General features: G+C 71.0%; 38 protein-coding genes and 2 pseudogenes (1 of these 40 cut by a window edge). 25 read left to right on the forward strand and 15 right to left on the reverse strand.

Annotation, left to right across the window (positions count from 1 at the left end; translation table 11 throughout):
• The 7 genes from ACFY01_RS15275 to ACFY01_RS15305 form a co-directional block, all read left to right on the forward strand.
• On the forward strand, window positions 1–906 hold the 3' portion of the coding sequence (locus tag ACFY01_RS15275) for a glycosyltransferase family 4 protein (RefSeq protein ID WP_390736182.1). 327 nt of this gene lie to the left of the window's left edge; the window shows 906 of its 1,233 coding nt (coding positions 328–1,233); its start codon lies beyond the left edge, outside the window; the stop codon is at window positions 904–906.
• Window positions 903–2,327, forward strand: a complete 1,425-nt coding sequence (locus tag ACFY01_RS15280) for an exopolysaccharide biosynthesis polyprenyl glycosylphosphotransferase (protein WP_390736183.1) — start codon at window positions 903–905, stop codon at window positions 2,325–2,327. Before ACFY01_RS15275 ends, ACFY01_RS15280 begins: the two co-directional genes overlap by 4 nt.
• A 3-nt stretch (window positions 2,328–2,330) precedes the next feature.
• Window positions 2,331–3,668, forward strand: coding sequence for an O-antigen ligase family protein (locus ACFY01_RS15285; protein WP_390736184.1), 1,338 nt, complete (start codon window positions 2,331–2,333; stop codon window positions 3,666–3,668).
• Window positions 3,665–5,356, forward strand: a complete 1,692-nt coding sequence (gene murJ / locus ACFY01_RS15290) for a murein biosynthesis integral membrane protein MurJ (RefSeq protein WP_390736185.1) — start codon at window positions 3,665–3,667, stop codon at window positions 5,354–5,356. Before ACFY01_RS15285 ends, murJ begins: the two co-directional genes overlap by 4 nt.
• 94 nt (window positions 5,357–5,450) lie before the next feature.
• Window positions 5,451–6,140: a polysaccharide deacetylase family protein gene (locus tag ACFY01_RS15295; protein ID WP_390736231.1), complete on the forward strand. Its 690-nt coding sequence runs from the start codon at window positions 5,451–5,453 to the stop codon at window positions 6,138–6,140.
• A gap of 1 nt (window position 6,141) precedes the next feature.
• The gene (locus ACFY01_RS15300) at window positions 6,142–7,329 is read left to right on the forward strand and encodes a glycosyltransferase (protein WP_390736186.1); all 1,188 of its coding nucleotides are present in this window, start codon (window positions 6,142–6,144) and stop codon (window positions 7,327–7,329) included.
• Window positions 7,326–8,048: a lipopolysaccharide biosynthesis protein gene (locus ACFY01_RS15305; protein WP_390736187.1), complete on the forward strand. Its 723-nt coding sequence runs from the start codon at window positions 7,326–7,328 to the stop codon at window positions 8,046–8,048. The genes ACFY01_RS15300 and ACFY01_RS15305 overlap by 4 nt, the downstream gene beginning before the upstream one ends.
• Before the next feature lie 29 nt (window positions 8,049–8,077).
• On the opposite strand, the gene ACFY01_RS15310 is transcribed toward ACFY01_RS15305, so the two are convergent.
• Window positions 8,078–9,358: a glycoside hydrolase family 26 protein gene (locus tag ACFY01_RS15310; protein ID WP_390736188.1), complete on the reverse strand. Its 1,281-nt coding sequence runs from the start codon at window positions 9,356–9,358 to the stop codon at window positions 8,078–8,080.
• A 177-nt stretch (window positions 9,359–9,535) separates the two neighbouring features.
• On the opposite strand from ACFY01_RS15310, the gene ACFY01_RS15315 reads away from it, so the two are divergent.
• On the forward strand, window positions 9,536–10,789 hold the full coding sequence (locus ACFY01_RS15315) for an ATP-grasp domain-containing protein (protein WP_390736189.1): 1,254 nt from the start codon (window positions 9,536–9,538) through the stop codon (window positions 10,787–10,789).
• Window positions 10,789–12,060: an NAD(P)-binding domain-containing protein gene (locus tag ACFY01_RS15320; protein WP_390736190.1), complete on the forward strand. Its 1,272-nt coding sequence runs from the start codon at window positions 10,789–10,791 to the stop codon at window positions 12,058–12,060. The genes ACFY01_RS15315 and ACFY01_RS15320 overlap by 1 nt, the downstream gene beginning before the upstream one ends.
• A gap of 71 nt (window positions 12,061–12,131) precedes the next feature.
• On the opposite strand, the gene ACFY01_RS15325 is transcribed toward ACFY01_RS15320, so the two are convergent.
• The 3 genes from ACFY01_RS15325 to ACFY01_RS15335 form a co-directional block, all read right to left on the reverse strand.
• The gene (locus ACFY01_RS15325) at window positions 12,132–12,686 is read right to left on the reverse strand and encodes a chaplin (protein WP_390736191.1); all 555 of its coding nucleotides are present in this window, start codon (window positions 12,684–12,686) and stop codon (window positions 12,132–12,134) included.
• A gap of 211 nt (window positions 12,687–12,897) precedes the next feature.
• Complete coding sequence (locus ACFY01_RS15330) at window positions 12,898–13,788, reverse strand: ABC transporter permease (protein ID WP_390736192.1); 891 nt, start codon at window positions 13,786–13,788, stop codon at window positions 12,898–12,900.
• The gene (locus ACFY01_RS15335; RefSeq protein WP_390736193.1) at window positions 13,785–16,436 is read right to left on the reverse strand and encodes a CocE/NonD family hydrolase; all 2,652 of its coding nucleotides are present in this window, start codon (window positions 16,434–16,436) and stop codon (window positions 13,785–13,787) included. The genes ACFY01_RS15330 and ACFY01_RS15335 overlap by 4 nt, the downstream gene beginning before the upstream one ends.
• Before the next feature lie 115 nt (window positions 16,437–16,551).
• On the opposite strand from ACFY01_RS15335, the gene ACFY01_RS15340 reads away from it, so the two are divergent.
• Complete coding sequence (locus ACFY01_RS15340) at window positions 16,552–16,974, forward strand: GNAT family N-acetyltransferase (RefSeq protein WP_390736194.1); 423 nt, start codon at window positions 16,552–16,554, stop codon at window positions 16,972–16,974.
• A gap of 3 nt (window positions 16,975–16,977) precedes the next feature.
• Here the strand turns inward: ACFY01_RS15340 and ACFY01_RS15345 are convergent, their stop codons facing one another.
• A complete protein-coding gene (locus tag ACFY01_RS15345; RefSeq protein WP_390736195.1) occupies window positions 16,978–18,375 on the reverse strand; it encodes an APC family permease in 1,398 nt (465 codons plus the stop codon).
• Between the two features lie 291 nt (window positions 18,376–18,666).
• Here ACFY01_RS15345 and ACFY01_RS15350 point away from each other — a divergent pair, with 291 nt between their 5' ends.
• Window positions 18,667–19,494 carry a hypothetical protein gene (locus tag ACFY01_RS15350; RefSeq protein ID WP_390736196.1) on the forward strand — a complete coding sequence of 276 codons (828 nt, stop codon included), beginning with the start codon at window positions 18,667–18,669 and terminating at the stop codon, window positions 19,492–19,494.
• Window positions 19,495–19,543: 49 nt separating this feature from the next.
• Here the strand turns inward: ACFY01_RS15350 and mmsA are convergent, their stop codons facing one another.
• From mmsA to iolC, 5 genes are read right to left on the reverse strand one after another with little or no spacing between them, the layout of a single operon-like run.
• A complete protein-coding gene (gene mmsA / locus ACFY01_RS15355) occupies window positions 19,544–21,046 on the reverse strand; it encodes a CoA-acylating methylmalonate-semialdehyde dehydrogenase (RefSeq protein WP_390736197.1) in 1,503 nt (500 codons plus the stop codon).
• Window positions 21,047–21,060: 14 nt separating this feature from the next.
• Window positions 21,061–22,953: a 3D-(3,5/4)-trihydroxycyclohexane-1,2-dione acylhydrolase (decyclizing) gene (gene iolD / locus ACFY01_RS15360; RefSeq protein ID WP_390736198.1), complete on the reverse strand. Its 1,893-nt coding sequence runs from the start codon at window positions 22,951–22,953 to the stop codon at window positions 21,061–21,063.
• Entirely contained in the window at window positions 22,950–23,765 is an 816-nt protein-coding gene (gene iolB / locus ACFY01_RS15365; protein ID WP_390736199.1) for a 5-deoxy-glucuronate isomerase, read from the reverse strand. The genes iolD and iolB overlap by 4 nt, the downstream gene beginning before the upstream one ends.
• Window positions 23,766–23,772: 7 nt before the next feature.
• The gene (locus ACFY01_RS15370; RefSeq protein WP_390736200.1) at window positions 23,773–24,702 is read right to left on the reverse strand and encodes a deoxyribose-phosphate aldolase; all 930 of its coding nucleotides are present in this window, start codon (window positions 24,700–24,702) and stop codon (window positions 23,773–23,775) included.
• Between the two features lie 14 nt (window positions 24,703–24,716).
• The gene (gene iolC / locus ACFY01_RS15375; RefSeq protein ID WP_390736232.1) at window positions 24,717–25,667 is read right to left on the reverse strand and encodes a 5-dehydro-2-deoxygluconokinase; all 951 of its coding nucleotides are present in this window, start codon (window positions 25,665–25,667) and stop codon (window positions 24,717–24,719) included.
• A 126-nt stretch (window positions 25,668–25,793) separates the two neighbouring features.
• On the opposite strand from iolC, the gene ACFY01_RS15380 reads away from it, so the two are divergent.
• Together ACFY01_RS15380 and ACFY01_RS15385 are read left to right on the forward strand one after the other, a co-directional pair.
• Complete coding sequence (locus tag ACFY01_RS15380) at window positions 25,794–26,711, forward strand: sugar phosphate isomerase/epimerase family protein (protein WP_390736201.1); 918 nt, start codon at window positions 25,794–25,796, stop codon at window positions 26,709–26,711.
• A 227-nt stretch (window positions 26,712–26,938) separates the two neighbouring features.
• Window positions 26,939–27,139: a helix-turn-helix transcriptional regulator gene (locus ACFY01_RS15385; RefSeq protein ID WP_390736202.1), complete on the forward strand. Its 201-nt coding sequence runs from the start codon at window positions 26,939–26,941 to the stop codon at window positions 27,137–27,139.
• Between the two features lie 8 nt (window positions 27,140–27,147).
• Here ACFY01_RS15385 and ACFY01_RS15390 read toward each other — a convergent pair whose 3' ends face one another.
• Together ACFY01_RS15390 and ACFY01_RS15395 are read right to left on the reverse strand one after the other, a co-directional pair.
• On the reverse strand, window positions 27,148–28,191 hold the full coding sequence (locus ACFY01_RS15390) for a zinc-dependent alcohol dehydrogenase family protein (protein WP_390736203.1): 1,044 nt from the start codon (window positions 28,189–28,191) through the stop codon (window positions 27,148–27,150).
• Between the two features lie 212 nt (window positions 28,192–28,403).
• Entirely contained in the window at window positions 28,404–29,843 is a 1,440-nt protein-coding gene (locus ACFY01_RS15395) for a hypothetical protein (RefSeq protein WP_390736204.1), read from the reverse strand.
• A gap of 395 nt (window positions 29,844–30,238) precedes the next feature.
• On the opposite strand from ACFY01_RS15395, the gene ACFY01_RS15400 reads away from it, so the two are divergent.
• The 4 genes from ACFY01_RS15400 (at window position 30,239) to ACFY01_RS15415 (ending at window position 33,816) form a co-directional block, all read left to right on the forward strand.
• Window positions 30,239–30,526 carry a lactococcin 972 family bacteriocin gene (locus ACFY01_RS15400; RefSeq protein ID WP_390736205.1) on the forward strand — a complete coding sequence of 96 codons (288 nt, stop codon included), beginning with the start codon at window positions 30,239–30,241 and terminating at the stop codon, window positions 30,524–30,526.
• Window positions 30,527–30,643: 117 nt separating this feature from the next.
• A complete protein-coding gene (locus ACFY01_RS15405; RefSeq protein ID WP_390736206.1) occupies window positions 30,644–32,746 on the forward strand; it encodes a hypothetical protein in 2,103 nt (700 codons plus the stop codon).
• Between the two features lie 43 nt (window positions 32,747–32,789).
• Window positions 32,790–33,464: an ABC transporter ATP-binding protein gene (locus ACFY01_RS15410; RefSeq protein WP_390736207.1), complete on the forward strand. Its 675-nt coding sequence runs from the start codon at window positions 32,790–32,792 to the stop codon at window positions 33,462–33,464.
• 103 nt (window positions 33,465–33,567) lie between these two features.
• A complete protein-coding gene (locus ACFY01_RS15415; RefSeq protein ID WP_390736208.1) occupies window positions 33,568–33,816 on the forward strand; it encodes a transposase in 249 nt (82 codons plus the stop codon).
• A 6-nt stretch (window positions 33,817–33,822) separates the two neighbouring features.
• Here ACFY01_RS15415 and ACFY01_RS15420 read toward each other — a convergent pair.
• Window positions 33,823–36,041: pseudogene (locus ACFY01_RS15420) on the reverse strand (MMPL family transporter).
• A gap of 160 nt (window positions 36,042–36,201) precedes the next feature.
• On the opposite strand from ACFY01_RS15420, the gene ACFY01_RS15425 reads away from it, so the two are divergent.
• From ACFY01_RS15425 to ACFY01_RS15440, 4 genes are all read left to right on the forward strand, one after another.
• Complete coding sequence (locus ACFY01_RS15425) at window positions 36,202–36,903, forward strand: TetR family transcriptional regulator (RefSeq protein WP_390736209.1); 702 nt, start codon at window positions 36,202–36,204, stop codon at window positions 36,901–36,903.
• A 57-nt stretch (window positions 36,904–36,960) separates the two neighbouring features.
• Window positions 36,961–37,905 carry a PrsW family glutamic-type intramembrane protease gene (locus ACFY01_RS15430; protein ID WP_390736210.1) on the forward strand — a complete coding sequence of 315 codons (945 nt, stop codon included), beginning with the start codon at window positions 36,961–36,963 and terminating at the stop codon, window positions 37,903–37,905.
• 73 nt (window positions 37,906–37,978) lie between these two features.
• Window positions 37,979–38,218 carry a heavy-metal-associated domain-containing protein gene (locus ACFY01_RS15435; protein WP_390736211.1) on the forward strand — a complete coding sequence of 80 codons (240 nt, stop codon included), beginning with the start codon at window positions 37,979–37,981 and terminating at the stop codon, window positions 38,216–38,218.
• 82 nt (window positions 38,219–38,300) lie between these two features.
• Complete coding sequence (locus tag ACFY01_RS15440) at window positions 38,301–40,574, forward strand: heavy metal translocating P-type ATPase (RefSeq protein ID WP_390736212.1); 2,274 nt, start codon at window positions 38,301–38,303, stop codon at window positions 40,572–40,574.
• Window positions 40,575–41,339: 765 nt separating this feature from the next.
• On the opposite strand, the gene ACFY01_RS15445 is transcribed toward ACFY01_RS15440, so the two are convergent.
• Window positions 41,340–42,629 carry a citrate synthase gene (locus tag ACFY01_RS15445; protein ID WP_390736213.1) on the reverse strand — a complete coding sequence of 430 codons (1,290 nt, stop codon included), beginning with the start codon at window positions 42,627–42,629 and terminating at the stop codon, window positions 41,340–41,342.
• Between the two features lie 233 nt (window positions 42,630–42,862).
• On the reverse strand, window positions 42,863–45,154 hold the full coding sequence (locus tag ACFY01_RS15450; protein ID WP_390736214.1) for an ATP-dependent RecD-like DNA helicase: 2,292 nt from the start codon (window positions 45,152–45,154) through the stop codon (window positions 42,863–42,865).
• A gap of 53 nt (window positions 45,155–45,207) precedes the next feature.
• Between ACFY01_RS15450 and ACFY01_RS15455 the strand changes: the two genes are divergently transcribed.
• From ACFY01_RS15455 to ACFY01_RS15470, 4 genes and pseudogenes are all read left to right on the forward strand, one after another.
• Complete coding sequence (locus tag ACFY01_RS15455) at window positions 45,208–45,735, forward strand: hypothetical protein (RefSeq protein WP_390736215.1); 528 nt, start codon at window positions 45,208–45,210, stop codon at window positions 45,733–45,735.
• Window positions 45,736–45,815: 80 nt separating this feature from the next.
• Complete coding sequence (locus ACFY01_RS15460) at window positions 45,816–46,655, forward strand: EamA family transporter (RefSeq protein ID WP_390736216.1); 840 nt, start codon at window positions 45,816–45,818, stop codon at window positions 46,653–46,655.
• 51 nt (window positions 46,656–46,706) lie between these two features.
• Window positions 46,707–47,645, forward strand: a complete 939-nt coding sequence (locus tag ACFY01_RS15465) for a MerR family transcriptional regulator (protein WP_390736217.1) — start codon at window positions 46,707–46,709, stop codon at window positions 47,643–47,645.
• Window positions 47,646–47,668: 23 nt separating this feature from the next.
• A pseudogene (locus ACFY01_RS15470) lies at window positions 47,669–48,090 on the forward strand (ATP-binding protein).
• Window positions 48,091–49,298: the final 1,208 nt, after the last annotated feature.

Consider the following 49,298-nt stretch of genomic DNA (forward strand, 5'->3'; position numbering starts at 1 on the left):
GGGCGGATCCCGACGGTCTTCCAGCCGCACGCCTGGTCGTTCGAGGCGGTCGGCGGGATCACCGCCGACCTCGCACTCAAGTGGGAACGGCGGGGCGCCCGTTGGGCCGCCCGCGTGATCTGTGTGAGCGAGGCGGAGCGCGCCACCGGGGTACGCGCCGGAATCCCCGGCCGGTGGACCGTCGTCCCCAACGGCATCGATCCCGAACGCTTCCGCCCGGCACCGGCCCACGCGGTGCGGACCGGCCTCGCACCGCTCGCCGGCCTCGACCCGGCGGCGCCGCTCGCGGTCTGCGTGGGCCGGCTGTGCCGGCAGAAGGGGCAGGACGTCCTGCTGCGGGCGTGGGACACCGTCGTACGCCGAGTGCCCGACGCCCGCCTCGTCCTGGTCGGTGACGGACCGGACAGCGACCGGCTCCGCCAGGAAGCCCCCGAGTCCGTGGTGTTCACCGGCGCCGTCACCGACACCTCGCCCTGGTACCAGGCCGCCGATCTCGTCGTCCTGCCCTCCCGCTGGGAGGGCATGGCGCTGGCCCCGCTGGAAGCCATGGCCTGCGGCCGGCCCGTGGTGGTGACGGACGTCGACGGCGCCCGCGAGAGCCTGCCGCCCACCTTCGCCGCCCAGTGCCTGGTCCCCCCTCAGGACCGAGCGGCGCTGGCCGGGGCAGTCACGGAGCTGCTGCTCGACCCGCCGCTGCGCGAGTCGCTCGGCGACCGGGCCCGCCGGCACGTGCTGTCCACCCATGACGTGCGGCACACCGCCCGAGCGGTCGCGGACGTCTACCGCGACCTGCTCGGCACCTGGCCCGCCACCGGAAGAGCGGGCCTGACAGGCGGTGGCGCCGAGGCGAACCAGACAAGACAGCGCGTCGCGCCCACCGAGCACAGGGAGTCGAACCACTCGTGACCGCCGAACGTACCGTCCCCTCCCCCGGCCTACAGCCACGGGACCACCAGTCCTCGCCCGTCTCTGTCATGCCGCCGCGCGGCACCGCCCCCGGCGTCCGGCTGCCCGCCCCCCGACCACCGGCGCGTTCCGACTCGCCGGTGCCACTGCTCGTCGCCGACGGCATCGCCGCCCTCGTCGGCAGCCTGGCACTCACCGGGGCCCACCACCCGGTGGTCGTGGCCCTGCTGATCGTCGTATCGCTGCTGCTGCGCCCGCGCGGAACCCGGCCACCGGTGCCGGCGCTGCTGGAGGAACTGCCCGCCGTGTGGGGCCGCATCACGGTGGCCTGGCTGGCGCTCGCGGCACTCGTGGCGGCCTACCAGCCCGAGCACGCCCTGTCCCTCCGCACCGTACTCACCGGCCTCGCCCTCCAGGCGGCGGCCGGCTCCGCGCTGCGCGGCGCGGTGCACGGACGGCGACGCGCCGCCCTGCTGCGCCACCCGCACACCGCGCTCCTCATCGGCCCGGTGGCGACCGCCCAGCGCGTTGCCGACGCCGTGCTGCGCCACCCGCGCTGCGGTGTACGGCCGGTGGGGATCGTCGCCGGCCAGCCCGACGGCACCGAGGGCCTGCCGGTGCTGACGACCGGCGAGGAAGTCAGACGCGCCGTCATCCAGAACGGGGTGCGGGCGGTACTGACCGTGCACCCGGCCGTGCGCACCGAACAAGGACCACTGCTCGCGGCGCTGGCCGAAGCGGGCTGCGCCGTGTGGGAGGTCGACCCCGACACCCCGTCGTACGGGACGAAGGAACGGCTGGCCGGGTTCGCCTGCCGGCGTCTGGACATGTCCGAGGCCCGCCGCGAGGGCCTGGGCAAGCGCATGCTCGACATCCTCGTGTCGGGAACGCTGCTGCTGCTGGTCAGCCCGCTGCTGCTGGTGTGCGCCGCGAACCTGCGGATCAACGACGGGCCGGGCGTGGTGTTCCGGCAGGAGCGCATCGGCAAGAAGGGCAAGCCCTTCACACTGCTGAAGTTCCGTACGCACCGTCCGGTCGACGAGCACGAGTCGGCGACCCGGTGGAGCGTGGCGAACGAGCACGAGATGCGCTGGTTCTGCCGTATGTTGCGGCGCACCTCGCTCGACGAGCTGCTCCAGCTGTGGAACGTCCTGCGCGGCGACATGAGCCTGGTCGGCCCCCGCCCCGAACGCCCCTACTTCGTCACGCAGTTCGGCCAGACCTACCCCGGTTACGCCGCCCGGCACCGGATGCGGGTCGGCATCACCGGCCTCGCCCAGGTCCACGGACTGCGCGGTGACACCTCCATCGAGGACCGCAGCCGCTTCGACAACGCCTACATCGACAACTGGTCGCTGTGGCAGGACATCTGCATCCTGCTGCGCACCGCGGTCGCCCTGGTGCGTCCGACGGGGAGCTGACACGTGAGTCACGCCCTGACACCGCTCCCGCGCCGGGCCGCAGCACTGGCACCGGTCCTGCCGGCGGTGGCTGTGATGGTCCTGCTGGCGCTGCCGGTGACACCGGGCGGCGCGGAACCCGCCGACGTGGTCTCCGGGCTGATGGTGGTGTACTGCGTGATCCGTCTCCTGCGCGACCGGCGGCGCCCGCTGTCACCCTCGGCGGCCCTGGTGCTGGGGCTGCCGGTGGTGGGGCTCACGCTGGCCGCCATGGGGGCGTCCTCGCCGACGGCCGGGCTCACCGGCCTCGGCCGTTACCTCCAGGTCTTCGTACTCGTCCCGGCGGCCGTACTGCTGCTGATCCGCGACCGCGCCGACTTCCAGGTGCTGGCCTGGTCGTTCGTGGGGCTCGCGCTGTGGCAGGGGGCCATCGGCGTGCACCAGTACGTCACCCGGACCGGCGCCTCCTACCAGGGGGCGGACATCCGGGCGGTCGGCACCTTCGGGGCGCAGGACGTGATGGGCATGGCGTCGGCCGTCGCGCTCGGCCTGGTGTGCGCGACCGGGATCGCGCTGAGCCGGGCCTGCGTGCGCGAGCGAGCCGTCGCCGCCGGCTGCGCGCTGGCGCTGCTGCCCCCGCTCGCGGTCTCGTTCAGCCGGGGCGCCTGGATCGCGACCGCCGTGACGATCACCGTGCAGCTGGTGCTCACCGGGCTGCGGCGCGCGCTGAGGACGGCCGCGGCCGTGGCCGCCGCGGGGGTCGTCCTGGTGGGCGGGTTCGGCGTCGGTACGACACTGCTCCAGCAGCGGATCGACAGCATCGCGCAGGTCACCGACGCCCCCGACCAGTCCGTGATCGACCGGTACACGCTGTGGGCGTCCGCCACCGGCATGTGGCGCCAGCACCCGCTGACCGGCGTCGGGCTGAAGGGCTTCCCCGAGTACCGCGACGGGCACGCCACGCTGGCGCTGTCGTCGGGCGCCGAGATCGCCGGCGCCGGAGTGACGTACCGCAGGCAGGCACTGCTGTCCCCGCACAACATGTACCTGCTGGTGCTCAGCGAGCAGGGCCTGATCGGGCTGCTGACGCTCGCCGGGGGCTGGCTGGCGCTGCTGGTGCGCGGACTGCGCAGACGCCACCGCGACCGCGGACCGGGCGGCGACGCGGCGCTCGTCGCCTGCGGGCTGCTGATCTGGCTGCTGACCGACTTCATGTACGGAGACATCGGCGGCCCCTCGACCGTGCTGATCGGCATGTGCCTGGGGCTCGCCGCCTGGTGGGCGCTCACCGGTGACAAAAAGGCGGACGTCCTGCCCCGCGCCGGAGTGCCCGAGCGCGCCGAGGAGGCCCTGGCACGATGACGGTGAGGCCCTCGCACACCCCCGGATCCGCAGCCGACGGCGCGACCCTGCCCACGGCGCGCACCGCCACCGTCACCGGGGACGGCACCGACCCGACCTCGGCCCCGGCCTCCCGGAAATTCCTCGCCAGAGCCGCGCTCGTCACGGCGACGCTGTCCATCGCCGGCTCCCTGCTGGGCCTGGTCCGCGACCAGTCACTGGCCCGGCTGTTCGGCGCCGGCAGCGACACGGACGCCTTCCTGGTCGCCTGGACCGTGCCGGAGTTCGCCGCCACGCTGCTCATCGAGGACGGGCTGGCGCTGGTGCTGATCCCGGCGTTCAGCATGGCGCTGTCCCGCCGCGCCCGGGGCGGCCCGGGCGACCCGGTCCGCGCCCTGGTGGCCTCCACCCTGCCCCGGTTGTGCCTCGCCTTCGCCGCGGTGGCCGCGGTGATCGCCGGCGCGGCGCCCTACCTGGTCCAGGCCCTGGCGCCCGGCCTGCCCGACCCCCAGCTCGCCGCCGACTGCACCCGGCTCACCTCGACCTGCGTGCTGACCTTCGGGCTCGCCGGCTACTGCAGCGCCGCCCTGCGGGCACACCGCCGGTTCCTCGCGCCCGCGGCGATCTACATCGTCTACAACGCCGGCATCGTCGCCGCGATGTTCCTGCTCGGCGCGAGCTGGGGCGTGCGCTCCGCGGCGGTCGGGGTCGCGGCGGGCGGCTGCCTGATGGTGGTGGTGCAGCTTCCCTCGCTGTGGCGGCAGCTGACGTCGCGCCGGCGGCCGCAGCGCGGCACCGGGGCCGGCGTCGAGGAGCGGCCGGTGCAACTCGCCGTGGTCGCCTCCGTGCTCCTGTTCGCCCTGTGCCGCCAGTCGCAGGTCCTCGTCGAACGCTTCCTCGGCTCCACCCTGCCCGCCGGGGCCATCTCACACCTGAACTACGCGCAGAAGGTCGCCCAGATCCCGATGACGCTGTCGCTGATGGTGTGCACCGTCACCTTCCCGGTGGTGGCCCGGGCACTCGCGGACGGCGACACCGAACGCGCCCGCAGCCGCGTGGAGCGGGATCTGGCGGTCGCCTCCACCCTGGTGCTGCTGGGCATGTGCACGGTGATCGCGTGCGCCCCGCAGATGATCGAACTGCTCTTCCAGCGGGGCGCGTTCACCGCGCAGGACACCGCGGCCACCGCCGACGTGATGCGCGTGTACGCCTTCGGCCTGCTGGGCCAGACCCTGGTGGGCGCGCTGACCCGCTCCTACTTCTCGGCGGGCCGGCCCACCTGGTACCCCGTCGGCGCGATGGCCGCCGGCATCGCCGTGACCTCCTGGATCGGCGCCGCGACCGTGGGCGCCTGGGGGGTGGACGGGATCGCCGCCGCCAACGCCATCGGCATCACCTTCACGGCCGCCGTGATGCTCGCCGGCCTGCGCACGGGCCGGCAGGACAACCCCCACGGCGTCTCGATCCGCATCCGGCAGGTACTGGCCGAGCTGAGCAGGCCGGTGCGCGCAGCGATCGTCGCCACCGTCGCCGGGGCCTTCGTCGCGAGCCGGCCGGAGTCCCCGGTGGCGGGTCTCGTGGCCGGCTGCCTGACCGTGGCCGTCGTCTTCCTCCCGCTCACCCTGGCCCTGGGCGCCCAGGGCCAGGCATCCGCACTGCACTCCGTACGCACCGTCACACGAAGGCTCACACATGGCCTCTTCCGTTGATTCCGTTGATTCCGCCGGCTCCGTCGACTCCGTCGCTTCCGCCGAGACCGGCAGACTCCCCGCCCCGCGCCCGGGTCCCGTCCCCTGGGTGGCGATGTACCACTCGGTGGGCGACTGCTCGGACGACCCGTACCGCATCACGGTCACGCCCGGGCGGCTCGAACGGCAGCTGGCGTGGCTGCGCAGGCGCGGGCTGCGGGGCGTGTCCGTGGCCGAACTGCTCGCCGCCCGCGCCCGCGGGGAGGGGCGGGGGCTGGTCGGGCTCACCTTCGACGACGGGTACGCCGACTTCGTCAGCGACGCCCTGCCCCTGTTGCGCCGCTGGGGCTGCGGCGCCACCCTCTTCGTCCTGCCCGGGCGGCTCGGCGGCAACAACGCCTGGGACCCGCTGGGCCCGCGCAAGCCGCTGCTGACCGCGGACGGCATCCGGCGCGCGGCCGCCGAGGGCGTGGAGATCGGCTCGCACGGACTGACCCACGTCGACCTCACCAAGGCGGACGACCTCACCCTCAAGACCGAGGTCACCGAAAGCCGGCAGCGGATCGCCGAGTTGACCGGCTCCCGCGTCGACGGCTTCTGCTACCCGTACGGCACGGTCGACGCCCGCGCCGTCGAAGCCGTACGGGCGGCCGGGTACGCCTACGCCTGCGCCATCGATCCCGGCCCGCTGACCGGCCCGCACGCCCTGCCGCGCGTGCACGTCGGCCAGAACGACACGACCTGGCGGCTGCACCTCAAGCACCGTCTGCACCGGCTGCGCCGACGCCCGGTGGAGGGCCTCTGAGATGAGGGCCCTGCACATCATCACCGGCCTCGGCGCCGGCGGGGCGGAGCAGCAACTGCGGCTGCTGGTGCGCCACCTGCCCGTCGACTGCGACGTCGTGACGCTCACCAACCCCGGCTCGGTCGCCGACGGCCTCACCGCGGACGGCGTCCGTGTCACGCACCTCGGCATGAGCGGCAACCGCGACCTGGCCGCGCTCCCGCGCCTGGTCCGGCTGATCCGCGCCGGCGGCTACGACCTGGTGCACACGCACCTGTACCGGGCCTGCGTCTACGGCCGGCTCGCCGCACGGCTCGCCGGGGTACGCGCGGTCGTCGCCACCGAGCACTCCCTGGGCGACTCGCAGATGGAGGGCCGCAGACTGACCGCCGGGGTACGCGCGCTGTACCTCGCCAGCGAGCGCCTCGGCTCGGCGACGGTCGCCGTCTCCCCGACGGTGGCCGACCGCCTGAGGCGCTGGGGCGTGCCCGCGCCCCGCATCGAGGTCGTCCCGAACGGCATCGACCTGGACCGCTTCCGCTTCGACCAGGAGCGGCGCGAGCTCACCCGCCGGCGCCTCGGACTGCCCGAGGACGCGTTCGTCGTCGGCGGTATCGGCCGGCTCGCCAAGGGCAAGCGGTTCGACGTCCTCGTGCGCGCGATCAGCCGGCTGCCGGAGGACCACTGGCTGCTGCTCGTGGGCGGCGGCCCCGAGGAACACCTCCTGCGCCGCACGGCCCACGAGGCAGGCGTTGCCGGGCGCGTCCTGCTCACCGGCGAACGCCCCTACGTTCCGGACGGCTCCCCCGGCCCCGATCTGCCCTCGCTCACCGCCGCGATGGACCTGCTCGCGTCGCCGTCCGCGGACGAGGCGTTCGGCCTGGCGGTCGTGGAGGCGCTGGCCGCCGGCCTGCCCGTGCTCTACGCCTCCTGCCCGGCGATCGAGGACCTGCCGCCGCGGGCCACCGCCGGAGCCCGGCGCGTACGCGGCGGCCCCGGCGCGTACGCCCGCGCGATCGCCGAGGTCCGGGCGGCGGGCCCCCGTCCACGCGCGGTCCCGGAGGCCGCGCACCGCTACAGCATCACCCGCAGCGCGGACCGCCTCATGGACGTGTACGCGGCAGCGGTCTCCAGTTCGGCGTCGTCCTCGTCGTCCTCGTCGTCCTCGTCGTCCTCGTCCTTCTCACCTCTGGGAGCCAGCCCCTCATGACCGACACTCCCACCCGCCGGCGCCGACTGTCCCTGGCCCTGGCCGGTGTCAGGAAGCTGCCGTCCTGGTCCCTGCTCGCGGCCGGCACCTTCGTCGGCGGCCTGGCCGGCGGCGCGTACGGCATGCTGACACCGCCGACGTACACGGCCACCAGCTATGTCGTCGCCGTACCGACCGAGAAGTCCGACCCGGGCTCCGCCCTGGGCTTCGCGCAGGCGTACGGCCGGGTCGCGACCCAGCTCACGGTGCTGGCGGACGTGCAGGTGACGACGGGCGTGCCGGTGCGCACGTTGCAGCGGAGCGTGCAGGCGGCGACCTCACCGGACGCTCCGATGGTCGCGGTGTCGGCCACCTCCTCACGCCCGGGTCTCGCCTCCGACATGGCCAACGCCGTCTCCCGCGCGCTGGCCCGGCAGGCGAACTCCGCCAAGAAGAGCACCCACGTCCAGCTCGTGCAGTTCGCGAAGGCGGGCAAGCCGATCGAGCCGACGTCCGCGTCGACCGCGGTGACCTCTCTGGTGGGCGCGAGCGCGGGCGGGCTGCTGTGCGGTCTCGCCCTGCTGGCGCGGCCGAGGCGGCCCCGCCAGGACGACGACCCCGTCCCGGCCGCCACCGCCGCCACCGCCGCCTCGGTGCCAGCCCCCGCCACCGCCACGACCACCGCCACGACCACCGCCGCCACTGTGCCGGGCAAGCAGACCAAGCGGGGCAAGCGGTGACCGAGGCGCACCCCGGCGGACGCGGGGCGCTAGTGGCCGCGCGGCCACCAGCGGACGCAGAGCTTGCCGCCGAGCCACTCCTCCATCCAGCTGCCCAGGTTCAGCTTCGAGCAGTCAGGGGCCGGCGGCGCGGTGGGCGTCGGCTTCGGGGTGGGCTTCGGGACCGGTGCGGGAGTCGGGGTGGGGGCCGGGGTCGCCTCGTCGGTGCGGCCGAAGAGGTAGGCCCGGTAGACGTCGGCCGACTTCGGGTTGGACCGGCACTGGAACACACCGTGCGGGCAGTAGTCGGTCAGCGTGTTGTAGAGCGGTTTGTGCTCGTCCATCCACGCGAGCATGCGCCGCATGTACTCGGCGTTGTCGCCGTTGCGGAAAAGCCCCCATTCGGGGTAGGAGATGAGTTTTCCGTGGGCCTTGGCGAAATCCACCTGCGCCTGGAGCCCGTACGGCTCTTTCACCTGCTCGTCGAACGACTCCCCGGTCGGCTGGTCGTAGGAGTCCATTCCGATGATGTCGACCGTGGCGTCCCCCGGATAACACTGCGTCCAGGGAACGGAGTCCCGGCCACGGCTCGGCGCGTAGTCGAATCGGAACTTCTGGCCCGGCACCGACCGCATGGTGGTGACGATCCTCCTCCAGTACGTCTTCCAGGTCTCCGGGTCGGGCCCGCACCGGTGGGTGTACGTGACGCCGTTCATCTCCCAGCCCAGCACGAGAACCGTGTCCGGCACCTTCAGCCGGACCAGCCGCTCGGCGAGGGCACGGAAGTGGTGGTCGAACTCCCCTGCCGCGCCTCGCCGCAGCAGCTGCCGTACGTCGGAGTCGGAGACGCCCGCCTCGTTGCGCTCCTGGAGCGGGACGTTGAGGACGAGCATCCGGTCGGCCTTCTCGTTGCGCCAGCGCGCCCACGCGTCGAGGAAATCGAGGTCGCCCTCGATCTCGCTCCAGTCGTTGCCCGGCAGATAGGTGTGGCCGACGCGGAGCTCGGCACCGCCCAGCCAGTGGCTGAGCTGCGGAATACGGGCCACGCCGTCGGCTTCGGAGCTGAGGAAGGCCCCGAACGCCGATCCGAGGTCGGGGATCGCCGGCGGGGTCACCGCGGGCGGCTTCGGCGGCTTCGGGACAGCGGGCGTGGGCAGTGCCGGTGGTCTGACCGTGGGTACGGGAACGGCCGGGACGGTCACCGCGGGCCTCGGCGGGGGCGGCACCTCCACCCCCACCGCGTGACCGGAGGCCAGCGCCGCGGAGGCGACGGCCGCCGCCGCGCCCACGGCCAGTCGGCGGTTCCGGGCCCGCTCGTGCTGTGGGGCCATGCCTGCACCTTCTTCGCTCTCGTCCGACTTTCTGCCTTTATCCGCATTATTGACGCACTGTCATATGAAGTCAGGCACAGGAAAGCCGATGGCGCCACCGCCATTGCGGCTTTCGAGTACCGCGCTCGCCCGTACGGGTGAGCCGATCCGAAAGACGATCGAAAGAAAAGAGAATTCGTGTCGCTGCTCGACACCCGAGTCCCCGCCGTACTGCTGCGGACCGACCGGAATCCCTTTCACCACGGAACGCTGGGGGCCGTGCGTTCGCTCGGCCGGGCGGGAGTGGAGGTGCACGTCGTCGCCGACGCGGCGGGAAGTCCGGTCCACCGGTCGCGTTTCGTCCGCCGGATGCACCCACCGCCGCCCCCCGGCGCGTCCCCGGACGAGATCAGCGCCGTGCTGCGGTGTGTCGCCGAACGGATCGGCCGTCCCGCCGTCCTGATCCCGATGGACGACGCGACCGCGATCGCCTCGGCACGGATGCGGGAGAAACTCGCCCCCTCCTACCTCCTGCCGCCGCTGCCGGGCGAACTGGCCGAACGCGTCGCCGACAAGGCGGAATTGGCCGCCGTCTGCGCCGCCGCGGACATCCCGCACCCCGAGACGCTGGTCCCGGACAGCCCGGCGGAGGCCGCCGACGCCGCGCGGCGGCTCGGGCTGCCGATGGTGGCCAAGTGGAGCCGGCCGTGGCTGCTGCCCGCCGGCAGCGACCTGCGCAGCACCGTGCTGGTGCACTCCGCGCAGCAGGCCCTGGAGCTGTACTCGCGCACCGACGAGGCGGGCAGCAGGCTGCTGCTCCAGGCCTACCTGCCGCCGGGAGAGGACCGGGACTGGTTCTTCCACGGCTACGCCGACCGTTCGGGCACCCTGCGCGCGGGCGGCCCGGGCCGCAAACAGCTGTCCTGGCCGCGCGGCGCCGGTCTGACCGCGGTGGGCTGCTGGACCCCCAACCCGCAGGTGCGGGCGCTGGCCGAGCGCCTCACCGACGAGCTGGGCTACCGCGGCGTCCTCGACCTCGACTTCCGGCGCTGCGGCACGACGGGCCGCTACCACCTCCTCGACTTCAACCCGCGCCCCGGCGCCCAGTTCCGGCTCTTCGCCGACAGCGCGGGCCTGGACGTCGTACGCGCCCTGCACCTGGACCTGACGGGCCGCCCCCTGCCGGACGGCGCCCCGCTGGCCGGACGGGCGTTCGTGGTGGAGAACTACGCACCGTTCGCCGCGCTCCGTCCGGCGCCCGGCGGGCGCGAACTCGCCTGGTACGCCCGGGACGACCGCGTCCCGGGATGGGCGATGTGGGCCCTGTGGTGCCGTCATGTCTCCCGCCGGCTGCGGGAGCGGGTCGGCCCGAGGAAGGCGGCTCCCGCACCACTCCTGATCCCCCGGGCGGCCTCGCCCGCCCTGACCGACAACGAGAAAGCGAGCAATTGATGAAGTACGACCTTTTGGTGGTGGGCGCAGGCCCGTACGGCCTGTCGATCGCGTCCCATGCCGCGGCCGCCGGACTGAACCTGCGCGTCTTCGGGCGGCCCATGGCGTCCTGGCGGGACAACATGCCCCGCGGCATGTTCCTGAAGTCGGAGCCGTGGGCGTCCAACCTCTCCGATCCCGGCGGGCGCTGGCGCCTGGACGTGTACTGCGCGGAGCACGGCCTGTCGGCACGGCACGCGGAGCCGATCCCGGTCGAGGCGTTCGCGTCGTACGGCATGTGGTTCGCGCGGCACGCGGTGCCCGAGGTGGACGAGCGCATGGTGTCCCGGGTGGCGGCCGGCCCCGGCGGCTTCACGGCGGTCACCGAGGACGGGGAGATGCTGTACGCGCGGGCGGTGGCGCTGGCGGTCGGCGTGATGCCGTTCGTCGAGGTACCGCAGGCGCTGCGCGGACTGCACCCCGCGCTGGTGACGCACAGCAGTCACCACAGCGACCTGGACCGCTTCCGCGGCGGCGACGTCACGGTGATCGGCGGCGGTCAGGCGGCCCTGGAGACCGCGGCGCTGCTCGCCGAACAGGGCACCCGCGTACGGGTGCTGGCGCGGGCGGACAGCCTGCGGTGGAACGATGTGCCGCCGCCCCTGGAGCGTCCCCTGTGGCAGAACATCCGCTCCCCGCACAGCGGCCTCGGCCCCGGCTGGCGGAACTGGTTCTACAGCGAGCGCCCCGGCCTGTACCGGCACCTGCCGGAGGCGACCCGGCAGCGCATCGCGGCCACCGCACTGGGGCCGGCGGGCGCGTGGTGGGTCCGGGACCGGGTGGAAGGCCCGGTGGAGTTGCTGCCGGGCCACGAGGTCACCTCGGCCGGCGCGGTGCCGGGCGGTCTGCGGCTGAACCTGATGAACCGCAAGGGCGCGCTGCGGACCCTGGAGACGGAACACGTCATCGCCGCCACGGGATTCAAGGCACACTGCGACCGGCTCGGACTGCTGTCCGAGGAGCTCCGCGGGTCGCTGGCCACCCTGCCCGACCGCACCCCCGCGGTCGGACGTGACTTCGAGTCCTCCTACCCCGGCCTGTTCATGGCGGGCCTGGTGACCGCCTCCGGGTTCGGTCCGGCCATGCGCTTCGTCCAGGGCGCGACCTTCACGGCGGAGGCCCTCGTCCGAGGGGTGCGCCGCCGGCTCAGGAAGACCCCGGTGGGCGGGGCGATCCCCGTACCGGGAGGCAGCGGCAGCCGGGACTGGTCGCCGACGCCGGTGCGCCGCTGACGGCGGCCGTGCACGGCCGCCTCCGGGCCGCTGACGCAGAGCGAGTCGTCAGCGGCCCGTCCGGGGGGCGGCTACCGCTGGGCGGCGGTCCGGCCGCGGCGGTACATCATGACCCCGCCCGCGATCAGCGCGGCACTGGCGGCCGAGGTCGCCAGCATCGTCCTGGTGCCGGTCTCGGCCAGCTGGGGCGGTTCGGCGACGGACCGCTTCGGCGGCGGCGTGTGGCTGGTCCGCGTGGGCGGGGCCGGGGGCGTCGGACGCGGCTTCTCCACGACGCGGGTGGGCGGGGTGGGGGTGGGCGTCGGCGTGGGGGTCTCGCTGCAGTCGTCGCTGGGCTTCGGCGTCGCGCTCGCCTTCGGCGCGTCGGGCACGTCGGCCTTGGGGGGCTCGGGCGAGTCGTCGTTCTCGCACTTGTTGCCGAACGTGGCGTCGAGCGCCGCGACCCCGTTGACGGTGTTGCCGCACACGTTCACCGGTGCGTCGACCGGCGCCTGAACGGCGTTCCCGGACAGGACACCAGGGGAGTCCTTGGCGCTTCCCGCCGCGTTCGAGTCAGCGAAAGCGGCGCTGTAGGACAGGGAGAGAATGCCCGTGGCGGCGGCCGCCGCGAGCACTCCCCTGCACATGGTCTGTCGCAATGTGGTTATCTTCCTGCTTGAAGAATTGGGAAAGCCGGCCCCGGACGCGGGGATCGACGTCCGAGGCCGGCTGACACGGCCGGGAAGTGTGACCGATCTGCCGTACAGGTCGATCTGACTGGGCAGGTCACATGCCCCACTGCTTCATCAACCCGACGGCGGGGAATTGGTTTCGGGGATTCACCCGGTTGGACGGCCCCTACGACACCACGTCTTTCCGGGCGAAACCCCGGAAAGCGAGAGCGAACAGCACCACGGCGTACGTCACGGAAATCGCCGTGCCCTGGATCATGCCGGACCACTCGGGACGCGGCTGCACGGCGTCGGCCCAGGCGAACTGCCAGTGCGCGGGCAGGAAGTCGCGCCAGTGCCCGAGGGCGGTGACGGCGTCGAGGACGTTGCCGACGATGGTGAGGCCCACCGCGCCGCCGACCGCGCCCAGCGGGGCGTCCGTCTTCGTCGACAGCCAGAACGCCAGCCCTGCGGTGACCAGTTGGGACACGAAGAGGTACGCGACGACCACCAGCAGCCGCTGGGCCGCGGTGCCCGGGTCGAGCGCGCCGCCGGTGGGGATCCGGAGCGGGCCCCAGCCGTAGGCGGCCGTGCCGACGGCCAGCGCCACGACCGGCAGCAGCACCATCGCGGCCAGGCTGAGCCCGAGCCCCACGACGAGCTTGGACCACAGCAGCCGGGCCCGGGGCACGGGCGCGGCCAGCAGATAGCGCAGCGAGGACCAGCTCGCCTCCGAGGCCACGGTGTCCCCGCAGAACAGGGCGACCGGGATCACCAGCAGGAAACCCGCCGACACGAACAGGTTCACCGCGGCGAAGTTGGCCCCGGACGCGGTGGCCGTGTCCATCAGCGTGACCTGGTTGTTGCGGCCCCCCGGGTCGCCGCCGACGGCGAAGGCGACGACCAGGACGAACGGCAGGGCGGCGAGGATCCCGCCCATGATCAGCGTGCGGCGCCGCTTGAGCTGGCGGACCAGCTCCACCCTCAGCGGCAGGGTACGGCCGGCCCGGTAGCCGGAGGCGGTCTCGACGGGCTCCGTGTGCGCGACGGGCTCCGGTCGCTCGGCGAGCGTGCTCATGCCGTGCCTCCGATCAGGGTGAGGAACGCGTCTTCCAGGCGGCGGTGCGGGCCGACGGACTCGACGGGGACGTCTAGCCGGACCAGTTCGGCGACCAGGCGCGGTGCGCTCCCGCCGGTGTCGAGGCGGACGAGGATCCCGCCCTCGGCGCGGACGGCCGAGGCGACCCCGGGCAGCGCGGCCACCTTCTCCACGACCGGCTCCTCCACGGGCGTGGCGGTGCCGACCAGCAGGGTGTCGCCGGAGCCGACGATCTCCGCGACCGGTCCCGCCTGGACGAGCCGGCCCCGGTCCATCACCACCAGGTGCGTGCAGGACTGCTCGACCTCCGCCAGCAGATGGCTGGAGACGATCACCGTGCGCCCGGCCGCCGCGTACCGGATCATCACCTCGCGCATCTCGCGGATCTGGGGCGGGTCGAGGCCGTTGGTGGGTTCGTCGAGGATCAGCAGGTCCGGCAGGCCGAGCATGGCCTGGGCGATGGCCAGGCGCTGGCGCATGCCCTGGGAGTAGGTGCGCACCGCGCGGGCGAGCGCGTCGCCCAGGCCCGCGATCTCCAGGGCCTCGTCCAGGTGCGCGTCCGCGGCGGGGCGGCCGGTGGCCCGCCAGTACAGCTCCAGGTTCTCCCGGCCGGACAGGTGCGGCAGGAAGCCGGCGCCCTCCACGAACGCGCCGACCCGGGACAGCACCGGCGCGCCGGGCCGGATGGCGTGCCCGAAGACACGGATCTCGCCGCCGTCCGGCCGGATCAGCCCCATCAGCATGCGCAGGGTCGTCGTCTTGCCCGCGCCGTTCGGTCCGAGCAGGCCGAGGACCTGGCCCTTCTCCACGCGGAAGGACAGCTCCCGCACGGCGTACCGGTCCGCGGACTTCGCGTACCGCTTGCTCAGGCCGGTTATCTGCAACGGCACTTCGGCAAGCTCGGGGTCCGGGCCGGGCGCCGCCGTGCGGCGGCGGCCGGTGACCAGCAGCACCAGCGCGACCGCCGCACCCGCCACGGGCAGCCACCACACCCAGGCGGGCAGCGGCGCCGACGCCGTGCTCACGCCGGGGGCCGTCGGCACGCTCAGGTCGCCCTTCAGGGAGACGGTGTACGTGGCGGGGGCCGCCGGGGAGGCGTAGCCGAGGTCGGTGGAGGCGAGGACCAGGCGCAGCCGGTGGCCCTTCAGCACGTCGTGGTCGACCGCCGGGAGCGTGAGCGTGACGTCCTTGCCGGCCCGCGCGCCATCGACCCGGATCGGCGCGACCAGTTGGGAGGGCAGCACCTTCTGGGTGCCGTCGGGCGAGACGTCGTACACCTTCCCGAAGAGCACGGCGTCGTCGCTCGTCGAGGTGACGTGGACGGTCACGGTGGGCGAGCCGGTGATCTGGAGGTCGCCGCCCACCGGCTTGGAGTCGAAGGCGGCGAACTGGCCGGGGAAGTCGAGGGACACCCCGACGCCGAGGGAGGACAGCTGGGCGAGGCCACCGGAGCCGCCGAGGCCGGGCAGGGCGGAGACACCGGGCGGGCTGGCGCCCGCCGGGTTCGCGACGTGCTGCTCGCCGCCGCTGAGCGCGACCTTCCGCCGGCCGCTCGCCAGCCCGGAGTAGGTGTCGGCGGTGGCGCCGCGCAGCTGGGCGGCGCCGTCGGTGGAGTCGACGCCTCCGGTGCGGGTGATCCGGAAGGCCGGGCCGGTGTCGGCGCCCTTGTCGCCCTTGAGGTAGCGGTCGAACCAGGCCGTCACGCGGGCCTGGACGCGGCTGGTCTCCATGTCGCCGCCGTCGTGCCCGCCGGCGATCCAGTCGACGTCGACCGGGGCGCCGCCTGCGTGGATAGCCTTCTCGGCCGCGTCGGACTGGGCGAGCGTGAACAGGGAGTCGGTCTGGCCCTGGGTCAGCAGCGTCGGCACCTTGATGCGGCCGGCCACGACGGACGGCGAGCGCTCCTGGAGCAGTTCGCGCGCCGCCGCGTCCGGCTCACCCGCCTCGGCGACCCGGTCGTACATCCGGCACAGCGCGGGCTCGAACCTGGCGCAGCCGCCGCCTTCGCTGAAGAAGATCCCGGCCCACAGCTTCTTGTACACGCCGTTCGGGAACAGGGCGTCCGCGAGGTTCCAGTAGGTGATCGACGGGGCGATGGCGTCCACCCGGTGGTCGTACCCCGCGGTGAGCAGGGAGATCGCCCCGCCGTACGAGGCGCCGGCCATGCCCACGCGCGGGTCGCCCGCCTTGTCGAGCCGGACCTGCGGCTGCTTCGCCAGCCAGTCGATGAGCCGGGAGACGTCGGCGACCTCGCCCTCGGGGTCGTTGATGCCGATCTTCCCCGTCGAGTGCCCGAAGCCGCGTGCCGACCAGGTCAGCACCGCGTACCCGTCTCTGGCGAGGTCCTGGGCCTGCTGCCGTACGTCGTCCTTGCTGCCGCCGAAGCCGTGCGCGAGCAGGACGGCCGGGCGGCGGCCGGAGCCGCCGCTGGTGAAGTACGAGGTGTCGATACGCACCCCGTCGCCCATGTCCATCACCCGGTCGGTCCGGCGGACCGGGGGCGTGTCGTCGGAGGCGACGGCCGTCCACGTACCGGCACCGGCGAGCACGACGACGGCGGCCGCGGCGGCCACCATCCGCCGCGGCCCCCGGAGCAGCCCACGTACGCCGGGCAATCGAAGATCCATGCGTCCACGGTACGGGCCACCGCCGGCGGCCGATGCAACCCGGGGACCGAACCCCCGCCCATCCCCTGGGAGTACGCCCCTGCCGCCGCCTACACCAGCCGTGGTACGAAGGCCCATGGAGATCCGCCGCGCACGCTCCGTCGCCGAGCTCACCGCCGCCGAACACCTCTTCGACCACGCCGTCCGCCCCGAGTGGGCCGAGCGCTTCCTGACGGCGCACGGACACCATCTGTTCCTGGCCTACGAGGTACGGGACGGCGAGGACGTCCCCGTCGGCTTCGTCAGCGGCGTCGAGACGGTCCATCCCGACAAGGGCACCGAGATGTTCCTGTACGAGCTCGCGGTCGCGGAACCGTACCGGCGCCGGGGCATCGGGCGGGCGCTGGTCGGCCGGCTCGCCGCGGTGGGCCGGGAGCTGGGCTGCTACGGGATGTGGGTCCTGGTCGACGCCGGGAACGACGGCGCCCTTGCCGCGTATCGCAGTGCGGGCGGCAAGGGCGACGGTACGTGCTCGGTGGTGACGTGGGACTTCGCGTGAGCGTCAGGCCTGGGCGTCCTCCGGGATGGACACCAGCCAGCGGGTGTCGCGGCGTGGGCGGAGGTAGAGGGCCCAGTAGAGGGTGGCGACGGCGGTGATGCCGCCGGTCCACAGCAGGTAGCTCATCTCCTGCTGGCTGAGGATGTACGCCAGGACCGCGATCAGCAGTACCGGCATCGCGGGCCACAGCGGCATGCGCCAGGCGGGCGTGTGCTGGTGGTGGCCGCGGCGGGCGAGCAGGGCGGCGATGGCGACGAGCAGGTACATGCCGGTCACGGAGACGCCCGTGACGCCGTACAGCGTGTCCAGGTTGACGAAGCAGAGCAGCGCGCCGGGGACACCGACCGCGAGCGTGGCGACCCAGGGGGAGCCGAAGCGGCCGAGCTTGGAGAAGACGTTGTTGACCGGCTCGGGCCAGGCCTTGTCGCGGGCGGAGGCGAACAGGACGCGGGAGTTCTGGATGACCATGACGATGCCCGCGTTGATGATCGCGAGGGCCACGCAGAGGCTGACGAAGGTACCGACGGCGGAGTCGGACCAGGCGGTGACCATGGAGCTGATGTCACCGCCGGTCAGCTCCTTGAGGTCGGAGGCGCCCAGGGTGATGGCGGCGACCGGGACCAGGATGACCACGGTGGAGATGGCGAGGGTGGCCAGCACCGTGCGGGCGACGTTGCGGCGCGGGTGCTCCAGTTCCTCGGAGAGGTAGACGGCGGTCGAGAAGCCCTGGGTGACGAAGAGGGCGATCGCCAGGCCGGAGACGACCAGCATGGCCGTCACGGTGTCGGTGTGCCCGCCGGTGCCGGCGACCTGCATCGAGGTGAGGCTGCCGAGACCGCGGTGGGCGTGGGTGAAGCCCAGTACGGCGACGACTCCGGCGGCGACGACCTCCAGGACCAGGAAGACGCCGGTGATCCAGGCGTTGGCGCGCAGGTCGAGCAGGCCCGCGAGGGTGGCGAGGAGCATCACGCCGGCGCCGGTCATGGCCGGGTCGAGGTGGACGATCGGGGCGAGGTAGTCCGCGGTGCCCATGGCGATCACCGGCGGCACGATCATGACGACCAGCAGGGACAGCACGAAGACCAGCCAGCCCGCCAGCCGCCCGGCCAGCGTCGACACCATGGCGTACTCGCCGCCCGCGCTGGGGATGAGGGTGCCCAGCTCCGAGTAGCAGAACGCCACGGCGATACAGAGGAGGGAGCCGATGGCGATCGTCAGGGCGGTGGCGGTGCCGAGCGAGCCGAACAGGTCCGGGACGACCACGAAGAGCGTGGAGGCGGGCGTCACGCAGGACAGGGTGAGGAGGGTTCCGCCGACCACCCCGATGGAACGCTTGAGTGTCTGGGGACTGTCGGCCACCTCTGGGGCGGCGGTCTCGACAGGGCGGAGCGTGTCGGTCATGCGGCGTTCCGATCGACTCGTGCGGATGCCTCCGGCGGCTGGGATTGAGGTGCATGGAACCCCGACGAAAACCGACGCGTCAATGGCTGTTTACCTACGGAATTCGTAGATCGAGAGCGCTGTTCATCGCGTTTACAGCAATTCTGCTCAGTCCGTTCAGCCCCCTTGGGCCATGCGGTAACCGCAGGAACGGCGGCAAAAAAATGTCAGGACGTCCGGGATCCGGACCTGTCAGTGTGTCCCGTTAGAGTTCACCGGTCACAGCCGGAACACAGCAAGGGGTGGGGACACATGAGGCTGGGGAAGAGCGCTGCCTGGGTGGCCTGTACGGCGGCGGCGCTGCTGGCGACCTCCGCGTGCGGCACCGAGGGGGCGAAGACGGCCGCCAAGACGGTCGACAGCGCCGGCAAGGCGATGGCGGCGCTGGCCAGGGCGACGGACCGGACCGAGGCCCTGGGGTCCGCCGAGGTGCGGATGACGACGGACCTCGGCAACGGCACCCCGGTGGCGATGGACGGCACGTTCTCCTGGGGCGACGGATTCGCCATGGACGCCGACATGGACAGCAAGGCCACGGGCATGGAGGCGCTCACGCACTCCCCCAAGATCCGGTGCCTGTTCGTCGACGGCGCCTACTACTACAAGGTCGACCCGCTGCCCTCCAGCCGGTACAAGGGCAGGACCTGGATCAAGGTCGACGGCTCGGCCATCTTCGGGGAGAAGGGCGTGCAGGCCCTCGCAGGGGGCAACGGCAGTCCTTCGGCGTCCATGAAGGGGCTGAAGTACGCCAACGACGCCGAGAACCTCGGCACGCAGACCGTGGACGGCCGGCGCACGACCCACTACCGGGCCGTGATCGACCAGGCGCACATGGGCCGGTACAAGGAGGCCTACGGCAAGAACTCCCCGATGGGTTCGGCGCTCGGCATCAAGTCGATCACCATGGACGTCTGGGTCGGCTCCGGTGACCTGCCGGTGCGGATGAAGCAGCAGTTCGGCGCCGTGACGGTGACCATGGACTTCGACAAGTTCGGCAAGACCGCCACCGTGAAGGCCCCGCCCGCCTCGAAGACCGCCGACCTCACCGACGTGGTGAAGCAGCAGCAGAAGCAGGGCTGAACCCACCGGTGCCCCGCCTCCCCTCGGAGAGGCAGGGCACCGTACGGCGTCAGTGGTTGCGCGGGAACCCGAGGTCCACGCCCGCCGGGGCGTCGGCCGGGTCGGGCCAGCGGGTGGTGACGACCTTGCCGCGGGTGTAGAAGTGCGTGCCGTCGTTGCCGTAGATGTGGTGGTCGCCGAAGAGCGAGTCCTTCCAGCCGCCGAAGCTGTGGTAGCCGACGGGGACCGGGATCGGCACGTTCACGCCGACCATGCCGGCCTCGACCTCCAGCTGGAAGCGGCGGGCCGCGCCGCCGTCCCGGGTGAAGATCGCGGTGCCGTTGCCGAACGGGGAGGCGTTGATGAGGGAGATGCCCTCGTCGTAGGTGTCGACGCGCAGCACGGTCAGCACCGGGCCGAAGATCTCGTCCTGGTACGCCTTCGCGGTGGTCGGCACCTTGTCGAGCAGCGAGATGCCGATCCAGTGGCCGTCCTCGAAGCCGTCCACCGTGAAGCCCGTGCCGTCGAGCACGACCTCGGCGCCCTCGGCCGCCGCGCCCTCGACGTACGACGCCACCTTGTCGCGATGGATCTTCGTGATCAGCGGGCCCATCTCGGAGGCCGGGTCGTTGCCGGGACCGATCTTGATCTTCTCGGCGCGCTCACGGATCTTGTCGACCAGCTCGTCGCCGATCGAACCCACCGCGACGACCGCCGAGATCGCCATGCAGCGCTCGCCCGCGGAGCCGTAGGCCGCGCTCACCGCCGCGTCGGCCGCCGCGTCCAGGTCGGCGTCCGGCAGCACCAGCATGTGGTTCTTCGCGCCGCCGAGCGCCTGCACGCGCTTGCCGTTGGCGGAGGCCGTGGTGTGGATGTAGCGGGCGATCGGCGTGGAGCCGACGAAGGAGACCGCCTTGACGTCCGGGTGCTCCAGGAGCCGGTCGACGGCCACCTTGTCGCCGTGGACGACGTTGAAGACGCCGTCGGGCAGACCCGCCTCGGCGAGCAGCTCGGCGATCTTGATGGAGGCCGACGGGTCCTTCTCGCTCGGCTTCAGCACGAAGGTGTTGCCGCACGCGATGGCGATCGGGAACATCCACATCGGGACCATCGCCGGGAAGTTGAACGGCGTGATGCCGGCGACGACACCCAGCGGCTGCCGGATCGAGGAGACGTCGACACTGCTCGCGACCTGCGTCGACAGCTCGCCCTTCAGCTGCACGTTGATGCCGCAGGCCAGGTCCACGATCTCCAGGCCGCGGGCGACCTCGCCGAGCGCGTCGGAGTGCACCTTGCCGTGCTCGGCGGTGATCAGCTCGGCGATCTCGTCCCGGTTCGCGTCCAGCAGCGCGCGGAACTTGAACAGGATCGAGGTCCGCTGGGCCAGCGAGGACCGGCCCCACGTGACGTAGGCGTCCTTCGCGGCGGCGACCGCGGCGTCCACCTCGTCCACCGAGGCGAACGCCACCTTCGTGGTGACCGCGCCGGTCGCCGGGTCCGTGACCGGCCCGAACGTACCCGAGGCGCCTTCGACGGTCTTGCCGCCGATCCAGTGGTTGACGATCTTCGTCATGACCGAGTACTCCTTCACAGATGGCGGCGTCGGGTCGAGACGTGCCGTTCGTACAGCTCACGTGCCTTGACCGCGGACGATCGGGTCGCGGTCTCGGCCACAGGAACATCCCACCAGGCCTGCGCCGGAGGCGCGCCCGACACTGTGTCTGCGGTTTCGGTCTCCACGTAGACACATGTGGGAGTGTCGGCGGCCCGGGCCTCGGCGAGCGCCGCGCGCAGGTCCCGTACGGTCTTCGCGCGCAGCACCCGCATACCGAGGCTGGCCGCGTTGGCGGCGAGGTCCACGGGCAGCGGGGCCCCGGTGAACGTGCCGTCGTCGGACGTGTAGCGGTAGGCGGTGCCGAACCGCTCGCCGCCGACCGTCTCCGACAGGCCGCCGATCGAGGCGTACCCGTGGTTCTGCACGAGCAGGATCTTGATCGCGATCCCCTCCTGCACCGCCGTGACGATCTCCGTCGGCATCATCAGATACGTCCCGTCGCCGACCAGCGCCCAGACCGGCCGGTCCGGGGCGGCCATCTTCACACCGATCGCGGCCGGGATCTCGTAGCCCATGCAGGAGAAGCCGTACTCCAGGTGGTACTGGTCACGCGACCGGGTGCGCCACAGCTTGTGCAGGTCGCCGGGGAGGGAGCCGGCCGCGTTGATGATCACGTCCGTCTCGTCGACGACCGCGTCCAGCGCGCCGAGGACCTGCGGCTGCGTCGGCCGTACGTCCGGTTCGTCGGCCTCGTAGCAGGCGTCGACGCGCTGCTCCCAGCGCTCCTTGTCCTCGGTGTACTCGGTGGCGTACGGGTCGGCGATCCGGTGGCCGTGCATCGCGAGTGCCTCAGTCAGCTCCTCCAGGCCGCTGCGGGCGTCCGCGACCAGCGGGGTCCCGGCGAGCTTGTGGCCGTCGAAGGGCGCGATGTTGAGGTTGAGGAAACGGACGTCCGGGTTCTCGAAGAGGGTGCCGGAGGCGGTGGTGAAGTCGGTGTACCGGGTGCCCACGCCTATCACCAGGTCGGCGGTGCGGGCGAGTTCGTCGGCGGTGGCGGTGCCGGTGTGGCCGACGCCGCCGACGTCCTGCGGGTGGTCGTGGCGCAGGGAGCCCTTGCCGGCCTGGGTGGAGGCGACGGGTATCCGGGTCGCCGCCGCGAACTCGGCGAGGGCGTCCTCGGCGCGGCTGTGGTGGACTCCGCCGCCCGCGATGACAAGTGGCCTGCTCGCGGCCCGGATCACCCGTACCGCCTCGGCGAGTTCGGCCGGGTCGGCACCGGGCCGCCGTACGGTCCACACCCGCTCGGCGAAGAACTCCTCGGGCCAGTCGTACGCCTCCGCCTGCACGTCCTGCGGCAGCGCGAGGGTCACCGCGCCCGTCTCCACCGGGTCGGTGAGCACGCGCATCGCCTGGAGGGCGGCCGGGATCAGGGCCTCGGGCCTGGTGATCCGGTCGAAGTAGCGCGACACCGGGCGCAGGCAGTCGTTGACCGACACGTCCCCCGCGTACGGCACCTCCAGCTGCTGGAGCACCGGGTCCGCCGGGCGGGTCGCGAAGACGTCGCCGGGCAGCAGCAGCACCGGGAGGTGGTTGACGGTGGCGAGGGCGGCGCCGGTGACCAGGTTGGTCGCGCCGGGGCCGATGGAGGTCGTCACCGCGTGGGTGGACAGGCGGTTCGACTGACGCGCGTAGCCGACCGCCGCGTGCACCATGGACTGCTCGTTGCGGCCCTGGTGGTACGGCATGTCGCCGGCGTACTCGATGAGCGCCTGCCCGAGGCCCGCCACGTTGCCGTGGCCGAAGATGCCCCAGGTGGCGCCGATCAGCCGCTGCCGTACGCCGTCCCGCTCCGTGACTTGCGCGGACAGGAAGCGGACGAGCGCCTGGGCGACCGTGAGCCTCGTCGTCGATGTCGTCGGAGTCATCGATACCCCTCGGTGTGGTCCGGGTGGAAGCAGATCCGCCACTCCCGCGTCTCGCCCGGACCGGCCATGACGTTCAGGTAGTACATGGCGTGGCCGGGCTGGGCGATGGACGGGCCGTGCCATCCGTCGGGGACGAGGACGGCGTCGCCGGTGCGGACCTCCGCGAGGACGTCCGATCCGCCCTCACGGGAGGGGAATACGCGCTGATAGCCGAAACCGTTCGGACCCTCGATCTCGAAGTAGTAGATCTCCTCCAGCTCCGCTTCCTCGCCGGGCCGGTGCTCGTCGTGCTTGTGCGGCGGGTACGACGACCAGTGCCCGCCCGGGGTGATCACCTCGACGGCGATCAGCCGGTCGCAGTCGAACGAGTCGGCGGAGGCGAAGTTGCGCACCTGGCGGGCGCAGCTGCCGCTGCCGCGGTCTTCGACGGGGACCTCCGGCGCGGGGCCGTAGCGGGCGGGGAGTCGTCGCTCGCACTTCGCTCCTGCCAGGGCGAAGCGGCCTCCCGCGCCGGAGGCGATCTGGACCCGGGCGTCACGGGGCACGTACACGAAGTCGGAGACCCCGTCGAACACGCTGCCCCTGCCCAGGATTTGGAACTCTTCGTCCTCCACCCGCACCGTACAACCGCCGCTGAGCGGAAGCACGATCCATTCGCTGTCGCCGGTGGTGAACGTGTGGGAGCCGCCCGGCGCCAACTCGACCACGCGCAGGCTGCTGTACGTCCAGCCGGCCCGTTTGGGATCGACGTCGAGCACGTACTGGGCGCCCGCGGTCACGCCCCGGCTCAGGTGCAGGTCGTTGCTGGTCATGCGAGCCTCACAGCAGTCCGACGGCGGTGTCCACGGCGGCGGCCACATCGCCGTCCGCCGGGTACAGCAGCGAGCGGCCGACCACCAGGCCGCGCACGGTGGGGAGTTGCAGCGCGCCCCGCCATTTCTCGTAGGCGGCGTCCTGGTCCTCGGGCGAGTCGCCGATGTCGCCGCCGAGCAGTACGGCGGGCAGCGTGGAGGTCTCCATGACCCGCGCCATGTCGTCGGGGTTGTCGGTGACCGGGACCTTCAGCCAGGTGTAGGCCGAACTGCCGCCCAGACCCGAGGCGATGGCGATCGACTTGGTGACCGCTTCCGCGCTCAGGTCGTTGCGCAGCCGTCCCTCGTCGGTGCGGCGGCTGATGAACGGCTCGACGAAGACCGGGAGCCGGCGGGCGGCCATCTCGTCGATGGCGCGGGCCGTGGACTCCAGGGTGGTCAGCGAGCCCGGGTCGTCGTAGTCGATGCGCAGCAGCAGCTTGCCCGCGTCGAAGCCCAGACGCTGGATGTCCTCGGGGCGGTGGCCGGTGAAGCGGTCGTCGAGTTCGAAGGAGGCGCCCTGGAGGCCGCCGCGGTTCATCGAACCCATGACGACCTTGTGGTCGAGGGCGCCCAGCAGCAGCAGGTCGTCCAGGATGTCGGCGGTGGCCAGGACACCGTCCACGCCCGGCCGGGACAGGGCCAGGCAGAGGCGTTCGAGGAGGTCGGCGCGGTTGGCCATGGCCAGCTTGCGCTCGCCGACGCCCAGCGCGCCGCGGGCCGGGTGGTCGGCGGCGACGATCATCAGGCGGCCGTGGTCGTTCAGCAGCGGCCTGCGGGCGCGGCGGGCGGCGGCCTCGGCGATCGCCTCGGGGTGGTGGGTGCGGGTGTGGACCAGCGCGGAGACGTCCACCTTCGGCCAGGCGACGCCGTCCCCGCCGTCGTGCTGCGCTCCCATGACCCGGCCGGCCCTCACAGCACCGCTCCGGCCTCGAGCGCGGCGGCCACCTCGTCGGGGGTGGGCATCGCGGAGGAGCACTCCAGTCGGGAGGCGACGATGGCGCCGGCCGCGTTGGCGTGCCGCATGATCGTCTCCAGGTCCCAGCCGGCCAGCAGGCCGTGGCAGAGGGAGCCGCCGAAGGCGTCGCCGGCGCCGAGTCCGTTGAGGACGTTCACCGGGAGCGGCGGGACCTCGGCGGTGTCGCCGTCGCTGTTCACCGCGAGGACGCCCTTCGGTCCCTGCTTGACGACCGCGAGTTCCACCCCGGCGTCGAGGAGCGCGCGGGCGGCGGCGTGCGGCTCGCGCACGCCGGTGGCGACCTCCACCTCGTCGAGGTTGCCGACGGCGACCGTGGTGTGCCGCAGGGCCTCGGCGTAGAAGGGGCGGGCCGCGTCCGGGTCCGTCCAGAACATGGGCCGCCAGTCGAGGTCGAAGACCGTCGTGCCGGCCTTGGCCCGGTGGGCGAGCGCCGCGAGCGTCGCCGTACGGCTCGGCTCCTCGCTCAGCCCCGTGCCCGTGACCCAGAAGACGCGCGCGTCACGGATGGCGTCGAGGTCGAGGTCGTGGGCGTCGATCTCAAGGTCGGGCGCCTTGGGCTGCCGGTAGAAGTACAGCGGGAAGTCGTCCGGCGGGAAGACCTCGCAGAAGGTGACCGGCGTGGGCAGCCCGGGGACCGGGGTGACCCAGCGGTCGTCGACACCGAAGTCCCGCAGGGCCTCGTGCAGGTAGGTGCCGAAGGCGTCGTCACCGGTGCGGGTGATCACGGCGGTGCTCCGGCCGAGGCGGGCCGCGGCGACCGCGACGTTGGTCGCCGACCCGCCCAGGAACTTGCCGAAGGACGACACCTGCGCGAGCGGTACACCGGTCTGAAGCGGGTAGAGGTCCACCCCTATCCGCCCCATGGTGATCAGGTCGTACGCCATCCGGCTTCCCTTCGTCACGGCTCTCCCCCGGTTTGTAGCCCCGCACCCGGGAGCCTGTCAATGTTTTGTCCAGACATTCGGACCAGACCTTGACACGCGCTTTCCTGCGACCGCAGGCTGACCGCCATGACGTCGTTGTCGCCTCAGGCCCCACTGTCCCGCATCCGCGTCGGATCGGCGCCCGACTCCTGGGGCGTCTGGTTCCCGGACGACCCCGTACAGGTGCCCTGGCAGCGCTTTCTCGACGAGGTCGCCGACTCCGGCTACGAGTGGATCGAACTGGGCCCCTACGGCTATCTGCCGACCGACCCGAACGTGCTCGCCGAGGAGACGGCCCGGCGTGGCCTGAAGGTGTCGGCCGGCACGGTCTTCACCGGCCTGCACCACGGCGAGGCGGTCTGGGAGAAGACGTGGGCGCACGTCGCGGACAACGCCGCGCTCGCCCAGGCGATGGGCGCCAGGCACCTGGTCGTGATCCCGTCCTTCTGGCGCGACGACAAGACCGGCGAGGTACTGGAACCGGACACGCTCACCCCCGAGCAGTGGCGCAACCTGACCTCGCTGACCGAACGGCTCGGCCGGGAGGTGCGGGAACGCTACGGCCTGTCGATCGTCGTCCACCCGCACGCCGACACCCACATCGACAGCGAGGACAACGTCACCCGCTTCCTCGACGGCACCGACTCCTCGCTGGTCTCGCTGTGCCTGGACACCGGGCACTACGCCTACTGCGGCGGCGACAGCGTCAAGCTGATCGAGACCTACGGCGAACGGATCGGCTACCTCCACCTCAAGCAGGTCGACCCGGAGATCCTCGCGGACGTACGGGCGAACGGCACCCCGTTCGGCCCGGCGGTCGCCCAGGGCGTGATGTGCGAGCCCCCGGCCGGGGTGCCCGCGCTGGGCCCGGTCCTCGAGGCGGCCCAGAAGCTGGACGTCGACCTGTTCGCGATCGTCGAGCAGGACATGTACCCGTGCGACCCGGACAAGCCCCTGCCGATCGCCCGGCGGACCCGGGCGTTCCTGAGGTCCTGCGGGGCCTAGGCCGTCCCGTCGTGGGCCGTTTGCGTCACCTCTGTCACAAACATGCGCCTCCTGTCACGCATGTCCCACGTGCGCTGACCTCCCGTCACATCCCTTCGACAGCCCCTCCCCGACGGTCACCGTGTGTCGTTCACCGGGCACAGGCTGGTGATCACCAGCGCAGCGCCCGGCTACCCCGACGGCCGCCCCCGGCCGCCGACCGCGGCGCGCGCGGGGAGGTGCAACTCATGACCGACCGAAGACTCTGGTCGTACAAGGAGATCGCGGCGCACATCCGGGTGCAGCCGGACACCGTACGGTCCTACCGCAAGCACGGGCTGCTGCCCCCGCCCGACCATGTGGAGGGCGGCAAGCCCTACTGGTACGCCGACACCGTGCGCGCCTGGGTCGCCTCCAGACCCCGCAACCGCGGCCGGGACCAGACCTAGGCCAGGCGTCAGCGCCATGGTTCGACGACGGTGACTCCCGCGCCGCGCGCCGTGTCCATCGCGGCGAGCGCGGCCGGGGCCGCGTCCAGCGGGATCGTCGACGTCACCAGCAGGTCGGGGCGCAGTACTCCCGCGCGGACCAGTTCCAGCATGCCCGGGTAGGCGTGGGCGGCCATGCCGTGGCTGCCGAGGAGTTCGAGCTCCAGGGCGATGGCGCGCGCCATGGGCACGGGGGTCGTGCCGTCGGGCGAGGGGAGCAGTCCGACCTGGACGTGCCTGCCGCGGCGGCGCAGCGAGCCGACGGAGGCCGCGCAGGTGGCGGGGGAACCGAGCGCGTCGAGGGACAGGTGGGCACCACCGCCGGTCAGTTCACGGATCGTGGCGGCCGTGTCCCGAGTCCGCGTGGCGTCCACGCACTGGGCCGCCCCGAACTTACGCGCCAGCTCCAGCGCCGCCGGTGACACGTCGACGGCGACGACCCGCGCCCCGGACGCCGCCGCGATCATCACCGCCGACAGTCCCACTCCCCCGCAGCCGTGCACCGCGACCCACTCCCCCGCGGCCACGCGCCCCTGCTGCACCACCGCCCGGAAGGCCGTCGCGAACCGGCAGCCGAGCCCGGCCGCCGTCGCGAAGGACAGGCCGTCCGGTACGGCGACCAGGTTCACGTCGGCGTGGTCCAGCGCCACGTACTGCGCGAACGAGCCCCAGTGGTGGAAGCCGGGCTGGGTCTGCCGCTCGCACACCTGCTGGTCGCCGGCCGCGCAGGCGGGACAGCTGCCGCAGGCGCAGACGAAGGGCACGGTGACCCGGTCACCGGGGCGCCAGCCGGTCACCCGGTCGCCGACCGCCGCCACGGTCCCGGCGAGTTCGTGGCCGGGCACGTGCGGCAGCGTGATGTCCGGGTCGTGGCCCATCCAGCCGTGCCAGTCGCTGCGGCACAGGCCGGTGGCCTCGACACGCACCACGACGCCGTGCTCGGCTGGCTCCGGGTCCGGCACCTCCCGCACCTCGGCCGGTTCCCCGTACCGCTCGAACACCACAGCGCGCATCCGTCTTCGCCCTCGCCTTCCTTACGACAGCCCACGGGCCGATCGACCGCGGACCACGGCGAACGCCAGCCCCTCTCCGAGTAGGGCCGTCCGGGGGTCATTCGAGCCGAGCCTTACATCCGGGACCGCCTCGGAGAAGAGCCCCGGCTCACCGAGGCGGCGAAGGCAGCCATCCACCGAGAGGCGCCGGGAAGTCCGCCGCCAGGTCTCGGTCACGAGCTCCCCATGCGCATGTACACCGTCACCCTGCGACCGCGGACCTGCTCGTCCGCCACCGGCGTGAAGTACTTTTCCAGCACTGAAGTCTTCACCCGGTCCCGCTCCGCCGACAGCGGCTTGGCGACCTTCGCCGCGTCCGTCACCAGCAGAATCCGCCTGTGGGCCAGCATCGCGGCCCGGATCCTGGCCGGGCTGTCCTCCACGCCCTTGAGGGTCCCGGACTCCTCCGGACTCTCGGCCAGAGCTATGTCCCGCAGACCGGTGAAGGCATGGGGGGAGACCAACTTGGTGTCGCGTCGCGCCGCCGGCACGAAGAGCACCGCGTCTCCGGGTTTCTTGAGCCCCTGCACGTCTGCTGCCACGGCCAGGACGTCGTCCACCCGGCTCGCCGGGGAGCGCTTGGCCAGTGCCTGGGGGAGCAGGGCCACCGTCGCCACGGCGACAACCACGGGGAGGATCCATGGCGCCGCCTTCGGGAACCGCGGCGTCGCCGCCCGTATGGCCGCACCGAGCGCTGCCCCGATCAGCAGCGCCAGACCCAGCAGGCTGAACAGAACGTACCGGTCCAAGAACAGCGGTTGGACCAGGGAAAGGCCGATCAGGGTGATCTGCGGCACCGCGAGCAGTGGAAGCCCCACAGCCGCCGCCGAGAGTCGTCCGGTCTGCGGCCGGTCGACCAGGGCTCCGAGACCGCCGATCGCAAGCAGGACCGCTGGGCCGATCATCATGTGCCAGGTCAGCGGCGGTATCCAGGAGATCTGGTCGGACTGGCTCCGGCTGAAAAGGATCAGTGGCAGCACACACGCCGCAGCGGCCCCCGAGGACGCCGTCCAACGGGCCCACACGCCGCGCCGGGCACCCGCCCAGGCCAGGGTGGCCGCGTGCGCGGGCAGCATCATCAGCGACAGCCAGTTCAGCAGCCCGCACAGCGCCACCGCGCCGCCGTACGCCGCCCACAGTGCTGCTCGGCCATGTTCCTCGAGCAAGGTCACCAGCAGCAGCGTCGAAATTGCGGCTCCGGCTGCGACCAGCGCGTACGGACGACCCTCTTGGAGATAGAACTGCACTGCCGGAAGCAGGCCGAACGCCAGCCCTCCCCCCAGACCCGCTCCAGTACCGGCCAGTCGATGGCCGATGACCGTCACACAGGCCGCTGCCACCGCCATGGCCAGCACAGAGGGCAGCCGCAGTGTCGTCGTGCTGGGCCCGAAGCATTCGAAAAGTCCGTGCATCAGCAGGTAGTAGAGCCCGTGCACGGCATCGACCTGCCCCAGCATGTGCCAGATCTCGGTGGTGGACCGTCGAGCAACCTGCCAGGTCGCCGCCTCGTCCCGCCACACGCTGTGCTGCCGGGGCAGCCCCCACAAGCCGAGGGCCAGGGTCCACAGCACGGGTATCAGCCAGATGGGCAGGGAGCGGCGTCCAGTGGTCATGCGGGGAGTCATATAGGTGTTCAGGCCCTCGGGATAGCAGTGCGAATCGTCTCCGCCGGCTCCGTAAGCCATCGACACTATCTGAGCTGAAAGCGAAGTCGCCACACCTCACGGAGCATGGCTGAAAAGCGTCACTCAGATTTGACTGTATCAGACCCAACGCCGAATGGCCTTTGGCCGTCCACTCCGAGTTCAACGCCCCATTTGCTCCCTATGCCACCTTGGCGACTTCGATTAAAAATCGACCACTATGCTTGATGCTTTTCGGTCACAACCGCGGCTGAATTGTGCCGTGATCTTGATCACCTCAATATTCGATTGCTGGTGGTCATGCGCATAGATCAAACTCTGTGCCGGTCCCAACCGAAACAAAATGACTAGGAGTCGTCTTGAGCATGCGAAATGGTGTAAAGGTTGCACTGGCTGCCGGTGCCCTCCTCGTGGCCGCAGCTACTCCGGCGCTTGCCATCACCGTCGACGCCGGCGGCGGCAAGTGGAGCTACGACGAGGGTGCCAACACGGCGTGGTCGAACTACAAGCACCCGAACAACAAGCACGCGTCTTCGGTGTCGATCGGTGGCACGCTCACCAAGAGCGGCTGCACGGCGAAGGGGCAGTGGTCCCTGGCCTCGGCGGCGAAGAACGGCGGCTCCGTCGCGTGGTACTACGACCCGAAGTGCTGAGCCTCGCTTAGCTCGGCTTGTTGGCTGTGGAGGCGTGGTTCGCGCCTCCACAGCTTTTCTCCGCAGACCCTGAATTCCCGATCGAGTGCTCTCGAGCGCCCTCAACCTAGGTATCGCATGCTGCATCGAGGTATACGATTCGTCCACGCCGCCGTACTGGCATTCTCCGCAGTGCTGGCTTTTCTGTTCGTGCGCGGACTGGATGAGGGCGGGGTACTGGGAAATTCGGCTCTGATTGATGTGATCGACTCCGATGAATCGGTCAGCGGTGCTCAAGTCGTCCAAAACATCCAGTCGTTCTCGGCCGAGCACGCGGTCGGGGTGGCGCGTGAGGTGCCCGATCTGAAGAACCCCGACGGACTACGGCATCTGTACGTGTCTCCGGGCAGTCCCCATTCGGTGACAGCGGAATGGCTGGACAAAGGCTATCCGGCCTTCAGCAGGAACTTCGAAACACGCGTGCATCCGATCTCGGAGATCGCACAGCAGGACCCGCGAGGTTCCTACTACGTGTTCGGGTCGTCTGCGGCAGCCGATGCCTTGAGTACCGAGTTCGGCAAACTTGGGCTCACCGCACGCGTCAGCCATCCCTTGTCGTACACCGAACTGACCGACCGATACTCGGATGATCCCCTGTACTGGGCCTTCTGCGTGGTCGCCCTCGCGGCGCTGACGATGACCGGTGCGAGCGTGCTGCTCAGTGCGAGGTCGTACGGGGTCCTCCGGGTGCAGGGCATGTCCTTCACCGACATCCTTCTTCGCGATCTACGGCAGTTGGCCGGGTTCTGGCTGGTGACGGCCGGCACCATCACGGTTTCGGCGCTTGCCTTCCTCGGCTACTACAACAGCTTCGCCTGGGTGGGGCTGTTCGCTTCGGTGGCCGCAGTCATTGCCGCCCTACTGGCAGTCCTGGCGCTAGCCGCTCACGCGGCCGCGCTGGCTCTGACCTTCAAGGTTGACGAACTGCGCGCCCTCAAAGGTGAACTGCCTTCGAGAGCGGCATCCATCAGCGTCTACCTTGTGCGTATCCCCGCACTGTTGCTTGCTCTCAGCATCGCCACGGATGTCACCCTCACGAGCCAGGATGTACTGATACGCCAGGGAAACCGGGGTATCTACGAAACTGTGGGTGATGCAGTCTCGATCCGCCTCAATGGCGCCTTTGCCATGCACGTGGACCAATTGAACGACCATGTCGGTCCGTGGCTGCGCCAAGCTGACGGGCGGGGCGAGGTGATTGTTGCCGGGCGCAGGGATCTCCAAGTATCCGCCCCGGGCGCGCATCTGCCGTCCGGCGAGATTCTCATCGTCAACGACACGTTCCTCAGGAAGCAGCCAGTTTTCGACCCGGCAGGACACCGTTATACCTCTGAGGGCTTGGCCGACAAGGCGCCGGACTCGCGCTCGGTACGGATCATCATTCCCGATTCGCTTTCCTCTCACAAGACAGCTATCACCAAGGCGGCCTCCGAGATCATTGATCCGGATCTCAGTCGGCACATCCCCATCGAAGCGCTTAGCAGCAGGACGGGACAGCGCCTCTTCGGCTACAACACTGGCGCCTATGTGTACAACTCGGCACACAGTCAGGACGAGGACAGGTCTTTGGTGCGCGACCCGATCCTTATCGCCGTCCCCAATGGTTCGCATTTCCTCACCGATGACGCCTATACCACATTTGCCACCCAGGCGGGAATCATATTCTTTAAGCCTGGTGACGCACTGAACGCCATGAAGGCGAAAAAACTTCAGGACTACGTGAATTCCATAAGTCCTGTCGGTCAGAAAACTGCCCTGGATCTCAGGACTGCGGTCAGCAAACTTCGACTCCAGATTTTCAATCTTATCGTTGCCGCGATAATTCTCCTCGTCGCCGGCGTCGGCGTCTGCCTCATCTACTCGCGCAAGAACGCACAAATCATATTCGCGCGACACATCGGCGGATGGAGATACATCGCCACCCACCGCTTCATCCTTGCCGTAGAAGTGGCTATTGCGATCATCTTCGCTACGCGAGTTCCTTTCCAGTCGTGGCAGCAGAGACAGGAATTGAAGAAGCTTGCTGCCGCCGGTGCGCCTGCCCCCTTCGAGCCGACTCACATCAGCGCACTGGATCTCGCTGTCATCACGGGCCTTGTTGTCTTCGAATTGGGGGCCGTGCTTCTCGCTCTCGCATTCTTTCATGGCCGCATCGTGAAGCAAGGGGCGGCCGATACGTGAGCCTCTCGAGCGGGAAAACCCCTCCACTCAGCCGGAGTATGTTGTGATCGATATTGAGAACCTTTCGAAGGTATTCGGCGCCCGGACCTTGTGGCGTGACGTCAACTTCACCGTCAATCGCGGTGAGATGCTCGCCCTCGTCGGCCCAAGTGGATCGGGTAAGTCAACCCTCCTCAACTGTCTTGGGCTGCTCGACAGGCCCAGTACCGGGACGATCCGATACGAAGGGAGGGATATCACCCGATTCGGTCGACGCGAGATACGCCGGTTCCGCCGTGACGCTCTCGGTTATCTGTTTCAGCACTATGCCTTGATCGAGAACGCAAACATTGTTGAGAACCTGGAAGTGGTAGCCAAGCCGCGTCGGTTGTTGCAGGGCAAAGGCAGTGCGGCTATCGCTGAGGCCCTTGATCGCGTTGGTCTGGCGGGGCGGGAAAAGGAGAAGATCTACCATCTGAGCGGTGGAGAACAGCAGCGCGTGGCCCTGGCCCGTCTCATGATCCAACGGCCGACCCTCGTGCTCGCGGACGAGCCGACGGGTGCTCTCGACGACACCAACACCACTATGGTCATCGACGTTCTTCGCGAGATGAGCGAGGCCGGATGTGCCGTCGTCATCGCTACCCACGATGCTGGCGTCCGTGATCGATGTGACACCGTATTTGCTGTGCACGAATCCTCTCTCGCCGACGTCCGGCATCAGCCAGCGCACTCCTGAGGGTCACGTTTGAGAGGACGAGCAGTCGCCCGTCATAAAGGGAGGGCGGCGGACTTGGGCGCCCAAAGGCCGCACCTGGGGCCACCGGGGCCACACACCGGTGGTGCGGGGCACCGCCCAGGGCACCAAGCGCGTCTCGATGGCGGCGCTGATCTGCACCAAACCCGGCCGACGGCCCCGGCTGATCTACCGCATCCACCTCGACCGTGGCCCTGCCAAGGGCCGCCGCAAGGGCTTCACCGAGACCGACTGCGCCCGCCTGCTGGATGCCGCACACCAGCAGCTCGCCGGCCCCGGTGTGGCACGACAGCCTGTCCAAGGGGCTGCGCTCCTGCGTAACCCCAGCCGTTGAAGATCTCTAGCCGCGCGCGCCGATCTTGTTCCGTTTCTCCTCCGACTCGGCGGCGGGTGGGGCAGCCTCGCCCTCGCTGAGCCCGAACCGGTCGTGCAGCCGCCGCAGCGGGGCGGGTGCCCACCAGGTCGCGCGGCCGGTGAGCCGCATGATCGCCGGTACCAGCAGGCTGCGGACGACCATGGCGTCCATCAGCACCGCCAGCGCGATACCGAGGCCGAGCATCTTGGTGTTGGTCACCCGGGAGGTGCCGATCGCGACCATCACCACCGCGAGGATGACCGCCGCCGCGGTGATCAGCCCACCCGTGCGCTGCAACCCGTGGCGCACCGCCTCGTTGTGGTCGCCGGTGCGGTCGTACTCCTCCTTGATGCGGGAGAGCAGGAACACGCCGTAGTCCATGGAGAGGCCGAAGGCCACGCAGAACATCAGGACGGGCAGGGTCGTCTCGATGGAGCCGGCGCTGGTGAAGCCGAGCGGGCCGGAGAGGTGGCCGTCCTGGAAGACCCAGACCACCGCGCCGAACATGGCGGTCAGGCTGAGCGCGTTGAGCACCACCGCCTGCACGGGTATCAGCACGCTGCCGGTGAGCAGGAAGACCAGGAGCAGGGTGACGATCGCGATGAACGCGGCCGCCCACGGCAGGTGTTCGGCTATCGCGTGCTTGGAGTCGACCAGGACGGCCGCCGTGCCGGTCACATCAGTGCTGAACGGCGCGTCCACCGCGCGCAGGTCGCCCACCAGGCGCTGTGCCGCGTCGTCGACGGCCTCGCCCTTGGGCAGCACCGTGAAGTAGGCGGAATCGCCCTTCACCAGCGGGCCGTCGACCCGCGTCACTTCTGGCAGGGCCGCCACCCGCTGCTTGTAGGCGGCGTACTGCGCCTTGCTCGCCCTGCCCTCCGCGAGCACTTCGAGTCCGCCGCCGGGGCTGCCCGGGAAGCCGTCCCGGATGTGCTGCTGCACGATGTGGGACTCGGCGCCCGACGGCAGCTGGCGGTCGTCGGCGGTACCGAACTTCACGCCGAGGAAGGGCAGTCCGAGGACGACCAGGCCGACGGTGGTCGCCACGGCGAAGAGCGGGGCCCGGCGCATGACCAGGGTCGCCGCCCGTGCCCAGGCCGTGCCCTCCTCGCCGGACGCCTTCGCGGGGCGGCCCCGCCGGAACGCCCGCCGCAGATCCAGGGAGTTCACCCGATGGCCCAGCAGCACCAGGGCCGCCGGCAGCAGGATCAGGGCGGCCGCCGCCGCGAGCAGCACCACGGCCATGCCGGCGTAGGCGAAGGAGCGCAGGAAGTACTGCGGGAACAGCAGCATCGCCGCCAGGGAGACCGCGACCGTGAGGGAGGAGAAGAGCACCGTGCGCCCCGCCGTGCGCAGGGTGGTGCCGACGGCGGTGAGCGGTTCGGCGCCGGCGGCGAGTTCCTCGCGGAAGCGGCGCACGATGAACAGGGCGTAGTCGATGGCGAGGCCCAGGCCCAGCGCGGTGGTGAGGTTCAGCGCGAAGACGGAGACGTCGGTGAACTCCGTCAGGCCGCGCAGCACCGCGTTGGTGCCGAGGATGGCCACGATGCCGATGCCCAGCGGGAGCAGGGCGGCGACGGCACTGCCGAAGACCATCACCAGCAGCACCAGGGTCACCGGCAGCGCGATCAGTTCGGCGCGGGCCAGGTCCTCCTGGATGATCGTCTGCATCTCGTGCCGCACGGCGACGGCACCGCCGACCCGCACCTCCACCGGGCCGTGCGTCCCCCGGTAGGACGGGGCTATGCGGTCCAGGGTCCGGCCCATCTCCTTCTCGTCGCCGGTGATACGGGCGGCGATCAGTGCCTCGTGGCCGTCCTCGGCGCGCAGGGCGGCTGCGGCCGAGGGCGCGGCCTGCCAGTAGGAGCCGACGCCCGTGACCCCCTTCTCACCGGCCAGACGGGTGGCGAGACCCCGGGCCTCGGCGGCGACCGCCGGGGCGTCGACCGAGGAGCGGCCGGAGTCGACCAGGAGCAGCAGGTTGGGCTGGGAGTCGGGGAACTCGCGCTCCAGCGCCTTGGTCGCGTACGTCGACTCGGCGGCCGGTCCTCCCAGCCGCCGCTGCCGAGCCGGTCGGCGACACCGCTGCCGGCCAGTACCGCGAGCACGGTGAGCACCAGGGCCGCGAGCAGTGACAGCCGCGGGCGGGCGGTCACGAACCGCGTCCAGCCACCGGGCTGTGGTGGGCGGTTGACTTCGGTCATCGTGCGGTGTCCCCTTCACCATGACCCGTGCCGTACGAAGACAGGCGGCAGGGGTCGCCATAGCCATAGACTGGCAAACACGAGAGATCGCTCGCGTTCCTCAAGAATGCGAGCGACCACTCGTGTTTGTCAATCACGTCCGGAGAGCTGGGGATAACGGGTGCCCGACGACACCGCCGACAGGCAGGGGAAGGAACAGCCGCGCCGCCGCCAGGCACGCGGCGAGCGCCGCATCGCCCAGCTGCTGCAAGCCGCCGCCGACGTCTTCTGCAGTACCGGCTACACGGCCGCCAGCACCAACGCCATCGCCCGCGAGGCGGGCGTCTCCCCGGGCACGCTCTACCAGTTCTTCCCGAACAAGGAAGCGATCGCGATCGAGCTGGGCGACCGCCTCGTGCACGAGATGCGGGAGACCTACGGCGAGGCGCTCGCCCCGGTCGACCCGGCCACCCCGCTGGAGGAGGCGGTGGGCGCCGCCGTCGACCGGTTCATCGCCTTCAACACCGAGCACCCCGTGTTCTTCACGCTGATGCACGGCCCCGACATCCCGGGCCGGATCGCCGAGGAGCACGACGCCCTGCACGCCACACTGGTCGACCGCATCGAGGGCCTGCTCGCCGTCCTCCTGGCCGACACCTCCCCCGCCGAGCTCACGCGCACGGCCCACGTCTGCCTCGGCATGTACAAGGCGGGCCTGGAGCTGGTCCTCGCTCACGAGGGCGCCGAGCGCGAGGCGTACGTCCGCGAGCTGAAGCACGTACTGGTCCGCTACCTCGACCCCCTCGTCGGCGACCGGCCCGGCCGCACGGACGCCACCGGCACCGGCACCGACACCACCGGCCTCCCCCGGACTGCGACATAAAGGTCACCTGCATAGGGTTCGGGTAAATCGCCCAGCAGGAGCCCGAGGGGGACTGCCGTGACCTACCCGCCGCCCGGCGCTCCCCGCGCCCGCATCCCCGGCCCACAGCTGCCCCCTCCCCCCTACCCCCGGATCCGCGCGGGCCTGTGGCGACGCTGCCTGGGCGGCGGGCTGGCCGTGTGGGCGCTGACCGGGCTCGTGGCATACGCGACGGCGGACATCACACTGCTGCCCACCGTCGTCCTGCTCGGCGGCTTCCTCCTCCCCGTCGCCTTCGTGCTGTGGGCGTACGAGCGGCACGGCCGCGACCTGGGCGTCAGCGCGGTCCTCGGCTGCTTCCTGGCCGGCGGCGCGCTCGGCGTGCTGGGCGCCTCGGCGACGGAACACCACGCGCTCCACCCGTCCCTGCGGATGTTCTCCGATGCCGGACTGGCCGAAGCGGTCAAGCTCACCGCGTTGGTGTTCGTACTGCGCCGGCTGCCCGGGATCCACGGCATGCGCGCCGGGCTCGTCCTGGGCGCGGCCGTCGGCTGCGGCTTCGCGGCCTTCGAGGGCTCCGGGCACGCCTTCGGCACGGCCCTGTCCGCGGACGGCCTCGACCTGCGGGCCCTGCTGGAGACCGAGATCCCGCGCGGGATGCTCGCGCCGCTCGGGCACGGCCTGTGGACGGCGATCGCGGGCGGGGCCCTGCTCGCGAACCGCCGCCCGAACGGCCGTTTCCGCCTGGGCGTACCGGTTCTCGGCGCCTGGCTCGGCGTCGGTCTGCTGCACACGCTGTGGGACTCCACCCACGGCGTCGCCCTCTGGCTGGTGACCCAACTGGCCGGGCCGTACCCGGCCCGGCAGCCGTTCGCGCAGGGGTACGTCCCTGGGCCGACGGCCGTACAGGACCACCTTCTGGCGGTGTTCTCGGTCGGCGGACTGGTACTCGTCTCCCTCCTGGGCATCGCCCGCGTGCGCTCGCTGGCGCGCCGCGGCGCCTCTTGGAGAAATACCCCCTAGGGGTATAGTCTCAAGAATGCAGGCCCCACTGTGGGCCTCGTCGGCCCCACCAGTCACGACGAGGAGTAACGACATGACCGCCCCGACCGACACCCCGGGATCCGTCACCACCGTCTACAAGGTGAGCGGGATGAGCTGTGGACACTGCGAGGGCTCCGTCTCCGGTGAGATCTCCGAAATTCCCGGCGTCACCTCGGTGAAGGCCGTCGCGTCGACCGGCGAGGTCACCGTCGTCTCCACCGCCCCGCTCGACGAGGAGGCCGTCCGCGCCGCCGTCGACGAGGCCGGCTTCGAGCTCGCGGGCCTCGCCTGATCTCCGTTCACTCTCCGACCGGGCCGTACCGACCAGCTGATACTGGCTCCGCACGGCCCGGTCCGTCGTCTGGAGTCCGGACATGACCAGCACCACCACCGCAGAGACAGCCATAGGCACGCCCTCGGGCACGCCGGCGGACGTCTCCGAGGCCGAACTGCTCATCGGCGGGATGACCTGCGCCTCCTGCGCCGCCCGCGTCGAGAAGAAGCTCAACCGCATGGACGGCGTGAGCGCCACGGTGAACTACGCCACCGGGAAGGCGAAGGTCGCCTACCCCCCGGGGGTCCGGGTCGCCGACCTGATCGCCACCGTGGTGAAGACCGGGTACACGGCCGAGGAGCCCCCGCCGCCCGAGCCCACCGAGGACGACAGGCCTGCCGAGACCGAGCAGGACCCCGAACTGACGGCCCTGCGCCACCGCTTCGCGGTCTCCGCAGCGCTCGCCCTTCCCGTGGTCCTGCTCGCCATGATCCCCGCGCTCCAGTTCGACAACTGGCAGTGGCTCTCGCTCACGCTCGCCTCACCGGTCGTCGCCTGGGGCGGTTGGCCGTTCCACCGGGCCGCCTGGACCAACGCGCGGCACGGCGCCGCCACCATGGACACGCTCGTCTCCGTCGGCACGCTCGCCGCGTACGGCTGGTCGCTGTGGGCGCTGTTCCTCGGCGACGCGGGCACGCCGGGCATGCACGACGAGTTCCGCTTCACCGTCTCCCGTATGGACGGTGCCTCCACGATCTACCTGGAGGTGGCCTCGGGAGTCGTCGCCCTGATCCTCCTCGGCCGCTACCTGGAGGCCCGCTCCAAGCGGCGCGCCGGGGCCGCCCTGCGTGCGCTGATGGAACTCGGCGCCAAGGACGTCGCCGTACTGCGGGAAGGCCGCGAGGTGCGCGTACCGGTGGCCTCCCTGGCCGTCGGCGACCGGTTCGTCGTCCGCCCGGGCGAGAAGATCGCCACCGACGGCACGGTGGTCGAGGGCGTATCCGCGGTCGACGCCGCCATGCTGACCGGCGAGTCGGTGCCGGTGGACGTCGGTCCCGGGTCCGCCGTGACGGGTGCGACGGTGAACGCCGGGGGCCGGCTGGTCGTCGCGGCGACCCGGGTCGGCGCCGACACCCAGCTCGCCCGGATGGCGCGGCTGGTGGAGGACGCGCAGAACGGCAAGGCCGAGGTGCAGCGCCTGGCGGACCGGATCTCGGCGGTCTTCGTACCCGTCGTCATCCTGATCGCACTCGGCACCTTCGCGGTGTGGCTGGGGGTCACCGGTGACACCGCCGCCGCCTTCACGGCCGCCGTCGCCGTACTGATCATCGCCTGCCCGTGCGCGCTCGGCCTCGCGACCCCGACCGCGCTGATGGTCGGCACCGGGCGCGGCGCCCAGCTCGGCATCCTCATCAAGGGCCCGGAGGTGCTGGAGTCCACGCGCCGCGTCGACACGGTCGTCCTGGACAAGACCGGCACGGTCACCACGGGCCGTATGACGCTCCAGGAGGTGTACGTCGCCGAGGGCGCCGACAAGGACGAGGTGCTGCGGCTCGCCGGAGCCCTGGAGCACGCCTCCGAGCACCCGGTCGCCCGGGCGGTCGCCGAGGGCGCCGTGGAGCGGGTCGGGCCGCTGCCGGCGGCCGAGCACTTCGAGAACGTCCCCGGGCGGGGCGTGCGTGGGCGGGTGGCGGGCCGCGAGGTGACCGTGGGGCGGCTCCCCGAGAACACGGACGACCTGCCGGAGGAGCTGGCCGCCGCCCGTTCCCGGGCCGAGGAGGAGGGCCGTACGGCCGTCCTGGTCGGCTGGGACGGGGTGGCACGCGGTGTCCTGGCCGTCGCCGACGCCGTCAAGGAGACCAGCGCCGAGGCGGTGCGCGAGCTGCGCGCGCTCGGCCTGACGCCGGTGCTGCTGACCGGTGACAACCGGACGGTGGCCGAGGCGGTGGCGCGGGCCGTGGGCATCGAGGAGGTCGTCGCCGAGGTACTGCCCGAGGGCAAGGTGGACGTCGTACGGCGGCTCCAGGGCGAGGGGCGGACCGTCGCCATGGTCGGCGACGGGGTCAACGACGCGGCCGCGCTCGCCGCCGCCGACCTGGGCCTGGCCATGGGCACGGGCACGGACGCGGCGATCGAGGCGGGTGACCTGACCCTCGTGCGCGGGGACCTCCGGGTGGCGGCGGACGCGATCCGGCTCGCACGGCGTACCCTGGCTACGATCAAGGGCAACCTGGTGTGGGCCTTCGGCTACAACGTGGCCGCGCTGCCGCTGGCCGCGGCGGGGCTGCTGAACCCGATGATCGCGGGCGCCGCTATGGCCTTCTCCTCGGTCTTCGTGGTGACCAACAGCCTGCGGCTGCGGACCTTCCGCTGAGGGGCCCCGCGAAGTTACTCGGGGGTTCCGGCGGTCGAAGTAAGAGTCCCCCTAGAGTCCGACGCGCACCTCACATAAGCTCTTCACAAGGCTCGCGCATCATCCTTACGCTTGAGTCCCGATCGACGTATCGGGGCTCTTGCGTATCTATCGGACATATGCAAGAGACGCAGATCACAGTGATGCGAACGTAACCATCGAAGGGGTTCGAAGGTCTAAGTTGGCGATGTCAGACCAGCGTCTTGGGGGGCGCTGACTGGCATCTGGGGATGTCTTGGGGGACTTCCTCAGAGATGCGTTGCCGGGGCACGTACACCGGGAAGCTTTGAGCGGCCCTCCCTACGTGCGTTGTCCCGGCAGATCGCACCGCATCACTGGAGTACGACGGGTTTTGCTCGTTGTGCTCAGACAGCGATTCAGGCGCTGTCCTCTCCGAGCGCCCGGCCGGATCCCGTGGGGGGAATCCGCACCGGGACATGGGAAGGCGCCCTGGTCGTCGGCCCGTGGGGGGACCGGCGACTCAGGGCGCCTTCTGCTGTTCGTCAGGCATCCGGGCACCGTCGGGCACTCGCACGTCATCAGGCGCCCGAGAGGCTCACGCACTCCCGGACGCCTGAAGAAAGCTCAGCGCTCCTCGACCGGAACGAAGTCCGCTCCACCACGCCGGTGGCCGTGCTGACCCGGGGGTCGGCCCCTGGCCCCGGGCCCCCCGCCACCGCCGCGAAGCCGGGACACCGGGAACCCGGCGCCCCACACCGTCAGGTGTCAGCGCTCCTCGACCGGAACGAAGTCCCGCTCCACCACGCCCGTGTAGATCTGGCGCGGACGGCCGATGCGGGAACCCGGCTCCTTGATCATTTCCTGCCACTGGGCGATCCAGCCCGGCAGCCGGCCGAGGGCGAACAGGACCGTGAACATCTCGGTCGGGAAGCCCATGGCCCGGTAGATCAGACCGGTGTAGAAGTCCACGTTCGGGTAGAGGCTGCGCGAGACGAAGTAGTCGTCGGAGAGCGCGTGCTCCTCCAGCTTCAGCGCGATGTCCAGCAGTTCGTCGGACTTGCCGAGGGCGGACAGCACGTCGTGCGCGGCGGCCTTGATGATCTTGGCGCGCGGGTCGAAGTTCTTGTAGACCCGGTGGCCGAAGCCCATCAGGCGGACGCCGTCCTCCTTGTTCTTCACCTTGCGGATGAAGTTGTCGACGTCGCCGCCGGAGTCCCGGATGCCCTCGAGCATCTCCAGGACGGACTGGTTGGCACCGCCGTGCAGCGGGCCCCACAGGGCGTTGATGCCGGCCGAGATGGACGCGAACATGTTCGCCTGGGACGAACCCACGAGGCGGACCGTCGACGTCGAACAGTTCTGCTCGTGGTCCGCGTGCAGGATCAGCAGCTTGTCGAGGGCGGAGACCACGATCGGGTCGAGCTCGAACTCGTCCGCCGGGACCGAGAAGGTCATGCGGAGGAAGTTCTCGACGTAGCTCAGGTCGTTGCGCGGGTAGACGAACGGGTGACCGATCGACTTCTTGTACGCGTACGCCGCGATCGTCGGAAGCTTGGCGAGCAGGCGGATGGTGGAGAGGTTGCGCTGCTTCTCGTCGAACGGGTTGTGGCTGTCCTGGTAGAACGTGGACAGCGCCGAGACGACCGAGGACAGCATGGCCATCGGGTGGGCGTCGCGCGGGAAGCCCCGGTAGAAGTTCTTGACGTCCTCGTGCAGCAGGGTGTGCCGCGTGATGTCGTTCTTGAACACGGTGAGCTCGTCGACGGTCGGCAGCTCACCGTTGATCAGCAGGTAGGCCACCTCCAGGAAGGTGGAGCGCTCGGCCAGCTGCTCGATCGGGTAGCCGCGGTACCGGAGGATGCCCGCCTCGCCGTCGAGGTAGGTGACGGCGGATTTATAGGCGGCCGTGTTGCCGTAACCGCTGTCCAGGGTCACCAGACCGGTCTGGGCGCGGAGCTTGCCGATGTCGAAGCCCTTGTCGCCGACGGTGCTGTCGATCACCGGGTAGGTGTACTCGCCGTCGCCGTACCGCAGTACTACAGAGTTGTCGCTCACGTCTTCCCTCACCGACGTAGTGCCTCTTCTTCGAGGTGCCCTGACTGTCTCTACCATCCCCCATTTGGCTCAGGAGAGTGCACTCGGGGTCGACCATTGGGCCTACTGACGGCACTCAGTGCCGCCAACCTGCTCATCCTGCCCCCTCGATCCGGCATCTGGAAGTGCTCTGTGACCTTCACGACTCATTTGATCGATCATTTTCGGATGACAGGCGGATGTCAGGCGGGATGTCAGACCCGTCCGGCCCCATGGAGCCTGAAATCGAGTGCCGTACAGCGTCGCCCCGCCGACACCGTGCGCACCGCCTGGCCGATCGCCTTGCGCGAACCGACGAGGACGACCAGCTTCTTCGCCCGGGTGACCGCCGTGTAGAGCAGATTGCGCTGGAGCATCATCCACGCGCCGGTGGTGACCGGGATCACCACCGCCGGATACTCACTGCCCTGCGAGCGGTGGATGGTCACCGCGTACGCATGGGCCAGCTCGTCCAGTTCATCGAACTCATACGGAACCTCCTCGTCCTCGTCCGTCAGCACCATCAGGCGCTGGTCGACCGGGTCGAGCGAGGTGACCACGCCCACGGTGCCGTTGAAGACTCCGTTCTTGCCCTTCTCGTAATTGTTGCGGATCTGGGTGACCTTGTCGCCGACACGGAAGACCCGGCCGCCGAACCGCTTCTCGGGCAGGTCGGGGCGGCCCGGGGTGATGGCCTGCTGGAGCAGACCGTTGAGGGTGCCGGCGCCCGCCGGGCCGCGGTGCATGGGCGCGAGGACCTGGACGTCCCGGCGCGGGTCGAGACCGAACTTCGCCGGAATACGGCGGGCGGCGACATCCACCGTGAGCCGCCCGGCCTCCTCCGTCTCGTCCTCGACGAAGAGGAAGAAGTCCTTCATGCCGTCCGTGACCGGGTGCTGCCCGGAGTTGATCCGGTGCGCGTTCGTCACCACCCCCGACTGCTGGGCCTGGCGGAACACCCGGGTGAGCCGCACGGCCGGGATCGGGCCGCCCTCGGCGAGCAGATCCCGCAGCACCTCACCCGCCCCGACACTGGGCAGCTGGTCCACATCCCCCACGAACAGCAGATGGGCCCCCGGCGGCACCGCCTTCACCAGCTTGTTGGCGAGCAGCAGGTCCAGCATGGACGCCTCGTCCACGACCACGAGATCGGCGTCGAGCGGACGGTCCCTGTCATAGGCCGCGTCACCGCCCGGCTTCAGCTCCAGCAGCCGGTGCACCGTGGACGCCTCGGCCCCGGTCAGCTCCGCCAGCCGCTTGGCGGCCCGGCCGGTGGGCGCGGCGAGCAGCACCTTCGCCTTCTTCGCGCGGGCCAGCTCCACGACCGAGCGGACGGTGAAGGACTTGCCGCAGCCGGGACCACCGGTCAGCACGGCCACCTTCTCCGTGAGCGCCAGCTTCACCGCGGCCTCCTGCTCGGGCGCCAGCTCGGCCCCCGTACGGCCCTTCAGCCACCCCAGCGCCTTGCCCCAGTCCACGTCCCGGAAGCCGGGCATCCGGTCCTCCTCCGTACGCAGCAGGCGCAACAGCTGACTGGAGAGGGACAGTTCCGCCCGGTGGAAGGGCACGAGGTAGACGGCCGTGACCGGCTCCGAATCTCCCTCCGGGCCGGGCACCTTCTCCCGTACGACCCCGGGCTCCTCCCCCTCCTCCCCAGGCTCCGCCAGCTCGGCGAGGCACTCGATGACGAGCCCCGTATCGACCTGGAGCAGCTTCACGGCGTCGGCGATCAGCCGCTCCTCCGGCAGGAAACAGTGCCCCTGATCGGCAGACTGCGACAGCGCGTACTGGAGGCCCGCCTTCACCCGCTCCGGGCTGTCGTGCGGGATGCCGACCGACTGGGCGATCTTGTCCGCGGTGAGGAAGCCGATGCCCCAGACATCGGCGGCGAGCCGGTACGGCTGGTTCTTGACGACGGAGATCGAGGCGTCCCCGTACTTCTTGTAGATCCGCACCGCGATGGACGTGGACACCTCGACGGTCTGGAGGAAGAGCATGACCTCCTTGATCGCCTTCTGCTCCTCCCAGGCGTCGGCGATCCTCTTGGTCCGCTTCGGCCCGAGCCCCGGCACCTCGATGAGCCGCTTCGGCTCCTCCTCGATGATCGTCAGGGTGTCCAGCCCGAAGTGCTGCGTGATCCGGTCGGCGAAGACCGGCCCGATGCCCTTGACCAGCCCCGACCCGAGGTAGCGGCGGATGCCCTGGACCGTGGCGGGCAGCACGGTCGTGTAGTTCTCGACGGTGAACTGCTTGCCGTACTGCGGATGGGACCCCCAGCGCCCCTCCATCCGCAGGGACTCCCCCACCTGGGCACCGAGCAGCGCCCCGACCACCGTGAGGAGATCGCCACCACCCCGGCCGGTGTCCACACGGGCGACCGTGTAGCCGTTCTCCTCGTTGGCGTACGTGATCCTCTCCAGCACGCCTTCGAGCACGGCGAGCCGGCGTTCGCCCGTGGGGGCCGTGGGAGACATGGGGGTCATGGGGTCCCCCGCCTGTTGAGCCATGATCCGACGGTACCGGTGGGGTGTGACAGTGGGCACTGCTACCGTGCGTGCCCATGACAGGAACGGACAGTACGGGCGCGGCCGAGGACACGGTCGAGGAGTTCCACACCCGCATCGAGGCCGCCGCCACCGGGACGCCGTACCGCCCGCGCCGGACGGAGTGGGGCCTCGAACTGACCGTGGACGTCAACGCCCCGCAGTGGCAGGAGCTGTTGACCCGGCACCGGCTCGACCAGATCCACACCTACCGTGTCGCGCTGCGCCCCCAGGAGAAAACCTTCACGATCACGGACGTCGTCCGCACCGTCGAGTACGAGGCCGGCCTGGGCGGAGTACGCCTGGGCAAGACGGTGTCCACCGGCCGGAACGTCTACGTCAGCAAGACCTGGAGCCTGAACGGCACCCAGGAGTACAGCTTCTCCTCCGCCGAGGGCCACCGCCTGATCCGGGGCGTGGCCCGGGAACTGGGCTGGCGGGAGATCCGGCCCGCGAGCGTGAAGATCGCCATCGGGTTCGGGGTGTTCGGCGGGGTGATCGCCCTCGGAACGCTTGTCGCGCTTGCCGTTGTGTTCTGGGGCTGAGGGCCGACTGTTTCCGGGTCGCGACGTGCGGCGGCCCCCCACCGGGCTTCGGCCCCTCCCATCGGGGCACCTGTGAGCGAATGGGTGCCCTTCTCGCGCTGGCCTCCGCCCTGTGCTACGGCATAGTCGACTTCGCCGGCGGGGTCCTGTCCCGCCGTGTCCGCTTCACGGCGGTCACCCTGCTCGGTCAACTCGGCGGGCTGGTGTTCGCCGTCGGTGCCGCCCTCGTCGTCCCGGCCTCCTCCGTCCACCTGACCGACCTCTGCTGGGGAGCCCTGTCCGGTTTCGGCAGCGCCGCAGCCATGCTGCTGCTCAACCGTGGGCTGAGCCGCGGTGCGATGAGCGTGGTGGTGCCCGTCAGCGCCGTCACGTCCGTAGCCCTTTCCGTACTGGGCGGAGTTCTCGTCCTCGGGGATCGGCCCACACCCTTGGCCTGGACGGGCATCGCCATCACGGTGCCCGCCCTGTGGCTCGTCTCCAGCGGCGGGAACACCTTCGCCTACGAGCCGGACACGACCACGGGCCGAGGCACCTCGGACGGCCTGTCGGCGAGCATCGGGGTCGCCGTCCAGTACCTGGCACTCGCGCAAGCCGGGCCGTCGAGCGGGCTGTGGCCGGTGGCCACGGGCCGGCTCGCCGCCGTCGCGGTGCTGCTTCCAATCGCGTTACGTGACCTGCGAGTTCCCGCGATACGCGGCGCCCAAGCGGTCCTGACCGGAGCTGGTGCGGCCCTGGCCCTGATTCTGTACCTGCTCGCGACTCGACGGCAGATGCTCGCGGTCGCCGTCGTCCTCGCCTCCCTGTACCCGACCATGCCCGTGATCCTGGGACTCACCGTGCTGCACGAGCGGGTCGACCGCCGCCAGGTCGCCGGTCTGCTGGGCTCGGCGGCGGCCACCGTGCTGCTCACACTCGGCTGAGCTTCCTGCGGCCTTGAGCCTCCAGTGACTGGAGACGGCAGAGTTGAGGACATGGACGCTACGACCCTCTGCTCGATCGGGGAGCTTTCCCGGCGGACCGGCTTGTCCGTGAGGACCATCCGGTTCTACTCCGATTCGGGGGTGGTAGCGCCGACCACCCGAAGTCCCGCCGGTTATCGGCTCTACGACCTCGACGCACTGCTACGTCTGGAACTCCTCCGCACACTGCGCGAGCTGGGCATGGACCTGGCCACGATTCAACGGGTACTGGACCGCGAGCTCTCGGTGGCGGAGGTCGCCGCGGCGCACGCCGAAGCCATGGACGTCCAGATCCGGGTGCTGCAACTGCGTCGGAGCGTTCTGCGAGTCGCGGCCGGACGCGGGTCCGACCCCGAGGAGATCAAGCTCATGCACAGGCTCACGCAGCTGTCCGGCGAGGAACGCCGACGTCTGATCGACGATTTCGTGGAGGGCACCTTCGGCACCTTCGGCACAATGGATGCCGACCCGTCCGCGGTGGCGATGGTTCGCGCTGCCACGCCCGACCTCCCCGACGATCCGTCCAGCGAGCAGGTCGCCGCGTGGGTGGAGCTCGCCGAGTTGGTCGGCGACGAGGACTTCCGGGCCCGGATGCGCCGGATGGCCGGGCGTCAGGCCGCGGGGCGCACGCTCGACATCGAGCGCGATGCCGGCGAGGAACTGACGGAGTTCACCCGCCAGAAGGTGGCCGAGGCCATGGAGTCGGGCATCGACCCGCTCAGCGACAGGGCCGCCCCCGTCATCGACGACCTTGTGCACCGCTTCGCCGAGGCGTTCGCGCGCACCCCTGACCCGGAATTCCGGGACTGGATGGCCCAACAGTTCGAAGAGGCGCACGATCCCCAAGTGGACCGGTACTGGCGGCTGGTGTGGATCGTCAACGGCTGGCAGGTGGTACCGAGCCTTACCCCGGTGTATCCCTGGCTCATCGAGGCTCTGCGAAATGTCTAGGGGCGGGGCCTCGTTGATGACGCATGCCCGAAACCTGGGACTACACCCTGCACATCCCGAACGACCTCCGAGCCGTCACCATCTGCCGACGCACCCTGCGCCTGATCCTGACGATGCACGGGCTGATCGGACTCGTGGGCACCGCGGAGCTCCTCGCGACGGAGCTGGTCTCCAACGCCGTACGGCACACCAAGGGGCCGGCCGCGCTGAGGGTCCGCCGCTCCCCGGAGGGCGTCATCTGGATCGGCGCGTGGGACACGGACCCGGCACCACCGGAGCCACCAGCGCCGCTCGGCCAAGGGGCGGACCTGGAGGAGGGGCGGACCTGGAGGAGGGGCGAGGGCTCGGCTTGGTCGTCGCATGCGCGGAGTACTGGGGCTGGCGGCCGTCGGCCAGGTTCGGGAAGCGGGGGAAGTATGTGTGGTGCGAGTTGGGGGCGGCGTAGTGGGTGGGTGGGTGGGTGGGTGGGTGGGTGAGGTGGGTGGGTGGGTGAGGTGAGCGCCTGTATGGAGTGACCGTGGGGGCCGCTCGCTTCTTGGCATTGTCGTGCTTCCGCGATCCGAGTAAAGGGCGCTGCGCGTCGGCTACGCCGATGGCCCTTCGGGCCCCCCTTGACTCGGCTCGCTCCAGCACGGGTGAGAAGCGAGCGAGCGGCCCGGAAAGGCGGTGGCCGGGGCGGGTGGGGCCCGCCGTGGGCTGGGCTGCGGAGCGGAGTTGGGGGGCGCGGTCGCGCCTCGCCTGCACGCCGGGTGGGATCGGCGGCGATCGGTGAGTGGGGGGGTGGGGTGCGCGCTGAGTGGGTGGCGGCACGCCGGGCCGGCTTAGCGGCTTGCGGCGGGTGGGGGCTTGGGGCGCGCGGTCGGCGGGTGGGCTGGGTGCGTGGTCGGCGGGTGGCGGGTGGGGGGTGGGGGTACAGCCGACGACTTCGCAGCGATTGGTGAGTGGAGGGCGGGTCGCCGTCGATGGGGGGCGACTCGTCGGCCAGCTTGGCGGCTTGATGGGACGGGTGGGCGCGCCCGGCAGAGGAGGGCGGCTTTCGTCCGGCTGATGAGGATGCGGTGCGGCCGGGGTGACGGCTGCGATTGGCAGATACGTCCCACACGCCACCAAGACCCCGGCCCAGAAGCCTGCTGCCTTGGCGTCTACCTCTGGGACGCATCTGCCACTCACCGGTCGGCTGTGGCCGGTGAGGCCTTGTGACTCCAGTGCGGCACCGAGGGGGCGGGGCGGCGTAGCGGGCGGCCAGCCTGTCGGCTTCCCGGCCGACGACCTTCTCCCATATCTGGGCGAAAGGGGCATGCAGGTGGGATGACGGCCACGAGTGGCAGAAATGTTCCACGCCCAGGCGCTGCGACCTGCGGTTTCATCCTCCACCGGTGGTACATATCTACCACTTGGTGGGCGCCTGCGACTGGTGAGGTCGGTGTGACGCAAGTGGGGCGCCGACGGTGGTCTGTGGGTCGCGGGGACCTAGGGCCGAGCACGAACGGGCGCGGCTTGCCGCCGGGCGCGGGACGCCGCCGGGCGCGGGAAGCCACCGGGCTCGGCTCGCCGCCAGGCGCGGGAAGCCACCGGGCTCGGCTCGCCGCCAGGCGCGGGAAGCCACCGGGCTCGGCTCGCCGCCAGGCGCGGGAAGCCACCGGGCTCGGCTCG

Origin of the sequence: Streptomyces sp. NPDC001480, from assembly GCF_042894725.1 — a bacterium.
Taxonomy (GTDB): Bacteria; Actinomycetota; Actinomycetes; order Streptomycetales; family Streptomycetaceae; genus Streptomyces.

What these genes read in the sequence shown, in the direction of transcription:
- ACFY01_RS15450 (WP_390736214.1), bottom strand. Translation starts at nt 45,154, where the DNA reads ATGGCTCAACAGGCGGGGGACCCCATGACCCCCATGTCTCCCACGGCC.
- ACFY01_RS15400 (WP_390736205.1), top strand. Translation starts at nt 30,239, where the DNA reads ATGCGAAATGGTGTAAAGGTTGCACTGGCTGCCGGTGCCCTCCTCGTG.
- ACFY01_RS15325 (WP_390736191.1), bottom strand. Translation starts at nt 12,686, where the DNA reads ATGTGCAGGGGAGTGCTCGCGGCGGCCGCCGCCACGGGCATTCTCTCC.
- ACFY01_RS15465 (WP_390736217.1), top strand. Translation starts at nt 46,707, where the DNA reads ATGGACGCTACGACCCTCTGCTCGATCGGGGAGCTTTCCCGGCGGACC.
- ACFY01_RS15385 (WP_390736202.1), top strand. Translation starts at nt 26,939, where the DNA reads ATGACCGACCGAAGACTCTGGTCGTACAAGGAGATCGCGGCGCACATC.
- ACFY01_RS15295 (WP_390736231.1), top strand. Translation starts at nt 5,451, where the DNA reads ATGTACCACTCGGTGGGCGACTGCTCGGACGACCCGTACCGCATCACG.
- ACFY01_RS15380 (WP_390736201.1), top strand. Translation starts at nt 25,794, where the DNA reads ATGACGTCGTTGTCGCCTCAGGCCCCACTGTCCCGCATCCGCGTCGGA.
- iolD (WP_390736198.1), bottom strand. Translation starts at nt 22,953, where the DNA reads ATGACTCCGACGACATCGACGACGAGGCTCACGGTCGCCCAGGCGCTC.
- ACFY01_RS15310 (WP_390736188.1), bottom strand. Translation starts at nt 9,358, where the DNA reads ATGGCCCCACAGCACGAGCGGGCCCGGAACCGCCGACTGGCCGTGGGC.
- ACFY01_RS15305 (WP_390736187.1), top strand. Translation starts at nt 7,326, where the DNA reads ATGACCGACACTCCCACCCGCCGGCGCCGACTGTCCCTGGCCCTGGCC.
- ACFY01_RS15395 (WP_390736204.1), bottom strand. Translation starts at nt 29,843, where the DNA reads ATGACCACTGGACGCCGCTCCCTGCCCATCTGGCTGATACCCGTGCTG.
- ACFY01_RS15345 (WP_390736195.1), bottom strand. Translation starts at nt 18,375, where the DNA reads ATGACCGACACGCTCCGCCCTGTCGAGACCGCCGCCCCAGAGGTGGCC.
- iolC (WP_390736232.1), bottom strand. Translation starts at nt 25,667, where the DNA reads ATGGCGTACGACCTGATCACCATGGGGCGGATAGGGGTGGACCTCTAC.
- ACFY01_RS15320 (WP_390736190.1), top strand. Translation starts at nt 10,789, where the DNA reads ATGAAGTACGACCTTTTGGTGGTGGGCGCAGGCCCGTACGGCCTGTCG.
- ACFY01_RS15390 (WP_390736203.1), bottom strand. Translation starts at nt 28,191, where the DNA reads ATGCGCGCTGTGGTGTTCGAGCGGTACGGGGAACCGGCCGAGGTGCGG.
- ACFY01_RS15370 (WP_390736200.1), bottom strand. Translation starts at nt 24,702, where the DNA reads ATGGGAGCGCAGCACGACGGCGGGGACGGCGTCGCCTGGCCGAAGGTG.
- ACFY01_RS15335 (WP_390736193.1), bottom strand. Translation starts at nt 16,436, where the DNA reads ATGGATCTTCGATTGCCCGGCGTACGTGGGCTGCTCCGGGGGCCGCGG.
- ACFY01_RS15455 (WP_390736215.1), top strand. Translation starts at nt 45,208, where the DNA reads ATGACAGGAACGGACAGTACGGGCGCGGCCGAGGACACGGTCGAGGAG.
- ACFY01_RS15405 (WP_390736206.1), top strand. Translation starts at nt 30,644, where the DNA reads ATGCTGCATCGAGGTATACGATTCGTCCACGCCGCCGTACTGGCATTC.
- ACFY01_RS15340 (WP_390736194.1), top strand. Translation starts at nt 16,552, where the DNA reads ATGGAGATCCGCCGCGCACGCTCCGTCGCCGAGCTCACCGCCGCCGAA.
- ACFY01_RS15435 (WP_390736211.1), top strand. Translation starts at nt 37,979, where the DNA reads ATGACCGCCCCGACCGACACCCCGGGATCCGTCACCACCGTCTACAAG.
- ACFY01_RS15330 (WP_390736192.1), bottom strand. Translation starts at nt 13,788, where the DNA reads ATGAGCACGCTCGCCGAGCGACCGGAGCCCGTCGCGCACACGGAGCCC.
- ACFY01_RS15440 (WP_390736212.1), top strand. Translation starts at nt 38,301, where the DNA reads ATGACCAGCACCACCACCGCAGAGACAGCCATAGGCACGCCCTCGGGC.
- murJ (WP_390736185.1), top strand. Translation starts at nt 3,665, where the DNA reads ATGACGGTGAGGCCCTCGCACACCCCCGGATCCGCAGCCGACGGCGCG.
- ACFY01_RS15350 (WP_390736196.1), top strand. Translation starts at nt 18,667, where the DNA reads ATGAGGCTGGGGAAGAGCGCTGCCTGGGTGGCCTGTACGGCGGCGGCG.
- mmsA (WP_390736197.1), bottom strand. Translation starts at nt 21,046, where the DNA reads ATGACGAAGATCGTCAACCACTGGATCGGCGGCAAGACCGTCGAAGGC.
- ACFY01_RS15460 (WP_390736216.1), top strand. Translation starts at nt 45,816, where the DNA reads ATGGGTGCCCTTCTCGCGCTGGCCTCCGCCCTGTGCTACGGCATAGTC.
- iolB (WP_390736199.1), bottom strand. Translation starts at nt 23,765, where the DNA reads ATGACCAGCAACGACCTGCACCTGAGCCGGGGCGTGACCGCGGGCGCC.
- ACFY01_RS15300 (WP_390736186.1), top strand. Translation starts at nt 6,142, where the DNA reads ATGAGGGCCCTGCACATCATCACCGGCCTCGGCGCCGGCGGGGCGGAG.